45 protein-coding genes and 1 pseudogene (2 of these 46 cut by a window edge) are annotated in these 57,671 nt (G+C 72.7%); 19 read left to right on the forward strand and 27 right to left on the reverse strand.

Annotated elements, in window-relative coordinates:
* Positions 1–1,230, forward strand: the 3' portion of a protein-coding gene (locus JK364_RS34790; RefSeq protein ID WP_307841466.1) for a PucR family transcriptional regulator. It extends 231 nt beyond the left edge of the window; the window shows 1,230 of its 1,461 coding nt (coding positions 232–1,461); its start codon lies off the left edge, out of view; the stop codon is at positions 1,228–1,230.
* Positions 1,231–1,256: 26 nt separating this feature from the next.
* On the opposite strand, the gene JK364_RS34795 is transcribed toward JK364_RS34790, so the two are convergent.
* The 5 genes from JK364_RS34795 to JK364_RS34815 form a co-directional block, all read right to left on the reverse strand.
* Entirely contained in the window at positions 1,257–2,228 is a 972-nt protein-coding gene (locus JK364_RS34795) for a methyltransferase domain-containing protein (RefSeq protein WP_201855352.1), read from the reverse strand.
* Entirely contained in the window at positions 2,225–3,829 is a 1,605-nt protein-coding gene (locus JK364_RS34800) for a PucR family transcriptional regulator (protein WP_201855353.1), read from the reverse strand. Before JK364_RS34800 ends, JK364_RS34795 begins: the two co-directional genes overlap by 4 nt.
* A 97-nt stretch (positions 3,830–3,926) precedes the next feature.
* Positions 3,927–5,321 (reverse strand): NAD(P)/FAD-dependent oxidoreductase, encoded by a 1,395-nt coding sequence (locus JK364_RS34805; RefSeq protein WP_201855354.1) that lies wholly within the window; start codon positions 5,319–5,321, stop codon positions 3,927–3,929.
* A 73-nt stretch (positions 5,322–5,394) separates the two neighbouring features.
* The gene (locus JK364_RS34810) at positions 5,395–6,060 is read right to left on the reverse strand and encodes an HAD-IA family hydrolase (protein ID WP_201855355.1); all 666 of its coding nucleotides are present in this window, start codon (positions 6,058–6,060) and stop codon (positions 5,395–5,397) included.
* A gap of 50 nt (positions 6,061–6,110) precedes the next feature.
* Positions 6,111–7,526: an MFS transporter gene (locus JK364_RS34815; RefSeq protein ID WP_201855356.1), complete on the reverse strand. Its 1,416-nt coding sequence runs from the start codon at positions 7,524–7,526 to the stop codon at positions 6,111–6,113.
* 426 nt (positions 7,527–7,952) lie between these two features.
* Between JK364_RS34815 and JK364_RS34820 the strand changes: the two genes are divergently transcribed.
* Positions 7,953–8,924: a D-2-hydroxyacid dehydrogenase gene (locus tag JK364_RS34820; RefSeq protein ID WP_201855357.1), complete on the forward strand. Its 972-nt coding sequence runs from the start codon at positions 7,953–7,955 to the stop codon at positions 8,922–8,924.
* A 52-nt stretch (positions 8,925–8,976) separates the two neighbouring features.
* Here the strand turns inward: JK364_RS34820 and JK364_RS34825 are convergent, their stop codons facing one another.
* On the reverse strand, positions 8,977–10,581 hold the full coding sequence (locus JK364_RS34825; RefSeq protein ID WP_230992984.1) for a CocE/NonD family hydrolase: 1,605 nt from the start codon (positions 10,579–10,581) through the stop codon (positions 8,977–8,979).
* 211 nt (positions 10,582–10,792) lie between these two features.
* Here JK364_RS34825 and JK364_RS34830 point away from each other — a divergent pair, with 211 nt between their 5' ends.
* Positions 10,793–11,539, forward strand: coding sequence for a TetR/AcrR family transcriptional regulator C-terminal domain-containing protein (locus tag JK364_RS34830; RefSeq protein ID WP_201855483.1), 747 nt, complete (start codon positions 10,793–10,795; stop codon positions 11,537–11,539).
* Between the two features lie 131 nt (positions 11,540–11,670).
* On the opposite strand, the gene JK364_RS34835 is transcribed toward JK364_RS34830, so the two are convergent.
* Positions 11,671–12,129, reverse strand: a complete 459-nt coding sequence (locus tag JK364_RS34835; RefSeq protein WP_201855359.1) for an RrF2 family transcriptional regulator — start codon at positions 12,127–12,129, stop codon at positions 11,671–11,673.
* Between the two features lie 33 nt (positions 12,130–12,162).
* A complete protein-coding gene (locus JK364_RS34840) occupies positions 12,163–13,359 on the reverse strand; it encodes an acyl-CoA dehydrogenase family protein (RefSeq protein ID WP_201855360.1) in 1,197 nt (398 codons plus the stop codon).
* Between the two features lie 155 nt (positions 13,360–13,514).
* Between JK364_RS34840 and JK364_RS34845 the strand changes: the two genes are divergently transcribed.
* Entirely contained in the window at positions 13,515–16,592 is a 3,078-nt protein-coding gene (locus tag JK364_RS34845; protein WP_230992966.1) for a SpoIIE family protein phosphatase, read from the forward strand.
* 24 nt (positions 16,593–16,616) lie between these two features.
* On the opposite strand, the gene JK364_RS34850 is transcribed toward JK364_RS34845, so the two are convergent.
* Entirely contained in the window at positions 16,617–17,357 is a 741-nt protein-coding gene (locus JK364_RS34850) for an SDR family NAD(P)-dependent oxidoreductase (RefSeq protein ID WP_201855361.1), read from the reverse strand.
* Between the two features lie 241 nt (positions 17,358–17,598).
* Here JK364_RS34850 and JK364_RS34855 point away from each other — a divergent pair, with 241 nt between their 5' ends.
* The gene (locus tag JK364_RS34855) at positions 17,599–18,417 is read left to right on the forward strand and encodes an SDR family NAD(P)-dependent oxidoreductase (RefSeq protein ID WP_201855362.1); all 819 of its coding nucleotides are present in this window, start codon (positions 17,599–17,601) and stop codon (positions 18,415–18,417) included.
* Positions 18,418–18,512: 95 nt separating this feature from the next.
* Complete coding sequence (locus JK364_RS34860) at positions 18,513–20,177, forward strand: IlvD/Edd family dehydratase (protein ID WP_230992986.1); 1,665 nt, start codon at positions 18,513–18,515, stop codon at positions 20,175–20,177.
* Positions 20,178–20,256: 79 nt separating this feature from the next.
* Here the strand turns inward: JK364_RS34860 and JK364_RS34865 are convergent, their stop codons facing one another.
* From JK364_RS34865 to JK364_RS34880, 4 genes are all read right to left on the reverse strand, one after another.
* Positions 20,257–21,267 carry an alpha/beta hydrolase fold domain-containing protein gene (locus JK364_RS34865; protein ID WP_201855364.1) on the reverse strand — a complete coding sequence of 337 codons (1,011 nt, stop codon included), beginning with the start codon at positions 21,265–21,267 and terminating at the stop codon, positions 20,257–20,259.
* 132 nt (positions 21,268–21,399) lie between these two features.
* Positions 21,400–22,173 carry a TIGR03943 family putative permease subunit gene (locus JK364_RS34870; RefSeq protein WP_201855365.1) on the reverse strand — a complete coding sequence of 258 codons (774 nt, stop codon included), beginning with the start codon at positions 22,171–22,173 and terminating at the stop codon, positions 21,400–21,402.
* Complete coding sequence (locus tag JK364_RS34875) at positions 22,170–23,183, reverse strand: permease (RefSeq protein WP_201855366.1); 1,014 nt, start codon at positions 23,181–23,183, stop codon at positions 22,170–22,172. The genes JK364_RS34870 and JK364_RS34875 overlap by 4 nt, the downstream gene beginning before the upstream one ends.
* A 128-nt stretch (positions 23,184–23,311) precedes the next feature.
* Positions 23,312–24,466 (reverse strand): Gfo/Idh/MocA family protein, encoded by a 1,155-nt coding sequence (locus JK364_RS34880; protein ID WP_201855367.1) that lies wholly within the window; start codon positions 24,464–24,466, stop codon positions 23,312–23,314.
* Between the two features lie 111 nt (positions 24,467–24,577).
* On the opposite strand from JK364_RS34880, the gene JK364_RS34885 reads away from it, so the two are divergent.
* Together JK364_RS34885 and JK364_RS34890 are read left to right on the forward strand one after the other, a co-directional pair.
* Entirely contained in the window at positions 24,578–25,585 is a 1,008-nt protein-coding gene (locus JK364_RS34885) for a LacI family DNA-binding transcriptional regulator (protein WP_201855368.1), read from the forward strand.
* Positions 25,586–25,691: 106 nt separating this feature from the next.
* Positions 25,692–28,271 carry an alpha-L-arabinofuranosidase family protein gene (locus JK364_RS34890; RefSeq protein WP_201855369.1) on the forward strand — a complete coding sequence of 860 codons (2,580 nt, stop codon included), beginning with the start codon at positions 25,692–25,694 and terminating at the stop codon, positions 28,269–28,271.
* A 44-nt stretch (positions 28,272–28,315) separates the two neighbouring features.
* Here JK364_RS34890 and JK364_RS34895 read toward each other — a convergent pair whose 3' ends face one another.
* On the reverse strand, positions 28,316–28,555 hold the full coding sequence (locus JK364_RS34895; RefSeq protein ID WP_201855370.1) for a hypothetical protein: 240 nt from the start codon (positions 28,553–28,555) through the stop codon (positions 28,316–28,318).
* Between the two features lie 158 nt (positions 28,556–28,713).
* Between JK364_RS34895 and JK364_RS57145 the strand changes: the two genes are divergently transcribed.
* The 6 genes from JK364_RS57145 to JK364_RS34925 all read left to right on the forward strand — a co-directional run bounded on the left by JK364_RS57145 (position 28,714) and on the right by JK364_RS34925 (position 34,831).
* Positions 28,714–29,910 (forward strand): sensor histidine kinase, encoded by a 1,197-nt coding sequence (locus JK364_RS57145; RefSeq protein WP_201855371.1) that lies wholly within the window; start codon positions 28,714–28,716, stop codon positions 29,908–29,910.
* Between the two features lie 15 nt (positions 29,911–29,925).
* The gene (locus tag JK364_RS34905; RefSeq protein WP_201855372.1) at positions 29,926–30,585 is read left to right on the forward strand and encodes a response regulator transcription factor; all 660 of its coding nucleotides are present in this window, start codon (positions 29,926–29,928) and stop codon (positions 30,583–30,585) included.
* 151 nt (positions 30,586–30,736) lie between these two features.
* Positions 30,737–31,957, forward strand: a complete 1,221-nt coding sequence (locus tag JK364_RS34910; RefSeq protein WP_201855373.1) for a cytochrome P450 — start codon at positions 30,737–30,739, stop codon at positions 31,955–31,957.
* Between the two features lie 2 nt (positions 31,958–31,959).
* On the forward strand, positions 31,960–32,604 hold the full coding sequence (locus JK364_RS34915; protein ID WP_201855374.1) for a TetR/AcrR family transcriptional regulator: 645 nt from the start codon (positions 31,960–31,962) through the stop codon (positions 32,602–32,604).
* A gap of 92 nt (positions 32,605–32,696) precedes the next feature.
* Positions 32,697–33,926 carry a cytochrome P450 gene (locus JK364_RS34920; protein WP_201855375.1) on the forward strand — a complete coding sequence of 410 codons (1,230 nt, stop codon included), beginning with the start codon at positions 32,697–32,699 and terminating at the stop codon, positions 33,924–33,926.
* A gap of 140 nt (positions 33,927–34,066) precedes the next feature.
* On the forward strand, positions 34,067–34,831 hold the full coding sequence (locus JK364_RS34925; RefSeq protein WP_201855376.1) for an SDR family NAD(P)-dependent oxidoreductase: 765 nt from the start codon (positions 34,067–34,069) through the stop codon (positions 34,829–34,831).
* Between the two features lie 24 nt (positions 34,832–34,855).
* On the opposite strand, the gene JK364_RS34930 is transcribed toward JK364_RS34925, so the two are convergent.
* The gene (locus JK364_RS34930) at positions 34,856–35,461 is read right to left on the reverse strand and encodes a GOLPH3/VPS74 family protein (protein WP_201855377.1); all 606 of its coding nucleotides are present in this window, start codon (positions 35,459–35,461) and stop codon (positions 34,856–34,858) included.
* A 95-nt stretch (positions 35,462–35,556) separates the two neighbouring features.
* The gene (locus JK364_RS57685) at positions 35,557–36,849 is read right to left on the reverse strand and encodes a LuxR C-terminal-related transcriptional regulator (protein WP_201855378.1); all 1,293 of its coding nucleotides are present in this window, start codon (positions 36,847–36,849) and stop codon (positions 35,557–35,559) included.
* 155 nt (positions 36,850–37,004) lie between these two features.
* Here JK364_RS57685 and JK364_RS34940 point away from each other — a divergent pair, with 155 nt between their 5' ends.
* Positions 37,005–37,913 carry an NADP-dependent oxidoreductase gene (locus JK364_RS34940; protein ID WP_201855379.1) on the forward strand — a complete coding sequence of 303 codons (909 nt, stop codon included), beginning with the start codon at positions 37,005–37,007 and terminating at the stop codon, positions 37,911–37,913.
* Positions 37,914–37,941: 28 nt separating this feature from the next.
* Here the strand turns inward: JK364_RS34940 and JK364_RS34945 are convergent, their stop codons facing one another.
* From JK364_RS34945 to JK364_RS34970, 6 genes are all read right to left on the reverse strand, one after another.
* Positions 37,942–39,408, reverse strand: a complete 1,467-nt coding sequence (locus JK364_RS34945) for a glycoside hydrolase family 76 protein (protein WP_201855380.1) — start codon at positions 39,406–39,408, stop codon at positions 37,942–37,944.
* A gap of 18 nt (positions 39,409–39,426) precedes the next feature.
* Positions 39,427–40,635 carry a glycoside hydrolase family 64 protein gene (locus JK364_RS34950; protein WP_201855381.1) on the reverse strand — a complete coding sequence of 403 codons (1,209 nt, stop codon included), beginning with the start codon at positions 40,633–40,635 and terminating at the stop codon, positions 39,427–39,429.
* A gap of 136 nt (positions 40,636–40,771) precedes the next feature.
* Entirely contained in the window at positions 40,772–43,609 is a 2,838-nt protein-coding gene (locus JK364_RS34955) for an AfsR/SARP family transcriptional regulator (RefSeq protein ID WP_230992967.1), read from the reverse strand.
* Positions 43,610–43,788: 179 nt separating this feature from the next.
* Complete coding sequence (locus tag JK364_RS34960) at positions 43,789–44,634, reverse strand: AfsR/SARP family transcriptional regulator (protein ID WP_201855382.1); 846 nt, start codon at positions 44,632–44,634, stop codon at positions 43,789–43,791.
* Positions 44,631–48,029, reverse strand: coding sequence for a type 2 lanthipeptide synthetase LanM family protein (locus JK364_RS34965; protein WP_201855383.1), 3,399 nt, complete (start codon positions 48,027–48,029; stop codon positions 44,631–44,633). The genes JK364_RS34960 and JK364_RS34965 overlap by 4 nt, the downstream gene beginning before the upstream one ends.
* A gap of 147 nt (positions 48,030–48,176) precedes the next feature.
* The gene (locus tag JK364_RS34970) at positions 48,177–48,392 is read right to left on the reverse strand and encodes a mersacidin/lichenicidin family type 2 lantibiotic (protein WP_201855384.1); all 216 of its coding nucleotides are present in this window, start codon (positions 48,390–48,392) and stop codon (positions 48,177–48,179) included.
* A gap of 241 nt (positions 48,393–48,633) precedes the next feature.
* Between JK364_RS34970 and JK364_RS34975 the strand changes: the two genes are divergently transcribed.
* The 3 genes from JK364_RS34975 to JK364_RS34985 all read left to right on the forward strand — a co-directional run bounded on the left by JK364_RS34975 (position 48,634) and on the right by JK364_RS34985 (position 51,934).
* Positions 48,634–50,799, forward strand: a complete 2,166-nt coding sequence (locus JK364_RS34975; protein ID WP_201855385.1) for a peptidase domain-containing ABC transporter — start codon at positions 48,634–48,636, stop codon at positions 50,797–50,799.
* Between the two features lie 81 nt (positions 50,800–50,880).
* On the forward strand, positions 50,881–51,051 hold the full coding sequence (locus JK364_RS34980) for a hypothetical protein (RefSeq protein ID WP_201855502.1): 171 nt from the start codon (positions 50,881–50,883) through the stop codon (positions 51,049–51,051).
* Between the two features lie 232 nt (positions 51,052–51,283).
* Positions 51,284–51,934: a TetR/AcrR family transcriptional regulator gene (locus JK364_RS34985; RefSeq protein ID WP_201855386.1), complete on the forward strand. Its 651-nt coding sequence runs from the start codon at positions 51,284–51,286 to the stop codon at positions 51,932–51,934.
* Between the two features lie 57 nt (positions 51,935–51,991).
* Here JK364_RS34985 and JK364_RS34990 read toward each other — a convergent pair whose 3' ends face one another.
* From JK364_RS34990 to JK364_RS35015, 5 genes and pseudogenes are all read right to left on the reverse strand, one after another.
* Complete coding sequence (locus JK364_RS34990; protein WP_201855486.1) at positions 51,992–52,894, reverse strand: triphosphoribosyl-dephospho-CoA synthase; 903 nt, start codon at positions 52,892–52,894, stop codon at positions 51,992–51,994.
* A 132-nt stretch (positions 52,895–53,026) separates the two neighbouring features.
* A pseudogene (locus tag JK364_RS35000) lies at positions 53,027–53,752 on the reverse strand (VOC family protein); the annotation flags it as partial.
* Between the two features lie 147 nt (positions 53,753–53,899).
* The gene (locus tag JK364_RS35005; RefSeq protein ID WP_201855387.1) at positions 53,900–54,961 is read right to left on the reverse strand and encodes a 4-oxalomesaconate tautomerase; all 1,062 of its coding nucleotides are present in this window, start codon (positions 54,959–54,961) and stop codon (positions 53,900–53,902) included.
* A complete protein-coding gene (locus JK364_RS35010; protein WP_201855388.1) occupies positions 54,958–55,728 on the reverse strand; it encodes a 4-carboxy-4-hydroxy-2-oxoadipate aldolase/oxaloacetate decarboxylase in 771 nt (256 codons plus the stop codon). Before JK364_RS35010 ends, JK364_RS35005 begins: the two co-directional genes overlap by 4 nt.
* Positions 55,729–55,785: 57 nt before the next feature.
* Entirely contained in the window at positions 55,786–56,436 is a 651-nt protein-coding gene (locus JK364_RS35015; RefSeq protein WP_201855389.1) for a GntR family transcriptional regulator, read from the reverse strand.
* A 206-nt stretch (positions 56,437–56,642) separates the two neighbouring features.
* Here JK364_RS35015 and JK364_RS35020 point away from each other — a divergent pair, with 206 nt between their 5' ends.
* A protein-coding gene (locus tag JK364_RS35020; RefSeq protein WP_201855487.1) for a polysaccharide lyase family 8 super-sandwich domain-containing protein crosses the window boundary here: on the forward strand, positions 56,643–57,671 show its 5' end (the start). 1,533 nt of this gene lie beyond the right edge of the window; 1,029 of the gene's 2,562 nt are visible here — the first part of the coding sequence; it begins with the start codon at positions 56,643–56,645; its stop codon lies off the right edge, out of view.

Here is a 57,671-nt window from a genome sequence, read left to right on the forward strand (position 1 = left end):
GACGACGCCGGGGTGGCCGCCCTGGCCGTCTCCGCCCAGCTGCGGATGCCCCCGCTGCGCCGCGCGTTCTTCGACGCCGCCGAGGAGCGGGGGATGCCGGTCCTGGAGATCCCGCTGGCCGTGCCGTTCATGGCGGTGGCGCAGGAGGTGGCCGCCGCCGTCCAGGAGGACGCCCGCCACCGGCTGGGCGCCCAGCTGCAGGTGTTCGGCGCGCTGCGCTGGCTGACCTCGGAGAACCTGGACACCGCGACGCTGTTCGGCCGGCTGGAGAAGCTCTCCGGTTACGACATCTATCTGTGCACCACCCAGGGCCGGCCGCTGCTGCCGGGTGTGCCCGCGCCCGACGCGTCGGTGATCCCCGGCTCGGCGGACGCCCCGCCGACCATCCCCGGTGGCTTCGCCCTCCCGGTCCCCTCCCCCGGTGGGCCGGCGGGTTTCCTCATCGCCTTCGAACGGGAGGGCGCGCGCCCGGCGGGGCTCGCCGTGGTGCAGCACATCGCCACGGTGGCCGCCCTCCAGCTCGCCATGGTCCGCACCGAACGGGAGACACTGCGCCGTGAGGGTGCGGAGATCCTCGCCGAGCTGCTCCAGGGCACCCTCGAGCCGGCCGTGGCGCGGCGCCATCTGCTGCGCCACTCCATCGAGGGCGAGACCGTGCTGGCGGTGGTCAGGGGCGTCACGGAGGATGCCGTGCTGCGGGCGCTGGAGGATCAGCCGTGTCTGCTGCTCAAGCGCGGCGAGGACCGCTATCTGCTCGGTTCGCCCGACCTGGGTGGGACGGTCGAGTCCCTGCCGGGTGTGGCCGCCGGGATGAGCCGCCCGTTCAGCCCCGGCTCCTCGCTGCGGATCGCCCAGCGCGAGGCGCTGTGGGCGGCCTCCCACGCCGTCGCGTCCGGCCGTGCCCTCGTGCGGTACGGCGACGATGTCACCGGCCGCTGGCTGCCCGACGACCCGGCCGCGCTCACCGATCTGGTCGAGCATGTGCTGGGCGAGGCGCTGCGCTACGACACCGGCCACGGATCACGGCTGCTGACGTCGGTGCGCACCTGGATGGAGCGTGACCGCCGTACGGAGGAGGCGGCCGCGGCGCTCCATGTGCACCCCAATACGCTCGCCTACCGGCTGCGTCGCTTCAGCGAGCTGACCGGCCGCGATCTGTCCACCACCGGTGCGTTCGCCGAGGTCTGGCTGGCGATCCGGGCGGCGAGCCGGCTCGGTCTGCTCGACTGAGCGCGGATCCCCGGGGCGTTCGGCGCTCAGTGCGGGCGCCGGCCCCAGCAGGTGATGAGCGGGGCGGTGGTGACGTCCATGCCCTCGCCGCGCAGATGCTCCACGTGGCGCTCGATCTCCTCCTCGGTGGCCAGGCCGCCCGCCACCAGTCGCCCGCGCAGCTGACGCACGGTGGCCGCCTCCAGCTCCCGGCAGGCCGGGGAGGTCAGCGGGAAGCAGCCCTCGGCGCGGACGTCGTGCAGCCCGGCGCCGCGCAGCAGGGCGGGCAGGGTGCGGCCGAAGGCGAGGTCCACACCGCGCTCGGCGAGCAGCGCGCGGAATCCGCGGCGGATCCGGTTGGCCAGCTCCTCGGCCGGGCCGCGCTCGTCGGGGCAGGCCAGGGGCTGGAGCGCCGGGTCGGCGTCCTCCACCACCAGCCATCCGCCCGGCCGCACCGCCCCGGCCATCCGCCGCAGCGCCTCGGCCCGGTCGGGCAGGTGCACCAGCACCAGCCGGACGTGGACGAGGTCGAAGCCGTCGCCCGGTGGCTCGTCGCGGGCCACGTCGTGGCGCCGCACCTCGATCGGTGCGGTGGCCGGGCCGGACAGCTCCGTCAGAGCCTGTGTCATATCCCCGGCCGGATCAGCGTGCGGCGTCTGGTGCGTGCGATCGCAAGGCGCCGGAGCGCCCTCGTGGCGGAGCCACATGGGCGTTTCGGCAACGCCGCGAGCGTGCGTGCCAGGCGTCGCACGCCCGGCCGGGGATATGACACAGGCTCTCAGCCAGGTGGTGTCGATGTCGGTCACCAGCACCTGCCCGGTGGGCCCGACCCGCTCGGCGAGGGCGGTGGGCACCGAGGGTCCGCCCGCTCCCACCTCCCAGCAGCGCCATCCGGCGGCCAGGCCGAGCTGGTCGAGGTGGTCCAGGGTCCAGGGGTCGAAGAGCCCGGCCAGCGCGTCGAAGCGGCGGCCGGCCTCGCGCTGCCGGTTGTCCAGCAGATAGCCGGTCTCGGATGTCATGCGCCCCATCCTCCCGCGCCGGACGCCGTCAGCGTGTCCAGGGCGGTGACGGCGACATGCAGCTGGGTGCGCTGCACACCGGACTCCAGGTCGCGGCCGAGGAGCCGTTCGATGGTGTGCAGCCGCTGGTAGAACGCCTGGCGGGACAGGCCGATCTGCTTGGCGGCGATGGACTTGTTGCCCGCGGCGAGGTAGTGGCGCAGCGTGGTCAGCAGATCGCCCGCGTGGCGCTCGTCGTACTCGATCAGCCTGCCGAGCTGGTGCTCGACGTACCGCTGCACCCGGATGTCGTCGCGGAGCGCGTACAGCAGCTCGGGCAGTCCTACGTCGGAGGGCACGTGGAACGGCCGGTGCGGGGTGGTGGGGCCGACGGCGTCCACGACCTCCTCGGCCTCCCGGAACGCCCGTGCCACCTGGTCGATCTCGGTCACCCCCGGTCCGACCGCCACCACCGCGGGCGCGCCCAGCGTCTCCTCGGTGAGCCGGCTGACCCGCTCCACCACCGGCTGCCAGGTGCTGGCCCGGGCCAGGGCGAGCAGCACCCCGGTCCGGTCCGGGGAGAGCCGCCCCACCAGGGCCCGGATGCCGGAGCCCTGGAGGGCGTCGGCGAGCCGGTCGTCCAGGCCCGTCTCGTCGGCGGTGGCGCCGTGGTGGCCGATGGCGAGGGCGATGAGGCGGTGGCCGACGACCGGTATGCCGAGGGCCTCGACGCGGATGCGTGCCTCGGTGCGGCCGCGGTAGCTCCAGCGCAGCAGCTCCAGCAGGGCGCAGGTGTGGGCCTGGCGGTCCCACTGGGTGTGGCCGGTCAGCCGGGCGAGGGTGAGGGCGGTGGCGGCGCGTCCGAGGATCATGGTGTGTTCCGGGTCGGCCGCGGGGGCGGCCGCGTTCGGCACCGCCACCAGCCGCCCCCAGCGCCGGCCGTTGTGCTCGACGGGGGCCACCAGCCAGCCCTCCGGGCCGCTGGCCTGCGTGGTGTCGGGGGTCGGCGTGGCACGGGAGCGGCGCTGCCACGCCTCCAGGACCTGGCCGGCCGTGCCGCCCGCCGTACACGAGAACACCGCGTGGTGCAGCAGGTTCTCCAGGACCACCGGGCGGCCCATCAGATCGGCGGCGGCGCGCACCAGCTCCTTGGGCTCGGCGTTGCGCAGCGTCAGCCCGGTGAAGATCTCATGCACCTGCTGGGAGCGGCGCAGCAGCTCGCCCTGCGCGTCGAGGATCAGCGCGTGGACGGTCTGGGTCACCTCGATGAAGCGGATGCCCCGGGACAGGACGATCAGCGGGAGTTCCCGGGCGCGGCAGGCGGCCACCAGGTCCGGTGGCACCTGCTGGTAGCGGCGGCCGAGCTCGACCACGAGCCCCGCGGCGCCGATGTCGGCCAGCTGGTCCACATAGCCGCGCAACCGGCTGGGGTCGTTGGGCTGCGGCATGCCCGTGGTCAGTACGAGCTCACCGCCCTCGAGGAACGAGGCGGGGTCGAGCAGCTCGGTGACGTGCACCCAGCGGACCGCACGGGCCAGCTGCTCCTCACCGGCCATCACACGGGGAAGTCCCGCGACGATGACGGAAAGGCGCAGGACGTCGGCAACCGTGAGCAACGGCATCTGGACGGACTCCCTCCGGATACCGCTCATCATCGCAGAGCCGGGCCGCCGCGCCCAGGGCCGTCGAACCGGGCCCGGGACGCGGCGGCACCCGGCCTCACGGGCGGCGTGCGATGAGGTCGGCGATGGTGGCGATGGGTGAGGTACGGACACGTCCGCCCGCCTCGTGACGGTCGGCGAGGCGGTAGGCCACGTACAGGCCGCGCACCCCCAGCCAGCGGAACGGCTCGGGCTCCCAGGTGCCGGGGGCGTGGCCGGTCCACGGCAACCGGGTGAGCCGGGTGTCGCGGGCCAGGACCAGATCGGTGAGGGTGCGGGCGGCCAGATTGGTGGAGGTGACTCCGTGGCCGACATACCCACCGGCCCAGCCGAGCCCGGTGGCCCGGTCCAGGCCGACCGTGGCGGACCAGTCGCGGGGCACGGCCAGCACCCCGCACCAGGCGTGGTCCACCCGGGCCCCGGCCGTCTGCGGCAGCATCCGCTCCAGCGTCTGGGTGAGCTCGCCGATCGTGCGCTCGCCGACCCGCCCCTCGTGGTCGGTGCGCGAGCCGAAGCGGTAGGGCACCCCGCGCCCGCCGATCGCGATCCGGTCGTCGGCGGTGCGCTGGGCGTACATATGGCCGTGGGCGGTGTCCCCGAGGGTCTCCCGGCCCTCCCAGCCGATCTCCCGCCAGATCCGGGCGGGCAGCGGCTCGGTGACGATCATGGAGCTGTTCATGGGCAGCCAGGCGCGCCGCAGCCCCTTGAGGGACGCGGTGAACCCCTCGGTGGCCCGGAGCACGACGGGGGCCCGTACGGTGCCGTGCGCGGTGATCGCACGGCCCGGTTCGATGGCGGTGACCGGGGACTTCTCATGGATGGTGACACCGAGCCGTTCGACGGTGTCGGCGAGGCCGCGGACCAGGGCGGCCGGCTGCAGCCGGGCGCAGTGCGGGGTGAAGGCGGCGGCCGTGACCCCGTCGATACGGATGCGCGCGGCGGATTCGGCGGGGGTGAGCAGCGCCGAATCGGCCACTCCCCACTCATGGTCCTGTTCGACCTTGTGGCGCAGCCGGGTGGCCTGGGCGGGGGTGCGGGCGACGCGCAGGGTGCCGCCCTTGACGATGCCCGCGTCGATGCCCTCGCGGGCGGCCACGTCGATCACCTCGTCCACCGCCTCGTTCATGGCCCGCTGCCAGTCCAGGACCGCTGGTTTGCCGTAGGCCCTGGCCATCCGGTCGCGGGCGCCGGGGATCAGCCCGGAGGCCCAGCCGCCGTTACGGCCCGAGGCGCCGAATCCGGCGAACTCGGCCTCCAGGACGGTGATCCGGAGACCGGGGTCGGCGTGTTTGAGGTAGTACGCGGTCCACAGCCCGGTCAGTCCGGCGCCGACGACGCACACGTCCGCGTCGCGGTCGCCGGGCAACGCCGGGCGGGGGGTGGGGAGTTCGGCGAACCAGTGGGCGACGCGGCCGTTGACCGGTGCCGGACGGCCGGCCGTGGTGGCGGTCATGGATTCCCTTCGCGGCGAAGAGCGGTGGGGTGAGTGGCGGTGGGGGTGAGTGACGGTGGGCCGGGGGCGGGGGTCAGACGCCGAGCAGCGGGGGCAGCGCGGCCAGGTCCTTGATCTCCTCGTACGGCTGGAAGGCGTCCGAGCCGGGGAAGCCGTAGCGGTTCACCCAGATCCGCCGCATGCCCGGGTACCGCTTGGTCGGCATGATGTCGTACTCCCAGCCCTGGGCGGTGTGGATGATGTCCTCGGGGCCGCGCCCGGTGGCCTTCATGAGGTACTCGAACGCCTGCGGCAGCGGCTTGTAGGCACCGGCCTGCTCGGCGGTGAGCACGTAGTCGAAGTCCACGCCCAGCGCCTCGACGGCGTAGGTGATCAGGTCGTCCTCGCTGTTGGAGAGGATCGCGATGTCGTACTCGCCCTTGAGGCGGCGCAGCGCGTCGGGGACCTCGCGGAAGGGGGTGAACTTCTTGATGGCCTCGATCAGCGCCTCGCCGTCCTCGTCCCGGTACTCCAGGCCGTGCAGCGTCATGACATTGCGCAGGGTGCGGCGGACGACTTCCCGGTACGGCAGGTACTCGTCCAGGACGCCCTGGAAGCGCATCACATACGCGTCGTGGTGAAACTGATCGGGGTCGACACCGAGCTCGGCGAGCCGGTCCTTGACGATGTCATGGGTGGCGGTGCGGGTGTCGAAGTTGATGAGCGTGCGGTAGCAGTCGAAGGAGACCAGCTTGCGCATGGGCGAGTCCTTTCCAGTGAGCGGTTTTTGACGGAGAGTCAGGCGCTGGGTCAGGCGCGGCTGCTGGCTTCGGCCAGGCCGAGGTTCTTGGTCTCGGGGGCGAGGACGACGGACACCACCAGGCCGATGAGCGTGATGGCCACCCCGATGGCGAGGGTGCCGCGGACCCCGAGGTCGGCGGTGGCCATCGGGAGCAGGAAGGTGCTGGAGGCGGAGCCCACCCGGCTCATGGCGGTGGCGATGCCCACGCCGGTGGCCCTCAGGTCGGTGGGGAACAGCTCGCTGGGGTAGACGAACTGCAGCCCGCTGCCCGCCGCCTCGAAGAACTGGAAGGCGGCGAAGAGGCCCACCACCAGGGCCGCGTAGTGCAGCGGCAGCACGGTGAGCGCGATCAGGGAGACGTTGACGCACAGGAAGCTGCCGATGAGCAGCGGACGCCTGCCGATGCGATTGACCACGACCAGCCCCAGGCCCGTTCCGGCCACCGCGAGCGTGGTGATCAGCGCGCTGGCGCCGAAAGTGCCGGTCACCCCGAAGGACTCCAGCATCTGCGGCTGGAAGGACCGTACCGCGAAGGCCGGCGCCACCTGGCAGATCCAGAACAGCGAGCAGAACAGTACGGGGATCCCGTAGCCACGGCGGAAGATCTCGGCGAGGTTGCCGAGGCCGGAGCCGCCCCGCCGGTCCTGGCGGACCTCGGCCAGCAGTTCCTCGGCGCTGACCTCCTGGCCGAGGTGGCGGCGTACCACCTCTCTGGCCTCCTCCACCCGGCCCCGCGAGGCCAGCCAGCGCGGCGACTCGGGAACGCCCGCCCGCAGGAGCAGGAAGAGCACGGCGGGGACGGCGCCGGAGGCGAGCATCCAGCGCCAGGCGTCGTCGCCGGTGCCCAGCAGCAGCCAGCCGCCCCAGAAGCTGACCCCGTACCCCACCCACCAGGCCAGGACCAGCCCGGACAGGGCGGGGCCGCGCATCCGGCGCGGCACCAGTTCGGTGGTGAGGGCCGAGGCGATCGGGTAGTCGGCGCCGATCGCGATGCCGATGAACAGCCGCAGCACCACCAGCTGCCACGCCTCGGTGACGAAGAACTGCAGCGCGGAGCCGATCACGAACGCGGCCAGGTTGAGCACATACATCAGATGGCGGCCCACCCGGTCGGTGATCGGGCCGAACACCGCACCGCCGAGGAAGACACCGACGAGGACGGACGCCGCCACCAGCCCGGTCCACATCGTGTCCAGGTCCAGGGCCGGGGTGATCAGGCTGAGCGCCACCCCCATGATGCCGAGCAGATAGCCGTCGCAGAACGGACCGCCCATGGCGACGGCGACCATCCTGCGGTGGAAGGCGGTGACGGGGGCGTTGTCCAGAGTGGCGGCGGAGCCCTGGAGGGGCTCTCGGGAGGGATCGCGGGAGGGATCGCGGGAGGGATCGCGGGAGGGATCGCGGGAGGTTCTGGGAAGGGACATGCTTGCATCTCCTGGGGACGAGGAGGGGCGCTGCGCGCCGGCCGCTGCCGGGGCGGTGGCGGGCATCGTGGATCAAGCATTCGGTGGACACGCACGGCGGGGTACGCGGTGGGGACGGACGCCTACGGCGGGGGTACCGGCCGCGGGGCGGGTCGCGCCCCGGGGACGGGGACGGGCTCCGGGGAGACGGGGACGGGATGGGCTCCGGAGCGACCGGTGGCGTGTTCCGGCTGGCCATCACCCTGGTTCAGCCGTCGGCCACCGTCAACGTCCACCGTGTTCCGTCCCTCGTCATCGGGTGGACACTCTGTCCGTTGTCCACTGCCGTGGTCTCGGTCACGCTTGAGGCGTCCGCCCGTACCCGTCACGCCCGTGGGAGCCCCGTCATGACCGATGCCACCGCCGCGGCCGCCGTGGGAGCCGGACGTGGCTGACCGGCTGGTCGTCCTGTACCGGGACCATCTGCCGCCCAACCGGGCGCGGATCGAGTCCCTCGCCGAGACGGTGTACGCCACCGAGGAGGAGCTGCCGCTGTTCCTCCCCGGCGCGGACGCCCTGCTCGCGTGGTGGCCGCTGTCCGCCGCGGTGGCCGGCGCCTGGCCGGACGATCCGGCGAAGGCCCCGCGCTGGGTGCATGTGGCCGCGGCGGGGGTGGAGCCGTTCCTCTTCCCCGCGCTGACCGGCAACCCCGAAGTGGTGCTCACCAACGCGCGGGGCGTCTACGACCGGCCCATCGCCGAGTACGTCCTGGGGCTGATCCTCTCCCTCGCCAAGGACTTCCCCGGCACCTGGGAGCATCAGCGCCGCCGGGAGTGGCGCCCCTCGGACAGCGAGCGCATCGGCAACCGTACGGTCCTGGTCTGGGGCACCGGCTCCATCGGGCGCGCCGTCGCCCGGCTGCTGCGCGCGGTCGGCATGCGGGTCAGCGGCGCCGGCCGCACACCACGGACCGCCGACCCGGACTTCGGCGTGGTGCACGGCCCGGCGGGCCTGCGCGAGGCGCTGGGCGAGGCGGACTATGTGGTCCTGGCCGCCCCGCTCACCCCCGCCACCCGTGGCATGGTCGACGCGCCCGTACTGGCGGCGATGAAGCGGGGCGCGCGGCTGGTCAACGTCGGACGTGGCCCGCTGGTCGACGAGCAGGCCCTCGTGGACGCCCTGGCCCAGGGCAGGCTGGCCGGGGCGGCGCTGGATGTCTTCACCCATGAGCCACTGCCGGTGGAATCGCCCCTGTGGGAGATGCCGGGGGTCATCATCTCCCCGCACACCGCGGGCGAGGTCACGGACTGGCGCGCCGACCTGGGGGAACTCTTTCTCGACAATCTGCTCCGACGGCGCGAGGGCCGCCCCCTGCGCAATGTGGTCGACAAGGCCCTCGGCTACGTGGTGGACGGATGAGTGGTGGACCGATGAGACGGCCGCTGACGCCCCCCGCGCGCCAGCGACCGTTTCATCGTTCGGCGCGGACCTGAGGCAGTTCCAGCGCCGAGCCCCCGTGCACGGTGATGCGCACGGGCGTGAGGGTGGTCGCGTCGAGCGTCGGCTCGCCGCTTCCGGTGTTACGGGCGAAACGCGGGTGGGCGCCGCCGCTGATCTGCAGACGGACCCGGTGGCCGGGGGCGAAGCGGTGGGCGGTGGAGCTCATCGGCACGGTGACCTCCAGGGGGTGCGCCGGGGTGGTGGGCAGCCGCACCAGCCCGTCGCACACATTGACCGAGCGGCCCTTTTCGTCGACGTCGCAGAGCCGGGCGAAGACATCGGCGTACCCGGTGTCCGTGGAGACCCGCAGCCGTGCGGCCACCGGGCCGAGGACGTCCATCGGCTCTTCCACCGGCTCACTGGTGAACGTGAGCACATCGGGGCGCCCCTCGAGGTCGCCGTTGTCACGGCTCCCGGCGGTGGGCGAGAGCAGTGGCCCGCCGATGGACGGGGTGGGGTCGGCAGGGTCGTAGCGGAAGTCGGCGAGCGGGACGGACGCCTCGGACGGCTGCCGGACGAGCCGCCCGTCCCCCGCCGGGAACCACTGGGCGACGGCCGGGGACGGCGGCCACTCGGCGAGGTCCCGCCAGTGCCCCTGACCACCGATGTGCACCCGCACCGCGGCCGGGCGCAGCCCCGAGGGGTCGTCGCACAGATGCGCGCGCAGCCAGGCGAGGCTTTCGGCGAAGACCTCCGGCCAGCCCTTCTGGAGCGCGGAGGCGTGGGTCCAGGGGCCGACGAGCAGCGAGGTGTCGCAGCCGGACCGGCGCAGTCGGCCGTACTGCTCGAAGGTCTGATCCACCAGCAGGTCATGCCACCCGCTGATCAGACAGGTGGGGACGCGCGAGGTGGCCGCGGCGCCGCCCGTGGACGCGCCCTCCCAGAACGGGTCGCCGGCGTCCGGGTGGGACATCACCTCGTCCAGCCAGGGCACTTCACCCCCGAACCCACGGACGTACGAGCCGCGCAGCGGCAGCGCCCGGGTCATCTCCGCGAAATGGCGCCGCAGCCGCAGCGTGGCCCGGAGGAAGGGGCCGAACCCCCGGTGCTGGGAGGTCATACCGGAGCCGACGAGCAGCGCGTTCTCCAGTCGCAGGGCTCCGTCGCGGTGGAACAGGGCGTACGGGTCGTGCAGGCCGACCTGCACCACCATCGCCCGCAGCTCCGGCGGCGGATCCAGGGCGAGCGCCCACTGCACATAGCCGAGATAGCTCGGCCCGAGGGTGCCCAGCGCGCCGTTGAACCAGGGCTGGTCGCGCAGCCACTCCACGGTGGCCCGGCCGTCGGCCGCCTCGTTGCGCCAGAAGTGGAACTCGCCGCCCGAGCCACCGGTGCCGCGGCAGCTCTGGAGGACGACATGGAAGCCCTGCTCGGCGAAGAGCACACCGTACATGGGTGACCAGGGCACTCCCCTGCCGTAGGGCGAGCGCACCAGCAGGGTGGGGAAGTCGCCGTCCGCGCGGGGGAAGTAGTGGTCCGTGCGGAGGAGGCTGCCGTCGGCGGCCGGGACCCCGAGGTCCGGCTCCCATCCGGCCTCGTACCGCTTGGCCGGCAGGCCGCGCCAGGTCGCCCTCATCATCCGTGCGGACAGCGGCGGCTTGCCCGAGGGCGCGACCCAGGTGGTTCCGGCCCCGCCGTCCGTGGCCCCGGACACTCCGTCGCGCGTGTGTGACGTCATCCCGCGTTCCCCCTCCACTAATCCCGTACCACGTACGAGAATAGTAGATGCTTGGATGGATTCCGCAAGTCGGCATGGCGGGCACGTCCCCATGGCGGGGCACGTCGCCATGCGGGGAAGGAGCGATCAGATCGTGGTGCGCGGTGACGGGTCCGACGCCGGAGGCGTCGACCCCCAGCAGCTGTGGCTGAGCTCCGACCGCCCCCGCAAGGGGCGCAAACCCGCCTTCAGCCGGGCGGCGATCACCGCTGCGGCGGTCGCCCTCGCGGACGCGGAGGGAATCGACGCGGTCACCATGCGGCGGGTGGCCTCCGAGGTCGGCGCCGGGGTCATGTCGCTGTACAGCTACGCCCCCGACAAGGAGACGCTGCTGCAGCTGATGGTCGACCATGTGAGTGGCGAGCTGTCACCGCCGGACCCGCTGACCGGCGACTGGCGTGCCGATCTGAAGGCCATCGCCCATGCCCAGCGCGGCCTGATGCTCCGCCACCCCTGGCTGCCCACCGCACTGTTCAACCGCCGCTGGTCCCTCGGGCCCAACACTCTCGCCTTCCTGGAACACGCGCTCGCCGCCCTGCGGCCCACCGCGCTGGACGGCGGTGCCAAGCTGGAGGTGTTCAGCCTGATCACGGGTTTCGCCGCCAGGCTCGTCGCCGACGAGATCGCCCAGGCCGCGCTCTCCGCCTCACCCGAGCGGGCCGCCGCCGAAGCCCGCTATCTCGCCGCGGTGGCCGCCGACGGACACCATCCGGAACTCGCCGAGGCCCTCTCCGCCCCGGCACGCCCGCTCACCCCCGACGCCACGTTCGCCCGGCTGCTCGACCGCATGGTCGACGGCCTGGACGCCGGGTCGTAGGGCGGCCCGAAGGGGCGCGGGGCTGTGTCGATATGCGGCTCCGCCGCGCGGGCGCGACCAGCCACGACGGCGCCGCAGTCGGCCGACGACGCAGCCCCACACTTCCAGCGGAGCGCTTAGCGGCCCCGGGCCTAGGGGTTGGTCCACGCCTCCGGGTCCTCGGCGAGGCCCAGGACGTCGCCGGGCAGCTTGGCCGCGGCCACCTCCGCGAGGGTCACCTCACCGAGGATCTTGCGTACGTTGGCCCGTACCGCGATCCACAGCGGCAGCAGCGACTCCGCCGGTCCGCAGTACGACAGCTCGGGCGGGCGCACTCCGCGCACCGACACCAGGGGGCCGTCGACCACCCGGATCACCTCGGCGATGCTGATGGTGTCCGCCGGGCGGGCCAGCCGGTAGCCGCCCTTGCCGCCGCGCTGGCTGGCCACCAGACCACCCCGGCGCAGATCGCCCAGAATCCCCTCGAGGAACTTGTGCGGGATGCCCTGCGCGGCGGCGATCGCCTCGGCCTTGACGGAGGTGTCCTCCTCCGTCGCGGCCAGTTCCAACGCCGCCCGCACCGCATAGTCCGCCTTCGCCGAGATCCGCATGCGCTGATTATCCGCCCCTTGGGCGCCGGGCCGTCAGAAGGGCAGGGTGAACGGGGGGTGCTCGCCGTTGAGGAAGTAGTCCCCGACCTCGTGGAGCCGGTGGGCGACGGGGTCGTAGAGGGTGTGGGTGCGCGCGTTGCGCCAGAAGCGGTCGAATCCGTAGGCCGAGGAGGCGGAGCGGGCGCCGACGACGTCCAGGGCGCGGGCGGTGGCGTCGTGGGCGGCCCGGGAGGCGGCGGCCTCGGCCGCGGCGGCCAGCACGGTGATCTCGGCGCATTCGTCGTCGGTCAGGTCCTCACCGCGCGCCAGCCCGCCGTCCAGGGCCTCCAGCGCCTGGTCGGCGAGGGCGGCGGCGGAGAAGGTGGCGACGGTGAGCTCCCCGTAGGTGGTCAGCGCGTACGGATCGCGCGGGGAGGTGTGCGGCCAGGGCGCGTGCACCGCCCTGGTGTACTCGCGGGCCTCGGCGAGCACCCCCTGCGCGATCCCGAGACAGATCTGCGCCGAGACCAGACGGCCGGTCGGCGCGGCCAGCCCGCTGAACGGCGAGAGGGTGTCCTCGTCCCAGGAGAGCGGGCCGAGCACCGCGTCGTCCTCGACCGGCACCGCGTCGAACTCCACGCTTCCGCCGGCCGCCAGCCGCTGCCCGAAGGTGTCCCCGTCGTCGCCACCGCACACCACGCCGGGGTGGGCGGTGTCGACGAGCACGGCCAGCGGTTCGCCGGTGTCGGCGTGGGTGACGCGGACGGCCAGCCGGTCGGCGACCAGCACGCCGGTGGCGTACCCCTGGCGTCCGTTCACCAGCCGGCCGTCCCTCCCGGAGGTGAGCGTCAGCCGTGGCTCGCACGGGGCCAGACCGCCGCCCCAGCACCACTGCCCGGCCGCCGACTCGCGCTCCACCCGGGCGGCGAGATCGGCCCCGCCGAAGAAGCGGGCACTGAAGGACAGCAGGTAGTGGCAGCCGAGCAGCTGGCCGATCGCGCCGTCGGCCGCGGCGATCTTCCGTACCACGGCACAGGCCGTTGACCAGCCCGCTCCCCCGCCGCCGTGCTCGACGGGGATCAGCAGCGCCAGCAGCCCCGCCTCGCGGAGCCGGGCGATCTCGTCGTACGGCGTCTTGCCGGCCTGGTCGCGGACGACCGCGTCCGTGGCGAGGTCGTCCGCCGCCTCGCCGGCGATCCGCAGCCACCACGCGCGGTCGGGCGCCTCGGCCGCCGCATCCACCACCGTCACGCCCGCTCCCCTCCATCCGGCCGGACTTCATCATTCCCTATTTTTCCAGTAGGGAAAATAGGGAATCTGGTGACGGACGTCCGGTGAGTGATGTCCGGCATATGCCAGTGCTACGTTTGTCCGAGAACGCCCTATTCCGTGAGTGAGGTCCTGGGATGGCGGAGCGGCGCGGAACATACGCGGCGGGGCGCTCCCATTCATGGGGCGATGAACGACTGTCCCTCCTCTCGGCGGTCGGCACCGCGCTCACCGACCGCGAGGTGATGCAGCACGCCCTGGACCAGGCAGTCTCCGAGCTGGGCGGACTCGCGGGCCTGGTGCACTGGTCCTGCGGCCCGGCGGGGAGCCGTACGCTGCGCCTGGTCCTCGCCAGCGGGCTGCCGCTGCCCGCCCTCGGCGGCTGGGAGGAGATCCGCCAGGACGAGGCCCCGCTCGCCCCCGCCCGAGCCGTGCGGGACAACCGCTTCGTATGGCTGCCGGCGGCATCCGGCGAGGCCGCGGGGCCCGGTGAAGCCCCGGGGACCGAGGAAACCGCCAAGCCAGGCGAAGCCCCCGGGCCCGGGGAGACCACCAAGCCAGGGGAGACCGCCCGCGCCGCCTCCGGGAGCCTCCCGGCGGCGACCACGGTGGCGTCCGTTCCGCTGACCGGGCCGGACGGGCCGGTGGGCGCGCTGTCGGTCCTCACCGGCCCGCGGGAGCCGACCCCGGAGCAGGCCGCCTTCCTCGAGGCGGTGGGGCACTGGGCGGAGCGCCGCCTCTCCCGCTCGGGAGCCGGGGTCGGGGTCGGGGTCGGCGACTGCGACGAGTACCCGTGGTGGCAGCAGCGGCCGGGCGGCTCGGTGGTCCAGCAGTCCCTGGACGCGGTCAAGGCCGGTTCCTGGGAATGGGGCATCCACACCGGTGAGATGCGCTGGGACCGGGCGGGGCTGACCCTTCTCGGCCTCCCCGGCGGCTACGAGCGGCGGATCGAGAGCTGGCTCGACCTCATCCACCCCGAGGACATGCCGCGGGTGATGGCCGCCACCGAGAAGTCCCTGCGCGAGCGGAGCGGCTACGAGGCCGAGTACCGGGTCCGCCGTCCCGACGGCACCACCGGCTGGGTGCAGAGCCGCGCCCATCTCGAGCTCGACGAGAACGGCGTGCCCGTGCGCATGCTCGGGAAGGTCTGGGACACCACCGAGAGCCGAATGGCGCGGGAGTCGGTGGGGCAGGCGCTGCGGTACATGAGCGACGCGTTCTTCGCGGTGAACCGGGACTGGCGGATCACCTTCCTCAACGTCGAGGCCGAGCGCCTGGTCGGCCCGGCCGGGGAGGTGCTCGGCCGGCCGCTCTGGGAGGGCCCCGCGGGCACGGTCCCCGAGCTGGAGGACCGCTGCCGGCGCGCCGCCGCCGACGGCAGACCGACCGGGTTCGACATCCGGTGGCCCACCGACGACCGCTGGTACCACATACGGCTGGTCTCGGTCCCCGATGGGCTGACGGCCTATCTCACCGATGTCACCGAACGGCGCACCCAGGCCGCCCGGCGCGCGGAGGCCGAGCGCCTCGGCGCCGAACAGGCCGCCAGGATCAGCGAGTTGGGCAACGCGCTCGCCGACGCGGTGACCACCCAGGACGTCGTCCAGGTCATGGCCGCCCATGTGCTGCCGCCGTTCGGCGCCTCGGGTCTGCTGATGCTGTGTCTGGAGGGCGGCCGGCTGAACGTGGTGGGGTCCGTGGGGTATCCCCGGGCCTTCCTCAGCAAGGTCGACGGGGTCCCGGCATTCGGGGGCTACCGTCTGCTCAACGAAGTGCTCGGCTCGCGCCGGCCGTGCTTCATCTCCTCGACCGAGGAGTACGAGCAGCTGTTCCCCGATCTGACCGGCAACCCCGCCATCGCCCGGAAGAACGCCTGGGCCGTGCTCCCCCTGATCGCCTCCGGCAACGCCATCGGCACCTGCACCGTCTCCTTCGACGAGCCCCGCCACCTCTCCGCCGATGAGCGCACCCTGCTCACCGCCCTCAGCGGAATGATCGCCCAGGCGCTGGCCCGGGCCCGGCTCTACGACACCGAGCACGCCCGCGCCCAGGCCCTCCAGCGCGGTCTGCTGCCCCGGGTCCTGCCCTCCCTGGCCGCCCTCACCCCCGCCGTGCGCTATCTGCCCGCCAGCAGCGGTACGGACATCGGCGGCGACTGGTACGACGTGATCCCGCTGTCCGCGGAGCGGGTGGCCCTCGTCATCGGCGATGTGATGGGCCACGGTCTGGCGGAGGCCGCCACCATGGGTCGGCTGCGCACCGCCGTGCACACGCTCGCCAACCTCGAGCTGCCTCCCGAGGAGGTCCTGGCCCATCTGAACGAGGTCGTCAGCGATCTGGGCGACGACTCCTTCGCCACTTGTCTGTACGCGGTCTACGACCCCATCACGGGGTACTGCTCCCTCGCCCGCGCCGGTCATCCCCCGCCCCTGATCGTGCGCCCCGACGGCAGCGTGGAGTGTCTGGAGCCGACGCCCGATCCGCCGCTGGGTGCCGGGGAGCCCCCGTTCTCCACGGTGGATCTGCGGTTGCCCGACGGCAGTCTGCTGGTGATGTACACGGACGGCCTGGTGGAGTCCGCGGCGCGCGACATCGACACCGGTATCGCCGAGTGCACCCAGGTGCTGACCAGCGAGTACGGCCGGCTCCTCACATGTCCTCCGCCCCGTCCGCGGACCAGCGGCCGCAGGGCGGGCGGGATGCACGGGACGGACCACGACCGGCTCGACCGGCTCTGCGACCTCCTGGTCGGGGCCATGCTGCCCACGAAGCGGCTGACCGCCGACGACACCGCCCTGCTGATCGCCCGGCTCCATGGGCTGGCCTCCGGGAACACCGCCGGGTGGCCACTGCCGGAGGACCCGGTGGCCGCCGGTCTCGCCCGCGCCCATGTGCGCGAACAACTCGAGGCATGGGGTCTCGACGAGCTGGTCATGACCACCGAACTGCTGGCCAGCGAGCTCGTCGCCAATGTCGTCCGGCACGCCAGGGGGCCGACCCGGCTCCGGCTGATCCGCGGCAGTTCGCTGATCTGCGAGGTCTCGGACGCGAGCGCCACCACCCCCCGGATCCGCCGGGCCGCCGAGACGGACGAGGGAGGCCGGGGGCTGCAACTGGTCTCCGCGCTCTCGCAGCGCTGGGGGACCCGCTACACCGCCGAGGGCAAGTGCATCTGGACGGAACAGCCCATCGCGTGGACCGGCGCATCGCCCTGAGGCCGCCCCAGGGGCCGGCGTGCGTCAGCCGATGGCCGGCTCGCCGCCCCGGGCCTCCAGGACGGCGCCGGTGATGTAGCTCGCCCGGGGGGAGACGAGGAAGAGCACGGCTTCGGCGATCTCCTCGGGCGCCGCGGGCCGGTCCAGGACCGTGGCGCGCGCCACGGTGCGCAGGGCCTCCTCCCCCATCTCGGAGGTGCCCGGCGTGTGGACCGGGCCCGAACGGACGGCGTTGACCCGGACTCCCCGGCCACCGAACTCATCGGCCCACACCCGGGTCAACAGCTCCAGCGCCGCCTTCGAGGCGCCGTACGCCCCGGCGTCGCGGGCGGGGGTACCGGCGGCGATGGTGCTGAGGTTGACGATGGCCCCGTGGCCCCGGGCGGCCATACCCGGTGCCAGCCGCCCCACCAGCAGAAGCGGTGCGCGGGCGTTGATGGCCATATGGACGTCGAACATCTCGGACGAGGTCCCGGCGGTGTCCGCGAACCGGTAGACACCCGCGTTGTTGACCAGGATGTCCACGTCCCCCGCCTCGGCGGCCAGCCGCCGCACATCGTCGGCCTCGGCCAGATCCGCCGCCACGAACCTGGCCGTGGCGCCCGTCGCGGACACCTCCTGGACCACCTCCGCGCCCCGGCGCGCGTCCCGGCCGTGGACGACGACCTCGGCCCCCAGCGCCCCCAGCCGCAGGGCCACGGCCCGGCCGATCCCCGCCGTGGCGCCCGTGACCAGGGCCGTGGCACCGGACAGCTCACCACTCATACGGACACTCCTCACCGTAGGCCGGACGCCGATCCACACCACACGCACCGGATGCTTACCGCACCCGCCCCCACCGGGCCGTACGGCTCGCCGTCCCAGGGGCCGAACGGACGTCCAGGTGGCGCCGCCGGATGGCGGCGGGCCGACCTCGGCTTCGCCCACGGCACCGAGGTCTCCGAGAACGCCGAGAAGCCGAGGACACGATCTTCCGCGTGGCGCTCGTCTTTGCTGTACTGCGGGGATGCGGGAAACATCGTCAACCGGCCATGTGGCCCTGGTGACGGGGGCGAACCAGGGGATCGGCGCCGCCACGGCACGAGCGCTGGCGGCCCGCGGGGTCGCGGTGCTCTGCACCTATCTGCGACCGCCACCCGGCAGCGGTGAGGGGGACGCCCCGGATCCGTACCACGCCGCGCGATCCACCGACGGTGCAGAGGTCGTGGCGGAGATCCGCCGGGCCGGCGGGCGGGCCGAGGCCTTTGAGGCGGACCTCGGCGACCCGGCGGTTCCGGAGCGGCTCTTCGACCTCGCCGAGCACCGCCTGGGCCCGGTGGACATCCTGGTCAACAACGCCTCGGGGTGGATCCAGGACACCTTCACCCCCGATCCGGCCGACCGGTTCGACCGGCCGCTGCGCCCCGTCACCGCGGAGACCTGGTCCCGGCAGTTCTCGGTGGACGCGATGGCGCCCGCGCTGCTGATCGGCGAGCTGGCCCGCCGCCACCGGGCACGCGGTGCCGACTGGGGGCGGATCGTGGGCCTGACGTCGGGAGGGGAGCTCGGTTTCCCCGGAGAGGTGTCCTACGGCGCGGCGAAGGCCGCCCAGACCGACTACACCCTGTCGGCGGCCGCGGAGCTGGCCGGCCTCGGCATCACGGCCAATGTGGTGCGGCCGCCCGTGACCGACACCGGGTGGGTCACGGACGAGGTCCGGCGGTTCGTCGCGGCGAGCCCCACCCATTTCCATGTCGCCGATCCGGCCGAGGTCGCGAGGACCATTGTCTTCCTCGCCTCGGACGAGGCCGCGCTCATCACCGGAAACGTCATCACCCTTCGCTGACAAGGATCGCCAGAGGGAGTGCAGAAGTGACTGACACGGGAACACACGGACGTCGGCGCAGCGCGGCCTGGTTCGGTGCGGAGGGCCGGTCCGGGATGGTCTATCGGTCCTGGATGCGCAACCAGGGCTACACCGGTGAGGTGTTCGACGGCCGTCCGGTGATCGGCATCGCCACGACCTGGTCGGAGCTGGCGCCCTGCAACAGCCATCTGCGGCGGGTGGCGGAGTCGGTGAAGCGCGGGGTGTGGCAGGCCGGTGGCTTTCCGCTGGAGTTCCCCGCGATGGCGCTGGGCGAGACGCTGATGCGGCCCACCGCGATGCTGTACCGCAATCTGCTGGCCATGGAGGCCGAGGAGCTGATGCGGGCCAATCCGCTGGACGGTGTGGTGCTGCTGTCCGGCTGCGACAAGACCACCCCGGGTCTGCTGATGGCCGCCTCCAGCGTCGATCTGCCGGCCATCATGGTCACCGGCGGCCCGATGCTGAACGGCAAGTACCGGGGCGGGGACGTGGGTTCGGGCACCCAGGTGTGGCGGTTCGAGGCCGAGTTGGCGGCCGGGCGGATGACCCAGGAGGAGTGCTTCTTCGCCGAGGGCTGCATGGCCCGGTCCAACGGGCACTGCATGACCATGGGCACCGCGTCCACCATGGCGTCGATGGCCGAGGCACTCGGTATGCAGCTGCCCTATTCGGCGAGCTGGCCGGCGGTGGACTCGCGGCGGTACGAGACGGCGCAGCGCGCCGGGCAGCGGATCGTGGCCATGGTGGAGGAGGATCTGCGGCCGTCGCAGATCATGACCCGGGAGGCGTTCGAGAACGCGATCCGGGTCAACGCGGCCATCGGCGGCTCCACCAACGCGGTGATCCATCTGCTGGCCATCGCGGGGCGGCTGGGGGTGCCGCTGGCTCTCGACGACTTCGACGCGCTGGCCCGGGAGGTGCCCACGCTGGTCGATCTGCAGCCCTCCGGACGGTTCCTGATGGAGGACTTCTGCTACGCCGGTGGACTGCCGGTGGTGATGCGCGAGTTGGGCGCGCTGCTGCACCCGGAGCCGACCACGGTGACCGGCCGTACGGTGGCGGAGAACGTCGCCGACGCCGAGTGCTGGAACCGTGAGGTGATCCGGACGCTGGACGACCCGTTCCAGGAGGCGGGCACCGGCACCGCCGTACTGCGCGGCAATCTCGCGCCGAACGGCGCGGTGATCAAACAGTCCGCCGCGTCCCGTCATCTGCTCACCCACCGGGGCCGGGCCCTGGTGTTCGACACCCCGGAGGACTACCTCGCCGTGCACGCGGATGAGGACCTGCCGGTGGACGAGAACACCGTGCTGGTGATCCGGGGCAGCGGCCCGCGCGGCTACCCGGGCATGCCCGAGGTGTCCAATGTGGTGCTGCCGCCCAAGTTGCTGCGCAAGGGCGTGGAGGACATGGTGCGCGTCTGTGACGGCCGGATGTCCGGCACCGGCTTCGGCACCGTGGTGCTCCATGTGTCCCCCGAGTCCGCCGTCGGCGGCCCGCTGGCGCTGGTGCGCGACGGCGACTGGATAACCCTGGACGTCCCGGCGCGCACGCTGACCCTGGAGGTGGGCGAGGAGGAGCTGGAGCGCCGGCGGGCCGCCTGGGAGCCCCCGCCGCCGGTCGCCGCCCGGGGCTGGAGCAGGCTCTACACCGAGCATGTGCTGCAGGCGGACCAGGGCCTTGACCTGGACTTCCTGGTCGGTGGCAGCGGACATCCGGTGCCCCGCGAATCCCACTGACCACTGACTCTCACGGTCGTGTGGTGGTCCGCCCACGGATCACCACACGACCGTCCGTACGATCACCGCGCAGCGGCCATCAGCGGGCCAGGAGCCTGCGCAGCCACCGCAGCCGAGCCGCCCGCGCGTCCCCCGAGACGGCCGCCCGCGGCGCCATGCCCGAGAATCCGTGGAAGGCACCGGGCCAGACGTGCAGTTCGGCCTGTCCCCCGGCCCGCCAGATGCGGCCGGCGTAGTCCACGTCCTCGTCGCGGAAGGTTTCCGCGGCCCCCACGTCGATGAACGCGGGAGGCAGACCGGACAGATCCGTCGCGCGGGCCGGTGCGGCGTAGGGCGAGACGTCGTCGGTCCCGCGTGCGGCGCCGAGCAGTGCCGTCCATCCGGCCTCGTTGGCGGCCCTGTCCCACACCCCGACACCGGCCATCTGCCGGGCGGAGGGCGTGTCGTTGCGGTCGTCCAGCATGGGACACATCAGCAGCTGGCCGGACAGGGCGGGGCCACCGCGGTCCCGGGCCAGCAGGGCGACGGCCGCGGCGAGACCGCCGCCCGCGCTGCCCCCGACGACGATGACGCGCCCGGGGTCGATGCCCAGCTCGGCGGCGTGTTCGGCGGTCCAGGCCAGACCGGCGTAGCAGTCCTCGACCGGCCCGGGGTGCTGGGTCCCCGGCGCCAGGCGGTACTCGACGGAGACCACGGAGAGCCCCAGTTCCTGGGCGAGGTCGAGCATCTCCGGCAGGCCCGTGCGGTTGTCCCCGACCGTCATGCCGCCGCCGTGGATGTGGTAGAGCACCGGCACCTCAGTGGCCGCGTCCGCCAAGCGGCAGATCAGCAGGGAGACGTCCGGCGCGCCCACCGGGCCGGGGACGGACCGCTCCTCGACCCGGAAGACCCCGTCGCGCTCCAGGGCCTCGTTCGTCACCGGCTCCATTCCGGGCACGTCCCGAGGGGGTGTCGCACCCGGATCGGCCCCGGAGCCGCCGGGGGGCAGGAGCTCATGGATGGCCGCGAGCGCCGTGGCGAGTTCCGGATCGAACGGCGGCGGTGGCCCGAGCGGTGCCGTGACCGCCCGGTCCGGCGAGGTGTGCTCCATGGTCGGCTCCCAGAGTGGTGGCAGCGAGAACTCCTATGGCCGGCCGCCCACTGCCCCAAGATCAGCAGCCGTCCGGCGGATTCTACCGACCGAGTGGCGGAGCGGAAGGGCGGCCTGACGATTGGTCAGCCATCAGCCGTTCCAGCTCTCGTCGTACGGATCGCGCGGGGCCGGGACCGGCCTGGACCGGCTGACCTCGAGGTACGGGATGGCGCCACCGCCCACCGGGTCCTTGGTCCGCTCGCGGGTGTAGGTGCCGATGACCTGGAGCCAGGTGTCGGGTTCCAGCACCGCGGGGATCCGCCCGGTCAGGCCGATCTTGACGGGCTGGGCGTCGGCGGCGCAGCAGTTGAGCGCCATCCGGACGAGGTAGGGGGCGCCGTGGCCGTCGAGGGCGACAAAGCCGGTGATCTTGACCCTCCGGTGCTCCAGGGAGCGCCCGTGGTCGTACACCGCGCGCCCGGCGTAGTCGGCCACGTTGAGCGGCAGCGGATCCCCGGCGGGGAGGGCGGGGAAGCCCCAAGGGCGTTGCAGCGCCGTGCCGGTGTGCATGGCGGTGTACGAGCCGAGCGCGGGCGGCGCGACCAGGATGAGGGCGAACAGCGGGAGCACGAGGAGCCAGGAGACACGTGGTTCCCGGTGGGCGTGGCCGCCTTCGCCCTCCCCATGGCCCTCTTCGCCTTCCCCCGCGTCCTCTTCGCCTTCCCCCGCGTCCTCATCGGCCGGGCGCGGCCGCCGCTCGTACCAGACGGTGGCGACGGCGGCCGCCATCAGGACGACACCCGCCGCGAGGAGCAACGGGCGCAGCCCCGCCTTCACATAGCGCAGATAGAGGTCGGTGGATCCGGCTCGCAGCACCGCCCCGCCGACCAGGAACAGCACGATCGCCTGAGCCTTCCGGTTCACAGCAGCACCGCCCCGACCAGGGTCGACACCAGGACGGCGAGAACGAAGGTGGCGGGCGCGAACCGCAGCGCGAACCCGCGGCCGAACGTGCCGGTCTGCATGGCGAACAGCTTCAGGTCGATCATCGGCCCGACGACGAGGAACGCCAGCCGGGCGGTGAGCGAGAACTGCGACAGGGACGCGGCCACGAAGGCGTCGGCCTCGGAGCAGATCGACAGCAGCACCGCGAGGACCGCCAGGGCCAGGATCGACACGACCGGGTCATCGGCGGCGCCGCGCAGCCAGCTCGCCGGCACCACGGCCTTGAGGGTAGCCGCGGCCATCGCGCCGACGACGAGGAAGCCACCGGCGTGCATCACATCGTGGCGTACGGACGCCCAGAACGCGGCGCCCTTCCCATGGCCGTGGAAGGCGGGGCGGGCCGGTGGGCGCAGCCAGTCGGCCCGCCCCAGCCGCTGCCACAGCCAGCCCATCGCACACGCCACGAACAGACTCGCCACGAACCGGGCGAACACCATCTGCGGCTGGCGGGGGAACGCGACGGCGGTGGCGGTCAGCACGATCGGGTTGATCGCCGGGGCGGACAGCAGGAACGCCAGCGCCGCCGCCGGGGTGACGCCGCGGCGCACCAGCGCCCCGGCCACCGGTACGGAGGCGCATTCACAGCCGGGCAGCACCGCCCCGGCCATGCCCGCCACCGGCACCGCGACCGCGGGCCGCCGCGGCAGCGCACGGGCGAAGAACGACGGCGGGACGAACACCGCGATGAGCGCCGACAGCAGCACCCCGAGCACGAGGAAGGGCAGGGCCTGGAGGACCACCGCGGTGAACACGGTCATCCAGCTCTGCGCCACCGGAGCCGACAGCGCCCGGCGGACCGGCCCCTGGGCGACCACCACGAGGAGCAGCAGCATGATGAGGCCGAGGGAGGAGTCGAACCGCCCGCCCCGCGGCTCGCCCGCGTCGCGGCGGCCGGCCTCGGTCGGGGCCGGTTCGGTCGTGGTGGTCACGGGTGAGGTACCTCCGGCGTCGAGGGTGCGTGGCGCGGTTCCCCGCCCCCTCCAGTACGCCGGTTCGGGCCCGTGTGCTCACCGCAGCCGCCATGAGCCGGAAGTCACCATGGCGTCGGCCGCTTGGCTCAGCCGGGGCTCACCCAGGTGCCCAGTTCGGCGGAGCGGGTCATGGCGTCCAGCACGGTGGCGCTGTGCACGGCGTCGTCCAGGGTGGCGCCGTGAGCGGTGCCCTCGGCCATGGAGCGCAGGAAGTGGTAGGCCTCGATCACCTTCAGATCGTCATAGCCCATGCCGTTGGCCGAGCCGGGCTGGAAGGCGGCGTACTCGCCGTGCCCGGGGCCGACGTACACGGTGGACACGGGCTGGTCCTGGTACGCGGTGCCGCGGCTGACGCCGAGTTCGCCCATGCGCCGGAAGTCCCAGAAGACCGCGCCCTTGGTGCCGTGGATCTCGAAGCCGTAGGTGTTCTGTTCACCGACCGAGACCCGGCACGCCTCCAGCACCCCACGGGCGCCGGAGGCGAAGCGCAGCAGACAGGAGACGTAGTCCTCGTTCTCCACCGGGCCCAGCTCGCCGCCGGTGGCCCGGGTGTGACCGGCGGTGGCGCCGGTGGGGCGGGCCCGCTCGGGCACGAACACGGCGGTGTCGGCGGTCAGCGCGTCGATCTCGCCGAGCAGGAAGCGGGCCAGGTCCACCCCGTGGGAGGCGAGGTCGCCCAGCACTCCGCTGCCGCCGCGCGCACGTTCGTACCGCCAGGTCAGGGCCCCTTCGGGGTGGGCGGCGTAGTCGCTGAAGAGGCGGATGCGGGCATGGGTGACGGTGCCGATCTCCCCGGCGGCGATCATGGCCCGGGCGGTCTGGACGGCGGGTGCGTTGCGGTAGTTGAAGCCGACCGCGCCCTGGACCCCGGCCTCGGCCACGGCCCCGGCGACCGCGCGCGCGTCGTCGGCGGTGAGCCCGACCGGCTTCTCGATCCAGATGTGCTTGCCCGCCCGGGCCATGGCGACGCCGATCTCGCGGTGCAGGAAGTTCGGCGCGGCGATGCTGACCGCCTGGACCCGGGGGTCGGCGGCGACCTCCTGCCAGTCCCGGGCGGCGGTGGCGAAGCCGTACCGCCCGGCGGCCTCCTCGGCCCGGCCGGGCACCTCGTCGGCGACGGCGACGAGTTCGGGCCGTACGGACAGCCGCGGGAAGTGGTGCGGCAGCCGGACGTACGCCTGGGTGTGCACCCGTCCCATCCAGCCGAATCCCACGACGGCGACCCCGAGCGTACTCACCATGACTGCCCTTCTTTGGACCGTTCCAGATCTCTCTCGGCCCACACTGAGAGCCCTCTCCGCAGGTGTCAACCCCTTTGACAACCGCGTCCGCCATATGGAACGGTCCAGACCATGAGACCACCGACGATCCGCGATGTCGCCGAACGGGCCGGAGTGTCGAAGTCGCTGGTCTCCCTGGTGCTGCGCGGCTCCCAGCAGGTGCGCCCCGAGAAGCGGCGGGCCGTCCTGGCCGCCGTCGAGGAGCTCGGCTACCGGCCCAACGCCGCCGCGCGCAGCCTCAGCGAGCGGCGCACCCGGACCGTCGGGGTGCTCCTCAACGATCTGCGCAACCCCTGGTTCGTGGAGCTGCTCGACGGCCTCAACTCCGAGCTGTACGCCGGCGGTCTGCGGACACTGCTGGCCGACGGCCGGCTCAACCGGCGGCTCGGCGAGGACCTCACCCACACCTTCACCGAGCTGCGGGTGGACGGCCTGATCGCCGTGGGCACGCTCCCGGACCCGGCGGCGGTGCGCACGGCGGCCGCGCGGGTGCCCACGGTGGTCGCGGGCACCCGCGAGCCCGTGCTGCCGAACGTGGACATCGTCGCGGGCGACGACGAGCTGGGCGCCCGCCTGGCCACCGAGCACCTCATCGGCCTCGGCCACCGGGACATCGCCCATATCGCGGGGCAGGGCGTGGTGGGCGAACTGCGCCGCCGTGGCTTCGAGGCGGTCATGCGCGAACACGGCCTGTCCGGGTCGGCGGCCGTGGAGCAGGGCGATCTGACCGAGGAGGGTGGCTACCGGGCCACGGTCCGGCTGCTGGGCGCGCCGCACCGGCCCACCGCCGTCTTCGCGTTCAACGACATGGCCGGGGTCGGCGCCCTGTCGGCCGCCGAGGAGCTCGGCCTGCGGGTGCCGGGCGAGCTCTCCCTCGTCGGCTACGACAACACCTACCTCGCGCGGCTGCGCCATCTGTGGCTCACCAGCGTGGACAACGCCGGTCATGACATCGGCCGCCGCGCCGCGCGCCGCCTGCTCGACCGGATCGCCGACCCCGCCCGCCCCGGCGAGGTGGCCCTTACCGCCCCGGTCCTCGAGGTCCGCGGCACGACGGCGCCGCCGCGTCCGGCGGACTGACCGTCGCGCACCGGCCATTGACGCTCCGTCGGTCCCCTGCCTATCGTCCGTTCGAAGTACTGAGCGATGTCCGATATTTCGAACATACTGCGGTACAGGAGTCGCCATGCGATCAACGGGACGTACCAGACGGGGGCTCGGCCTCACCGTGAGCGCCCTGCTCAGCACCTTGCTCGCCGCCGCGTTGCTCACCGACCCCACGGCCGCCGGGGCCTCCTCCGCGGCCGTGACCGACTACTCGATCACCGTCGATCCGGACAGCGCGGGCCCGGAGATCGACGACGCGATGTACGGCGTCTTCTACGAGGACATCAACCGCGCGGCGGACGGCGGGCTGTACGCCGAGCTCGTCCAGAACCGGTCCTTCGAGTACGGCACCGCCGACAACGCCTCGTACACCCCGCTCACCTCATGGGCCGAGACCGCGACCGGCGGCGCCACCGGCACGGCGCGTGTGGTGAACGACGCGGCGCGGCTCAATGAGAACAACCGCGGCTATCTGCGGCTGGACCTCCGCGGGGACGGCAGCGGCACCGGGGCGGGGTACGGCGTCACCAACTCCGGCTACAACACCGGCATCGCCGTCCAGACCGGAAAGAAGTACGACTTCTCGGTGTGGGCCCGCACCGACAACCCCTCCGGCACCCCGCTGACGATCGGTCTCCACACCGCCTCGGGCTCCACCGCGCTCGCCACGCCGCTGCGCGCCACCGTGCGCGGGGACCGCTGGACGAAGTACACCGGGACGCTCACCGCGCGCGCCACGGACACCACCGGACGGCTCGCGGTGACCGCGGGCGGCGGTGGCACCGTCCGGCTCGACATGGTCTCCCTCCTCCCCCGGGACACCTACAAGGGCCGCCCGAACGGGCTGCGCAAGGACCTCGCGGAGAAGATCGCCGCGCTGAAGCCGGGCTTTCTGCGCTTCCCGGGCGGCTGTCTGGTCAACACCGGAAGCCATAGGGCGTACGAGGCGCCGGACTGGGAGCGCAAGCGGTCCTACCAGTGGAAGGACACCGTCGGTCCGGTCGAGGAGCGGCCCGCCAACGCCAACTTCTGGGGCTACAACCAGTCCTACGGCCTCGGCTACTACGAGTACTTCCAGTTCGCCGAGGACATCGGCGCCACACCGCTGCCCGTGGTGCCCGCGCTCGTCACCGGCTGCGGCCAGAACAAGGCCACCGACGACCCCGAGCTGCTCAGGCGCCACATCCAGGACACCCTCGACCTGATCGAGTTCGCCAACGGGCCGGTGACCTCCCCGTGGGGCAAGAAGCGCGCACAGATGGGGCATCCAAAACCCTTCGGCCTGGACCGTCTGGAGGTGGGCAACGAGGAGAACCTCCCCGACGCCTTCTTCGAGCGCTTCACCGAGTTCCGCGCGGCCATCGAGGCCAAGCACCCGGAGATCACGGTGATCAGCAACTCCGGGCCCGACGACAGCGGTGTCACCTTCGACCGCGCGTGGGAGCTGAACCGCGCGGCGAAGGTGAAGATGGTCGACGAGCACTACTACAACAGCCCGCGGTGGTTCCTGGAGAACAACAACCGCTATGACTCCTACGACCGCCAGGGCCCGAAGGTGTTCCTCGGCGAATACGCCTCGCAGGACAACCGCTTCGGAAACTCCCTGGCCGAGGCCGCGTACATGACCGGCCTGGAGCGCAACGCCGATGTGGTCAAGATGGCCTCCTACGCCCCGCTGCTGGCCAACGAGGACTACGTCCAGTGGCGGCCGGATCTGATCTGGTTCGACAACGCCGCCGCCTGGGGCTCGACCAGCTATGAGACCCAGAAGCTTTTCATGAACAACGTCGGGGACCAGGTGGTGCCGAGCCAGGCGTCCGCCACCCCGTCCCTCCCCTCCGGCCCGATCACCGGCGCCGTCGGCCTGTCCACCTGGGCCACCAGCGCCGCGTACGACGATGTCCAGGTCACCTCGGCGGACGGGTCCACCCTGCTGAGCGACGACTTCTCCGGCGGCGACGGCAAGTGGACCAAGGCCACCGGGACCGGTTCCTGGCAGGTGCGGGACGGCGCGTACGTCCAGTCCGACACCGCCGCCGAGAACACGATGGTCACCGCGGGCGACAGCGGCTGGCAGAACTACGACCTGAAGCTGAAGGCCACCAAGCGTGCGGGCAGCGAGGGCTTCCTCATCGCCTTCGGGGTCAAGGACACCGGCAACTACTACTGGTGGAACCTCGGCGGCTGGGGCAACACCCGGTCCGCCGTGGAGAAGGCCACGGACGGCGCCAAGCAGACGATGGCCGAGGACGGCACGAAGATCGAGACAGGCCGGGCGTACGACGTGCGGGTCGAGGTCCGCGGCCGGCAGGTGACGCTGTACCTGGACGGGAAGAAGTGGGGTTCGTTCACCGATGACAAGGTGGCCGAGCCGTTCCGCCAGGTGGTGACCCGCGACAAGGCCACCGGTGAGCTCATCGTCAAGGTGGTCAACGCCCAGGACGCCGCCGCCCGCACCCGGATCGGCCTCGGCCAGGGGGTCACGGTCCGGCGGACCGCACGGCTGACCACGCTCCAGGGCGCCCCGGACGCGGTGAACACCGCCACCGATCGGCCCATCAGGCCGATCGGCTCCACGTTCGACGGTGTGGACACCACGTTCAGCTACACCTTCCCGGCCAACTCCATCACCTTCATGCGGATCGCCACGCGGAAGTGAGGCGGACTCGCGGCCGGTGACCCGAGCGGTCACCGGCCGCGGTCTCATCCGCGGCCTCGATCGCCGAACGCGCCGCCCGCCGCGCCCACCGCCAGGCCGATGACGACCATCACGACATAGCTGTACACCTCATAGCCCTCGGGGACGAGGAAGCGGACGAACCCCATGAAGTGGAGCCAGCCCCACCATTCGTGCAGCAGACCGCTTCCGCCGCCGACGACAAGGGTGAAGGAGAGCAGATGCGACACGGCGGTGAGCGGGGCGGTGTCCTTGGCGGATGTCATGGCCCGAACCTAGGCGGGCCGCTCCCGGCGGCGGATCGGGCACAAGACGGCGCGGCGATGACCAAAGGACACCGTCCGCCACCGGGGAGTGGTACTTAAGTATCCGCCCGCGGGACGGATCCCCGCTCGCCCGCCCGGTCCGCGTAGATTTCCGGGACATGCGCCGCATCCACCGCACCCGCCGGGACTGGGCAGCCGATCTGGGGCTGATGCTCTTCGCCGCCTGTTTCGCCGCCGCCAGCTCCGATTCCCTCCCGATCGAGGAGGACCTCGATCCGCTGTGGCTGACCGTCGATCAGGTGATCGGCGGGCTGGGGTGTGCGACGGTCCTGCTGCGGCGGCGGTGGCCGGTGGCGCTGGCGGTGGCGCTGCTGCTGGCGGGCAGCGAGATGTCGCACTACCTCACCGGTCCGGCGATGGTGGCGGTGTTCACGGTGGCCGCGACCCGGCCGTGGCGGGCCACCGCGTGGGTGGCGGCGGTGGCCTTCGTACCGCTTCCCGTCTTCCTGTGGCAGCTGCCGGAGGTGTCCGGGGACCGGAAGAGCTCGGCGCTGACGTACTTCGCGCTGATCACCGGGGCCATCGGCTGGGGGCTGTTCCGGCGGTCCCGGCAGCAGCTGATCGCCTCCCTGCGGGAGCGGGCCGAACTGGCCGAGACGGACGCGGAGTTGCGGGCCGAGCGGGCCCGCCGGGAGGCGCGGGAGGAGATCGCGCGGGAGATGCACGATGTGCTGGGGCACCGGCTGACGCTGCTGAGCCTGCACGCCGGGGCGCTGGAGTTCCATACGAAGGCGCCCCGCGAGGAGATCGGAAGGGCCGCCGGGGTGATCCGGGAGAGCGCCCGCCTGGCGCTGAGCGATCTGCGTGCGGTGATCGGAGTGCTGCGCGCGGGACCGGCGGAGGACGAACGGCCCCAGCCCGAACTGGCCGACCTGGCCCGGCTGGTGGCGGAGGCCCGGACAGCGGGCGGCCGGATCGAGCTGACCGGACCACCCGACAACCCGGCCCCGCCGCCCGTGGTGGGGCGCACGGCGTACCGCATCGTCCAGGAGGCGCTCACCAACGCGCGCAAACACGCGCCCGGCGCGGCGGTCACGGTACGGGTGGCCGGAGGCCCGGCCGACCGGCTGACGGTGGAGGTCCACACCGCGCCGCCGCCCGGGGCGGCCGCGGACACCGGCGGTGGCGAAGGCGGCCGTGCCGAAGGCGGCGGGCAGGGGCTGATCGGGCTGGCCGAACGGGCCCGGCTGGCGGGCGGTGAGCTGAGCGCGGGCCCGGCCCAGGGCGGCTTCCGGGTGCGCGCCTGGCTACCCTGGCCCGCGGCGGACCCGGTGTCCGCCGCGGGCCAGGGGTGAGGGAGGACGGCGCGGGTGATCCATGTCCTGCTGGTGGACGACGACGCGATCGTACGGGCCGGGCTGCGCCTGATGCTGGGTGGCGCCCCGGACATCGAGGTCGTCGCGGAGGCCGCCGACGGGGCGGAGGTGCCGGCGCTGGTCGCCGCGCACCGGCCCGATGTGGTGCTGATGGACATCCGGATGCCGGGCGTCGACGGACTGACCGCCACCACCGAGCTCCGGGCCCGGCCGGGCGCCCCGGAGGTGCTGGTGCTGACCACCTTCCACACCGACGGCCATGTGCTGCGGGCGCTGCGCGGCGGCGCGGCCGGGTTCCTCCTCAAGGACACCCCGCCGCGGGACATCGTCACGGCCATCCGCGCGGTGGCCGCCGGGGATCCGGTGCTCTCCCCCGCCGTCACCCGCCGGCTCATCGAGCAGGTGGCGGGCGGTGGGCAGGAGGACCGGGCCACCGCCGCCCGGGCCCGGCTGGCGCTGCTGGGCGAGCGGGAGCGGGAGGTGGCCCGGGCGGTCGGGCGGGGCCGCTCCAACGCGGAGATCGCCCGGGAGTTGCATCTGGCGCTGCCGACGGTGAAGGCCCATGTGTCGCGCGTCCTGACCCGGCTGGATCTCAACAACCGTGTCCAGATCGCCCTGCTGGTCCATGACGCCGGCGCGTCGGACGACGGCTGAACGCCGCTCCGCGCGTCTCGGGGTGTGAACCCCGCACCTCGGGGCGTGAACGATACGAGACAATTTAAATCAGTCGCTTGACTTAAGCGTGGCCCATGGGGTTGCCTGATCTTGTCGATGACCGCCCCGCCCCGGACCGAGGGAGAGCGTCGTGGCTCCAGGAGACGGCGAGCAGTTACTCAGCTATCCGATCCCCAGCGATACGGCGCTGGGGCCACCCGCCGAGTGGGCCCGGCTGCGGCAGCGGTGTCCGGTGGCGAAGGTGGCGCTGCCCAGCGGTGACGAGGCATCGCTGCTGACCCGCTACGACGATGTGAAACGGGTGCTGTCCGACCCGAGGTTCACCCGGCTGCTGAACGCCGACGACGCGGCCCGGGTCTCGGACAGCGAATCGGGCGGGGTGTTCAACAGCTCGATGGCGCGGTCGCTCCCGCAGGGCGGCGAGGGCCATCAGCGATGGCGCCGGATGGTGGCCAAATGGTTCACGGCCAAGCGCATGAACGGGCTGCGGCCGGGGATCGAGGCGATGGCCGAGCGGCTCATCGACGCCATGCTGGTCCACGGCCATCCGGCGGACCTCAAGGCCCACCTCGCCTTCCCGCTGCCGGTGTGGGTGATCTGCGATCTGCTGGGCGTCCCCGACAGCGACCGCGACCGGTTCGCCCACTGGTCCGACACCCTGCTCAATCTCACCCGGTACCGGCAGGACGAAGTCGACGCCGCCCAGGCCGAGTTCGCCGACTACATGGCCGCCCATGTGGCCGCCAAGCGCACCGGGCCGGGCGAGGATCTGCTCGGTGAGCTCATCACGGCCACCGATCCCGGCGGCCATCGGATGTCCGACGCGGAGCTGGTGGCCACCGGCCAGGCCCTGCTGGTCGCCGGGCACGAGACCACCGCGAACATGATCGGGAAGATGCTGGCCATGCTGCTGGCCGACAGGAGCCACTGGGAGCGGCTCCTGGCCGACCGCTCGCTGGTGCGCACCGCCGTGGAGGAGGCGCTGCGGTTCGACGCCAATCCGGGGTTCGGGATGCCCCGGTACATCGGCGAGGACGCCGAAGTCGCGGACACCGTACTGCCGCGCGGCACCACCGTGGTGTGCAGCATGGCCGCCGCCAACCGCGACGAGACCGCCTTCGAGGGCGCCGGCGAACTCACGCTCGACCGCAGCCCCAACCCTCATCTGGCGTTCGGTGCGGGTGCGCACTCCTGCCTGGGCCAGGCGCTGGCCCGCACCGAGCTGCAGGCCACGCTGGAGGTGCTGCTGCGCCGCCTCCCCACCCTCGAACTCGCCGTCTCCGTAGCGGAGTTGCGGCGGCTGGAGGGCCTGGCCGTGGGCGGGCTGCGCGAGCTCCCGGTGCGGTGGTGACCATGGCGGGCAGGGCCGTACGGCACGAGCGGGCCGATGCCACGCGCGGGGCGATCCTCGCCGCCGCGGAGCGGCTGTTCGCCGAGCGCGGGGTGTACGCGGTGTCCAACCGCCAGGTCAGCGAGGCCGCGGGACAGGGCAACAACGCGGCGGTCGGCTACCACTTCGGCACCAAGGCCGACCTGGTGCGGGCGATCGCCCGGCAACACGCCGAGCAGGTCGAGCGGTTGCGCCTGCGGATGCTGGGCGAGATCGGCGACTCCACCGACGTACGGGACTGGGTGGACTGCCTGGTACGCCCGGTCCTCGAGCATCTGGCGGAGCTGCCCGGCCCGACCTGGTACGCGCGGTTCTGCGCCCAGGTGATGACCGACCCGGCGCTCCACGAGATCATGGCCGACGAGTCCCTGGCCTCTCCGGCGCTGCGGCGGACCGTCGAAGGGTTCAACCGGTGCCTCCCCGAGCTGCCGATCGAGGTGCACATCGAGCGCGGAGCCATGTCGCGCCAGCTGATCCTGCACATGTGCGCCGAGCGGGAGCGCGCGCTCGCCGAGAACACCGCCACGCCCCGGTCCAGCTGGCACGACGCCGCCACCGGCCTGATCGACGGGATCGTCGGGCTGTGGCTGGCGCCCGTCACCCGCTGACCGCGGCCCGCACACACCGGCGGCCCGCCAAGGGCCGTCGAGCGAGGAACAACGGGGGTTCCACCACACGCCTCGGACGAATTGAGGGAGCGATGACCAGCACAGTGAACCCGGTGGACGAGCGCGCCGCGCGGGCCCCGGAGTATCCGATGGCCAGGGCGGCGGGCTGCCCGTTCGACCCGCCCCCGGCGCTGCGGGACCTTCAGCAAGAGGGCCCGCTGGCGAAGGTCCGCCTGTGGGACGGCAGCACACCGTGGCTGGTGACCCGGTACGCCGATCAGCGGGCGTTGCTGGGCGACTCGAGGGTCAGCGCCGACATCCACCGGCCCGGCTACCCCCGCCAGGCCCCGATGCCACCCGGAGGTACGGGGGTCAGCTTCATCCTGAAGGACGACCCCGAGCACTCCCGGCTGCGGCGCATGGTGACGGCGCCGTTCGCCATCAAGCGGGTGGAGGCCATGCGGCCCGGTGTGCAGAGGATCGTGGACGATCTGATCGACGAGCTGCTGGCCGGTCCGAACCCGGTGGACCTGGTGGAGGCGTTCGCCCTGCCGGTGCCCTCGCTGGTCATCTGTCAACTGCTCGGAGTGCCCTACGCCGACCACGACTTCTTCCAGGACAACAGCAAGGTCATCATCAACCGGAACGTCACCCCCGAGCAGCGCTCGGCCGCCCATGGCAACCTGATCGAGTATCTGGACGGCCTGATGGGCGAGAAGATGGCCCATCCGGTGGACGATCTGCTGTCGGGTCTTGCCGAGCGGGTCACGGCGGGCGAGCTGTCCCGCAACGAGGCGGCGCAGATGGGCGTGCTGCTGCTGATCGCGGGCCACGAGACCACCGCGAACATGATCGCGCTCGGCACCCTCGCCCTGTTCGAGCACCCCGGGCAGCTCGCCCTGCTGCGCGACACCGACGACCGTCGGCTGATCGCCTCGGCGGTGGAGGAGCTGCTGCGCTATCTGCACATCACCCACAGCGGGCGGCGCCGGGTGGCGGTGGCGGACATCGAGATCGGCGGGGAGGTCATCCGCGCGGGCGAGGGGCTGATCCTGGCCAATGACATCGCCAACCGGGACCCCGGGATGTTCGCCGAGCCCGACCGGCTGGACCTCCGGCGGGACGCCCGCCGCCATGTGGCCTTCGGCTTCGGGGTGCACCAGTGCCTGGGCCAGCCACTGGCCCGGATGGAGCTCCAGGTCGTCTACGGGACCCTCTACCGCCGTATCCCCACGCTGCGGCCGGCCGTGGAGCTGGAGCGGATCCCGTTCAAACACGACGGATCGGTCTACGGCGTCTACGAACTGCCCGTGACCTGGTGACATCGAGATCCAGGACTGACGACCCGGCATACGGGCAGCGGAACGTTCCGGTGGAGGCGGCCTCGTCCGTCTCCACCGACCCCGATGCGGAAGAACACCTACGGTGAGCGCGGCGTGAATCGCCGCGAGGAGAGGAACACGTGAGCAGCACCGGACTCGGGGGCCGTGCCGTCATCGTCACCGGAGCGGCATCGGGCATCGGCCGGGCCGCGGCCCTGGCGTTCGCCCAGGAGGGCGCGAAGGTACTGGTCGCGGACCTCGACAGGGACGGCGCCGAGCAGGTCGTCGCGGCCATAGGGACACAAGGGGGAACGGCCCGCGCGGTCATCGGCGACCTCGGCGATCAGCGGGTGGTGGACCAGGTGGTGACCACGGCGGTGGAGGAGTTCGGCGGCCTCGATGTCCTGGTCAACAACGCCGGCGTCATGGACCGCTTCTCGGCGGCCGCGGACACCGACGACGCCGAATGGGACCGTGTCCTGCGGGTCAATCTGACGGCGCCCTTCATGCTGACCAGGGCCGCCCTGCCGCACATGCTGGCCGCGGGCCGCGGCGCGATCGTCTTCACCGCGTCCGAGGCCGCGCTGCGCGGCAGTGCGGCCGGTGCCGCCTACACCGCCTCCAAACATGGTGTCGTGGGCCTGGTGAAGTCCCTCGCTGTGATGTACCGGGACCGGGGCATCCGCGCCAACGCCATCGCCCCGGGCGGCACCGCGACCGGCATCCGGGTCGACGCCCGGCCCGGAACCCACGGCCCGGCCGTCATAGCAGCCCATGCAGCGAGCGTGGGCAGGATCGCCACGGCCGATGAGCAGGCCGCCGCCATCGTCTTCCTCGCCTCCGACGCCGCCGGCAACGTCAACGGCGTCATCCTGCCCGTCGACAACGGCTGGTCCGCCGTCTGACGCGGTGGCGAACCGATCACGCGGTCACTGGCCGCGCCAGATGTTGTCGTAGGCGGCTTCCTCGATGGCCCGCCGCTGCCGCTCGGCCTCCAGCTCCATCACGGCGTCGTTGACGGCGGCGAGCACGGTCACGGTCGCGTCGCCGGTCGCGCCCGCGGCGTCTTCCGCGGGCTCCTCACGGATGCCGATGGCCGCCGCGAGGGTCGCGAGGACGGGCTCGTCCGAGGCCCAGCGGTCCGTCGCACGGCGGCGGGCGGGTGAGTCGACCGGCACCGCCTGACCGGCGCGGAGCGGCAGCCAGCCGTGGCGCCGCCGGGTGATCTGTCCCGCCTCCTCCAGGACGTCCAGATAGGCGGAGGACAGACCGCGGCCCCTGCGCCACAGCCACTCGCCGACCGCCTCGTGGGGCGGCCGGCGCACGAGCGACGCCGCGGCCTCGTCCAGCAGGCGATCCCCGGTCGGCGGGCAGAGTCCCGGCACGATCCGCTCGTCCTCGATCGTGAGCGCCTCGGTGCCGAGGAGGTCGATCAGCTCGGCTCCCGCGAGCGCGAGCGACAGGTCGCCCCGCTCCAGGGGTCGGATGGGCGCCACGTCCAGAGTGACGATCAGCAGGTCCCGCGGTGTGGTCATCAAACGCTCCGCTCGCCGTTCCTCGCCAACGATACGTTCCGAAGCGTAAGGCCGTCCGCCGACGTGGCTGCCGGGTACGCCATGTCAGCGGCCGCTCAGGAGCCGGTGGCCCCCCATGTGTGGGCCAGCGCGGCCGCCTCGCCACGCGAGGTGACACCCAGCTTCTCCAGGATGTTCGCCACGTGGAACTTCACCGTCGACTCGCTGATGTGGAGCTCCTGGGCGATCTGCCGGTTGCGCCGCCCGCGGGCCAGCCGCTCCAGCACCTCCAGCTCGCGCGCCCCGAGGCCGTCCAGCGGATCCTCGCGGGCCGGCTGCGGCGGGCCGAGCGGCACGGTGGCCGTCACCGTGGTGCCCCACTCCGGAACCGCGTCCACGTCCAGCCGCCCGCCCAGCGCGGCCAGCCGCTCCCCGACCCGGCGGGTGTCCAGGGCGGTCCGCCTCAGGACGCCGGGGCCGTCGTCCCGTACGGTGGCGCGCAGCTCGCCCTCGCCGACCTTCCAGCCGATGTGCACGCGGTGCACCGGGCGCGGCGCGCCGTCCCGGCCCGGTCCCTGCTCGTCGAGCATGGCGTGCACCACGGCCCGCACCACCGCGCGGGCCGTATTTGCCACGTCGGCGGCGAGCAGCCGGTCCGCGCCCTCCTCGGTGCCGGGCGGGCCGAGGTCCAGCCGTACGGACAGGCCGCGCAGCTCCGGGCGGAGCGATTCGGCGAGCCGGGCGAAGGCGTCCCCGGCCGGCTCCTCCACCAGCGCCTGATCGCGGTCGGTCCGGGCGCGCAGCTCGGCCAGGGCGCTCACGGCGAGGTCCACCGCGCGGGCCCGGGCGGTCCGGTCGTCCAGATCGCGGCCCCGCAACACGCCGAGCAGGGCGGACAGGGCCGCGCCGTGGGCGTCGACGAGCTCGGCGATGGCCGTGGCCCGCGCCGCGGCCGCGGCCCGCGACTGGCCCAGCACCCCGGGCACCGCCTCCGCCGCCATCCGGTCGCGGTGCGCGGTCACCAGGTCCCACAGGGCGCGGGCCGCCGCCAGGGTTTCGGCCGGGGCGGGGGTCTCCGCGGTCCGTACGAGGACGAGCAGCGCGCCCCGCGCGGTGGCATCGCTGTGCACGGCCAGCACCGGCACCTCGGCACCGGCCAGCCACGCCCGGCCCTGCCAGGTTCCCCCGGCGCGCGCCATCGGGGCGATGGCGGCCATCTCGGCGCTGGTGATGGTGGTTCCGGGCTCGCCGGGCGGGTCGCCATGGGTCTTGAACGGTGAGTGCGGGCAGTTGCCGGAGAGCTCGGCCACCGCCCGGTGCGTGATCGCCTCGGAGAGCGCGGCGGACAGGCGCGGCAGGATCTCGCCCAGGGGCGCCCGGATCACATCGACTGCGGCCGTGAGGTCCATGTCCGTCAGCGTAATGGGCCCGTCCCGCGGCCCCGGCTGTTCCTCCGGCCAGGTGGAACTGGCCGGAGGAACAGCCGGGCGGGGCATGTCCCGGCCGAGGATGGCGTTGTCGCTACAAACATGCCCCCTCGACAGGGCTGACTGGAGTGAGAGTGATGAAGGCGATCGTCTACGAGGAGTACGGCGGCCCCGAGGTGCTGCGGCTGAAGGAGACGGCGGAGCCCCATCCGGGTCCCGGGCAGGTGCGGCTGAAGGTCATGGCCGCCGCCGTGAACCCCCTCGACTACAAGATCCGCAGTGGCTGGATGCCGCAGATGGGCCCCGCCGCGTTCCCGGCGATCCCGGGTAGCGAGGCGGCCGGGGTCGTCGACGAGGTCGGTGACGGGGTCACCGATGTGGCGGTGGGCGATGAGGTGCTGGGCTGGACGGACACCGGGGCCTACGCCACGTACGCGCTGGCCACGGATGTCGCCCCCAAGCCGGCCGGCCTCGACTGGGAGACGGCCGCGGCGCTGCCCGTGGCCACCGAGACCTCGGCGCGGGTCCTGGACCTCTTGGGGCTGAAGGAGGGCGAGACCCTGCTGCTGCACGGGGCCGCCGGTGCGGTCGGCGGGGTCGGTGTCCAGCTCGCGGTGGCCCGGGGCGCCACCGTCATCGGCACCGCGTCGCCCGCCAACCACGAATATCTGCGCTCGCTCGGCGCGATCCCGGTGGCCTATGGCGAGGGCCTGGCCGACCGGGTGCGCGCCGTGGCGCCGAAGGGTGTCGACGCCGTCTACGACGCGGCCGGCCAGGGCGCCCTGCCCGTGTCGATCGAGCTGCGGGGCGGCACGGCCGACCGCGTCGTCACCATCGCCGACCCCGCGGCCGCCGATCTCGGTGTCACCTTCTCCGCGGGTGGCGGCGGCCGCTCCATGGAGGCCATCGCCGGCTACGCCCGGCTCGCCGCGGAGGGCCGGCTGCGGGTGCCGGTGGTGCGGAGCTTCCCGCTCGCCGACGCCGCCGAGGCCCATGAGCGGAGCGAGACCGGCCACAGCCGCGGCAAGCTCATCCTGCGGCCCTGATGAGCGCTGCCGTGGCCGCGGTCGTGGCCTAGGAGGCCGCGTTCATCAGGTCCAGTGCGCTGTGCTGTCGTGCCCCGTCGGTCTTGTCCAGCGGTCCTGACCAGCGCAGTCCGTACTGGTCCAGGGCGTTGCGATCGGAGGCGTAGGCGCGGTCCGCCTGCCGTTTGAGGTAGGCCGTGTAGGGGTGGTCGGGCAGGGCCGCGTTCAGCTTGGCCAGCCCCCGCACATGGGCACCCTTGAACGACGGGCCGTCGGCACCGCAGTCGCCGGTCTCGCAGGGGTCCCTGAGGATGCCGTCGGCCGTGTTGAGCTGGGACGACGTGGTAGCGGCCGTGCCGATGCGACGGGCCGTGTCGAGCACGGAACCGTCACCGGTCGCCCGGTACAGCTCGGCCAGCCCGCCGAGCAGCACACCCTGGTTGTAGGACCAGACCGCGCTGCCGTTGTTCTTGCAGGTGCCCAGGTCGATGCCGTCGTTGACCAGGTTCGAGGCGTTCACCATGCCGGTGCCCTGGAACCAGGTCCACTCCGTCCTCGCCCGCTGGAGATAGGCGGTGTCGCCGGGGATCCGGTTGTGCAGGGCGGCGTTGAGCTGGAGGTAGAGGGAGTTGGCGATGGCGTTCTTGTACGTCTTCGCCGTGCTCCACCAGACACCGCCGCCACAGGTGGAGTCCCAGTAGGAGGCCATGTAGTCGGCGTCGGCCCGGGCGGTGGCCAGATAGCGGGAGTCCCCGGTGAGGTCATAGGCGGCCACCCAGGCCAGACCCCACCAGCCGGTGTCGTCGATGTAGTCGTTGCGGAACTGCCCGCCCTGCGCGCCGAGGTTGAGGTCGTAGGTGCGGGCTATCGCGTACTCATAGCTGCGCATGCCCGTGACGCGGATGTTGTCGATGACGGCCGTGAGGGCGTTGGCCGAGTTCCACCAGCCGGTGGTGGAGAACAGCCCGGTCCCGTTCGAGTAGAACGCCATCTGGGCGGTGGCGGCGGCCGTACGGCGGTCCCAGGCGTTCCAGGTCGTACGGGCCCAGGGCGTGCACGCGATGTCGGCGCGGTCACCGGCCTTGCCGCAGGCCCGCAGCGCGCCGACGCCCTGGGCGCCCCAGTCGTCCACGTTGTACATCAGGGTGCGCCAGCCGCGCTGCCCGGCGGGGATGGCGGTGTTGCCGAGGCGGCTGCCCGAGGACCAGGTCCGGCCGCCGTCGAACGAGCGGTCCAGCCACACCTCGTCACCGGGGCTGCCGTTGTCGATGGAGGCCCAGCCCATCGCGTCGGTGTCGTCGAAGTGCAGGGCGATGGAGCGGGAGAAGACGGTGGCGGTGACCGGGGTGCGGCTCTGCGGGGCGAGCGCCGGATCGCGGGCGTCGCAGTACTTGTTGCACACGGTGGCGGACGGCGCTGCTTCGGCCGTGGCCGGGAGGAGTTGCGGGGCCAGCAGGGCGAGTGCTCCGGCCGCGAGGGCGGCCAGGCGGGTGCGCAGCGGTCTCTTGCGTCTCATGCCGTGCCTCCTCCCGGCCTAGTTGAAGGGGTCCAGGGTGATGGACGCCTGCTGCGGATTGCCGTCGTGGACGAGCGACTCGTGCTGGCCGACGTCGTCGAAGGCGAAGGCGTACGCCTTTCCGTCGGCCATCTGGCCGTGGATGACACGGGCGTAGTGGTTGGTCACGCCGTCCTTGTAGAACCCGGTGTCACTGGTGTCCGGCTGGTTGGGGTTGGTGAGCAGGGTCGTGCGGTTGTAGCCCGCGCACAGGGTCCGCGAAATCGGGCCGCGTACCTGGTCGTTGGGGGCGTCGAGGCGCTTGTAGCAGCCGAAGACGGAGTCGGAGTCCGGCTTCTGGAAGCTGGTGACCACGGCTCCCGAACCATTGGTGAAGTTCATGACGTCGCCGGAGACCCGTCCGAAGTACTTGACGCTCGGCCGGTCGGCGAAGGGCGTGACCGTGAGGGTGGTGCCGGCGTACTTCTGCCACACCCGGTTGATGTAGTCGTCCATCGCGTTGGCGGGCAGGGCGCCCGCCTCGATGCCGTGCCCGGGTGACAGGGCCCGCAGGACGGTGCCGTCCGGGCGGGTCTGGATGAGCTTGCCCCAGCCGCCGCCCTGTGCGCGCAGTGCGTTGAGGACGCCGTTGTAGCCGCCGGGCTTGAGGTGCCCGGCGGTCTTCGTACTGCCGTCGGCGCCCTGCACGCCCACCGCGTACGGCGCGGAGAACATGTCGACCTGGGTGCTGTTGATGTACAGCCCGGAGTCGTCGAGGGTGAACTCGCTCCAGTTGAACAGGATGTTCCGATTGGGGTCGGAGGGGTTCTGCACGGCGGGCTGCACCAGGCCGCCGGTGGTGAGCCTGAAGTCGATCTTCTGGCCGTAGGAGAAGTAGACCCGGCCGGAGAGCTTGGGGATGCGGATCGTCAGGGACTGGCCGCCCGCCGGTCCGGCGATCGACGCGTCGGGCGCCGGGGTGGGCGGGTTGCCACCGGCGGGCCAGGGGTGGAAGGTCCCGGAGGCGTCGGCCCAGCCCTGCTGCCCGGTCGAGAGCAGGGTGCCGAGCGTATAGACGTAGATCTGGTCGCCGCGCCCGGAGTTGTTGGTGAACTTCAGCGGGATCGTGCTCGGCACGGCCGGCCGGGCGGACGCCTCGGGGGCCAGTGCGGTCATGCCCAGGGCCAGGAGTAAGGCCGATGCCCAGCAGGGCAGGGTCCGGAATCGGGTGGAGACGCGTCTGGACATACGCCACCTCTCGCGCGGCCGCACGGCCGCGTCTGCGGGGGAAATGAGGAGTGCACATGAAGTGGGGGGTGCCGGAAGTGCAGAGTTATCATGGCAGTGAACATGACACTGGTCTAGACATTCTCACGTGCCGACATCAGCGCAGGGCCGGATGCGGAGCCCTGAGGTCCGCGGAGCCCGCCGGGTCGAGATCGTCCCGCTTGGCACGGAGTTCGTCGGTGTCCGGATGGCCGATCTCGAGGGCGATCTCGAGGGCTTGGCCGCGGGCGGCCCGGGCGGCGTCCAGGTCGCCCGCGGCCAGCTGGGTGTCGCCGAGATGGTTCAGGATCTCGGTCTCGTTGTACCGGTCGCCGAAGCCACGCACCAGGCGCAGGGCCCGGGCGTAGCACGTCACCGCGGCGGGGTACTCGGCCAGGTGGTGATGGGCGTAGCCGAGGCTGTCCCACGCCCCGGCCTCGGCATGCCGGTCCTCGATCTCCTGGTTCACGGACACCGCCTGGGCGCAGTAGTCCAGCGTCTGCCGGTAGTCGCCCAGTACGGCGTGCACCCATCCGACGTTGTTCAGCGCCAGGGCCTCCCCGGCTCGGTGCCCCGACTGCCGATAGAGCGTCAGGGCACGTTCGTTGTGGCCGAGCGCGTCCCGGTGGCCGCCCAGCCGGCCGCAGACCCAGCCCAGACCACGGTGGACATGTGCCTGGCGGATGGGATCGCCCAGCCGCTCGTAGAGGTCGAGGGCGTCGCGGAAGTGGCGGTGTCCCTCGTCGAGGCGGCCCATCTGGGTGAGGCAGCTGCCCAGGCCGCGGTGGGCGCCGGCCTGCCATGCCGGATCGCCGAGCCGCTGGGCCGCGCCGAGGGCGATGCGCTGGACGGCGGCCCAGTCGTGCCAGTGTCCGCGGTAGTCGAAATAGGTCTCCAGGTTCCTGGCCAGCCGCCAGGCGCCCGCGTCGAGACCGGCGCCGGTCGCCAGGTCGACCACGCCCAGCAGTACGGCGTGCTCCGCGGTGAACCAGCCGAGGGCCGCGGTCCGGTCCGCCATCTCCTGCGGGCAGGCACCCGGCACGGCGGGGGGCAGGGGGACGCGGTCCCGGTGCGGGTCCAGCAGCCCGGCCGCGCGATCGGCGGTGTGCAGATAGTGCTCGACGACACGGCGCCGCGCACCCCTGCGATCGGCCTCGGGGTCCACGGTGTGGGCCAGTTCGCCCGCGTAGGCGCGGAGCAGGTCGTGCAGCGTGTACCGGCCGGGCGTGACCTCCCCGACCAGGTGCACCCGGGCCAGCTCGGCCAGCAGGGGGCGCACCCGGGACACCGGGAGACCGGCCAGGCCCGCCATGGCCGGGAGGGAGATGTCCGGTCCGGGATGGAGGCCGAGCAGCCGGAACAGCCGTGCGGCGCCCGTGCCGAGCGCGTGATACGACCAGGAGAACACCGCCCGTACATCGGTCGCAGTATCGCCCCCGCTGAAGACGTCAAGGCCGAGCTGGGTGTCGTGCAGCTCCGCGGCGAGCGTCCGCAGCGGAAACCGCGGGGTCACCGCGACCCTCGCGGCCACGACCGCCAGTGCCAGCGGCAGCCCCACGCACGCCGCGGCGATCGCGTCGAACGCCTGCGGATCGTCCGTCCGCCGGACCCGCCTCAGGTGGCGCTCCAGAAGCAGCCTCGCCTCACCGTCGGTGAGCGGGTCCACCACGCACGGACGTGCCCCATTGGCGGCGACCAGTCCGGTCAGTCGGTCGCGGCTGGTCACCAGCACCACACAGCCGCCCGTGCCGGGCAGCAGCGGCCGCACCTGGTCGGCGTCGCGGGCGTTGTCCAGCAGGATCAGCATCCGGCGGTCGGCGATCAGCGACCGGTACAGCCCGGCCTGCGCCTCCGGGTCGGCGGGCATCTCCTGCGGATCCACGCCCAGGGCGCCGAGGAAGCCGCGTACGGCCACCGCCGCGGGCACCGGGCCCGCGGCGGGAGCGAACCCGCGCAGGTTCACATACAGCTGCCCGTCCGGGAAGCGCGGCAGGTTGCGATGGGCCCAGCGCAGCGCCAGCCAGGTCTTGCCCACCCCGCCGACACCGCTGATCGCCGCGATGTCGAGCGTGCCCTCGCCGTCGGCGGTCTCGTACAGGTCGTCGAGGGCGGCGAGTTCGCGCTCGCGGCCAACGAACGTGACCGGCGGTGCGGGGAGTTGCTGAGGCACCGGCCGCGGTCGCCGCCGGGGCGTCACGGGCGCCGTAACCGGAGCGAGGTCGAGCGCCGGATCCGCGGTGAGGATCCGCTGGCGCAGCAGCACCAGCGGCGGGCTGGGATCGAGCCCCGTCTCCTCGGCCAGCCGGCGCCGGACGCGCTCATGGTGCTCCAGCGCCTCGGTCTGGCGCCCGCACCGGTACAGGGCCAGCATCAGCTGTCCGGCCACCCGCTCGTCCAGCGGATGCGCCTCGGCGCGGGCGGCCAGTTCGGGCAGTGCCCGGCCGTGCTGCCCCAGCCGCAACCGCACGTCCATCAGGTCCAGTTGCCCGGTGAACCGCTCGGCCTCGAGCACCGAACGCTGAGCGTTGAACCAGGGTGTGTCCGCCCCGGCGAACGCCTCACCCCGCCACAGCCCCAGCGCGGTCTCCCACAGCGCCGCCGCCTCCTCCCCGCCGCCGGCCGCACGAGCCCGGCAGGCCGTCTCGCGGAACCGGAGCACATCCACCGCGTCGGTCTCCGCCGCCAGCCGGTAGCCGCCCTGTTCGCGTACGAGCTCCGCCCCCGTGCCCGCCAGCGCCTGCCGTAGCCGGGACACATACGCGTACAGCGCCTCCCGGCCGCGCCGGGGCACCCCCACCCCCCACACCCGGTCCACCAGCGGCCCCGTGGGCACCGCCCGCCCCGCGTCGACGGCCAGCGCCGCGAGCACCAGCCGCTGCCGTGCGTGCCCCACGTCCACCGGCGTCCCGTCCTGCCACACCGTTATGGCACCGAGCACGCCGAATCGCGCCCCCATGCGTTTTCCCCCGTTGTGTCGTAGCCCCCGCACCGACCACCTGTGGATGACAGTCGGCGCAATACCGAGTCAACAACTCCCCAAGGTACGGGGAGGACTTCCCGGTATGGAAGGGACATCACGACGGGGAGCGCGAGCCGGACGCGGGGGGGGCACCCGCTATCGCCCGGGTGCGCCCTTCATACGCCCCGGGCGGCCGGCGGCGCGCCGATCGCCTTCGACACCAGCCCCGGCAGATCCGCGAGGGAGTCCCGGATGATCGCCTGCTCCATGGCGAGGACGTCCGCTCCCGGCCTGATACCCAGCTCCTCGGCCAATACGTACCGCAACTGCCGGGCCGCACCGAGCGCGTCGGCACGGCGCCCGGTCAGACACAGCGCGATCATGAGCTGATGGCGGAAGGACTCGCGCAGCGGGTGGGCCGCGACCAGGATCTCCAGTTCGGGTACGACGTCATGGGCGTGTCCCCGGTGCACTTCGGCCCACACCCATGCCTCCGTGGCCAAGAGCCGCTTCTCCTCCAGCCGTACGAGTTCGGCCGTGATCGCGGGGAGGTCCGGCACATCGGCGAGCAGGGGCCCTCGCCACATGTCCAGGGCGCGCCGCAACCCCTCCGCCGCCTGCCCGGTCCGCCCTTCGGCCAGGGCCCCGCGCGCCACCTTCGCGAGCGCCGTGAAGCGGTCGGCGTCCAGCTCACCGGAGTCCACCGCCAGCCGGTAGCCCGGCGGGCTGGTGAGCAGCCGGCTTTCGCACCGCACCGCCGGGCAGCGCTCCGGCGGGGGCGCGGGAAGTGCCCGCCTGAGCCGGTGGACGTACTGCTGGACCAGCTTGGGCGCGGACTTCGGCGCCCCGCCCGGCCAGAGCTGCTCCAGCAGTTCCCCGGCCGGCACCGTACGGCCCGCGTTGACGAGCAGTACGGCCAGCAGCGCACGGCACTTGGCCTGGCTGACCATGCGGAAGGCGCCGTCCGGTCCCCGGATCTCCAGTGGCCCGAGGATGCGGTAGCGCACCGGTGCCGGGGTCATCGGCGGCCACCGTGACGAAGCGCGTCGCATCCGCCGTCGGCTCCGGGGGCGGCGAGGGTGAGGACGTCGGGCACCCGGTCCGGTGCGGCCACACGCAGCAGTCCGTATCCGATCCCGGCCGATCCGGTCATCAGCCCGGGGGTGGTCACTCCCATCGGGACGCCGGGACGGACGTCCCCGGCCAGCACCCGGTCGGCCACCAGGCGCGCCACACGGGGGCCGAGGTCGTCGGTCTCCCCCAGCGCGGGACCGGCCGCGCGCAGCGCCGCCACCAGCCCCAGATCCCCGTGGCACAGCGAGTCGTTGCCCAAGCCCGTGCGGACGCCGTCCCGCAGCAGGTCGCCGCGGACGGTGCCGGCCGCGATGCGCAGGTCCTCCGCGAGGAGCTCATGGACATCGGCGAGCCCCTCGACGCCGAGCAGCGCCGCCCGGACCAGCCCGATACCGGCGGCACCGTGACACCAGGCGTCCATGAAGGATCCCCGCGGCACGATGCTGCGCAGATCCGGCCAGTTGCCCCGGCCGGGGTCCAGACCGTGGCGTTCGAACCGGAGCGCCTCCTCGCACAGCCGGTAGTGGTGGTCCTCGCCGGTCAGCTCGGCCGCGCGGGCCAGGGCGAGGGCGAAGCCGCTCGCCCCGTGGGACATTCCCAGCAGCGGCCGGTCGGGGTCGACCGCCGTCCGCCAGGCCACTCCGCCGGTCACCTCGGTCGCCGCCTTGGCGAGTGTGGCGGCGGCGAGCCGCAGCGCGTCCGCGGTGCGCTCGTCCGGACGCGTCCGGTGGAGCGCGGCCAGGGCCAGCGCCGCCCCGGCCGTTCCCTGGACCACATCGAGTTCCCGGTCGCCCTCGAACCGCCCGGCCAGCTCGGGAACCAGCGCGGCGGCCGCGTCGAGCAGTTCGGGCGTGTCCCACAGGGCGGCCAGATGGGTGAGCGTGTAGACGGCGCCGCCCAGTTCGCCGAATCCCCCGATGCTCAAGCTGAAACGAACGTGACGGCCGCGGTCGGGGCTGGTCAGCGAGTCCGCGAGCGACTGCGCGATGCGTTCGGCCACCTCCCGGTACCGCTGGTCCCCCGTCATCGAGCCGAGGTGCGCGAGGAACAGCGCGATACCGCTCACCCCGTCGTAGAGGCTGATCCCGGCGGGTCCCGCGCGCCAGTAGCGCTCCCCCACGACATTGAGCGACAGCCAGTGCGGGGGCTGGTCGTCGGTGCCGTGCACCGCGGTGTCGAGCAGCTCGTCCGCGAGGGCGGTCGCGGCCCGCAGGGCGAGCCGGGTGTCGAGGGGGCGGTCGGGCAGCTCCCGCGGCCGGGGGGCGGCCGGCGTCCGGGTACCGAAGGTGAGGCCCGTCAGTGACGCGTCGATGCACCACTTCTGGCGGCGCAGATCGATCGGGCCCATGCGGCGGATCTTGGCGCGCACCGCCTCCATCCCGGAGGTGGCCAGGAAGTCGCGGACGACAACACCGTCCGCGTCACACAGGTCGGTGGCGGACGGCGTGGTGTGGTAGGTCGGCACATCGAGCCGGGCCAGCTGACGCTGCTCGCTGGTCAGCAGCTCGATCCTGCCCGCGACGCCCCGATGCCCGTCCGCGAGGCCGGCTTCGAGCACATACTCCCAGTCCAGCGAGTCGCGCAGGACGTCCGGGTGCATCGACTCGGCGAGGATGCGGCTGTAGACCGAGGTCGGCCGGGGCACATGGCGCACGGCGTCCTCGGCGAAGGCGGCGATCGGGCCGTCCTCGGCGAGCAGTCCGTCCCGCTCCCGTTCGATGAGCCCGTAGGCGGACTCGAAGCCCTCCGCCAGGGATCGGCGGTACCGCAGCGGATCGACGGATGTTCCGCCCACGGAGGCCCGGTTGGCCGCGCCGCCGATGGGCATTCGCTCGCGCACCAGCCTCATCTCGTCGGTGCCCTGGCCGGCGTAGGTCGGCAGCACGCTCGGTGAAAGCTGGCCGCCGCCGCCCGCGAGCCCGCTGATCTCCGCGTCCCGCCAGCCCGAGTCGTCCACCTCGATGATCCGCTCCGGCAGCAGCCCGATGCCCAGGACGGAGTCGTTGAGGACATCGGGCACCGCGCCGGCGATCCGCAGGACGGGGTCGGCCACCGCTCGGGACCGCCCGAGGAAGGTGGCCTCCAGGTCGACGAAGACGGGGTGCTCCCCGGCCGCGATCAGGTTCTGCAGATGCAGATCCGCGCCGCAGATGGCGTGGAACAGGGCCAGCTGGGCGCCTTGGCGCCAGAAGAACCGGTCGGCCTCGGCCTCGTCGGCGCACGTCCCGGAGGCCACGTGCTCCACCCATCCGTACCCGGGCCGGGCCAGCACCTCCACGGTGCGCAGCGGATGGCGCAGCCCCCGGTCGTTGAGCCGGGCGAGCAGGTCGTTGAAGTGGCGCTCGACGGCGACCGACCGCGGTTTGTAGACCAGCTTCGTACGGTCGGAGAGGGTGAACAACGCGACCGACCGGCCGCCGTTGTGGGTATCCCCGGCGCCGAAGCCGATGTCCGTCACATCGCCCAGACCACGCCAGGAGCCGCCGAACACCGCGCGCAGCCGGGGCAGATCGGCCAGGAAGCGCTCGGCGAACTCCTGCCGCACATCGATCCAGTGGCGCAGCGAGGCCACCAGTTCACGGGCCAGTACGGGGTATTCGGACAGGATCTCCAGCGCCCGCCCGGGGGTGCGGACAGTGGCCATGAACGAGGTGAACCGCTCCTCAGGGGTGTCGCCGGCCAGCTCCCCGGTCACCCTGGCCACGTTGAGCTCCAGAACCAGGGCACGGGACACCATGCCGGAGATCGTTTCCAGGGGCGGTAGGAGGAGGGGATGATCCGAAGGCAGTCCGGGCACCCGGCGCCGGAGTTCCCTCCGGGCCCAGCGCAGCAGTGGGAGGGCCAGTTCGGCCGGGCCGAGCCCGGGGCGGTGACCGTGGTCATGGCCGGGACTGTGGGTCGCCGCGTGGACATGGCCCCGGACGTCGTCGTCGCCGTCGCTGCCGTCGTCGCCGTCGTGGTCGCCGTCGTCGTGGTCGCCGTCGTCGTGGTCGCCGTCGCCGTCGCCGTCGCCGTCGGAGGTGTGATGACGCCATGCCTCGGCGATCACCTTCAGCCACTCCGGTGCGGGCAGTCGCCCGGCGAGCGACTCCGCGGGCTCGCCCAGCAGGGTGATCAGCTCCTCCTCGGTGACCCCCGTGGCCGTCCAGCGCTCCAGCGGGTCCACGCCGGTGGCGGGCCTTCCGGCCGAGAAGAGGATGCCGCCGCGCCACAGCTCCAGGCGGCGCAGCCCGTGCGCACGCTGCTCGGCGGTGACCGCCGGAGCGCCCGGCCGCCGGTCGCGCAGGGGCACGCCTCGCCACCACGTCGTCGAGTTCAGGATGTCCTGCTGCCGATTCCTCACTTCTCCCCCTCTTTTGACGGCCCTGTCGCCCGCCATGGCCCTGTTGCCGTGGAGACGGCCCGGTCGCGATCCGATCCGGCGCGGGCCCCGTGGGTGGGGCCCGCGCCGGAATGGCTCATGGGTCACCGCGTCCGAGGACGCACCGGGTCAGCCACAGAGCCAGTCACAGGTGAAGCAGGTGCGGCAGGTCTTGTGACCGCACGTCACCCAGGTGTCGGTGAGCCCTCCGCCCACGACGTTGTCCAGCCGCTGGTCGGTCAGCTCGATGGCACCCGCCGGGTGGGCGGGCAGCTCGGTGAGCTCCTCGGAGCTCAGCCCGGCGCGGAAGACCGGGTCCTTCCATGCCTTGGTGGTCCGGTTCATGGTTCCTCCGTTTGACGTGCTCGTATCGGTCCGTACATGGACGTCACTCCGGTCGGCCCGGTGTGACACAGCCAAAACTGGGTGAGCGAGTTGGCCGGGAACCTTGCGAAAACCTTGTGCCGCCGCGCCTCGCGGTGCCGTCCACGCCGGTCAGCGGCGAAATGAACCGGCGGTGAACCGGGGCCGAACCGGTGTGCCGCACGCTGCTGCGCCAGGGAACGCGGCGCGGGAGGAGACACATATGAGCGGCGGGGAGATGGGGTCGCGGGTGCCGTTCGTGGCCCAGATGAGCGAGGTCGAGTGCGGTCCCGCCTGTCTGGCCATGGTGCTCGGGGCGCACCGCCGCAGGGTTCCCCTGCGGGAGCTGCGCGCGGAGTTCGGGGTGAGCCGCGATGGCGCGAGCGCCCGCCGGATCCTGGAGGTCGCACGCGCCCACGGGCTCGAGGCCCGGGGGCTGAAGGTAGCGCCGGACGCACTCGGCGCGGTGCGCAAGCCCGCCATCGCCCACTGGGACGACCACCACTTCGTCGTGGTGGGAAGTGTCGGGCGCAAGGGGGTGCGAGTGCTCGACCCGGGCGAGGGACGCGCCACCGTCTCCCATGCGGAATTCCGCGCCCGGAGCTCGGGCACCCTGCTGGAGTTCGCCCCCGGCTCCTCGTTCATCGAGCGGCGCGGGCCCCGGGACTCCTGGCCGCTGCGGCTGATGCGCGACATGATGCGGATGGCACCGCGGTGGGCCGTCCTCGCGGTTCTGCTCTCCGGAATGGTGCAGCTACTCGCCCTGGGGTCGGCGTTCCTCACCAAGTACGGCATCGACACGCTCATCGGTGAACGGGCCGGGACACTCTCGGGTCTCTCCCTGAGCATCGCCGGTTTCGTATCGGTGTACGCGCTGATCGGGCTGGGGCGGGCCGGAGCCCTGCTGGTACTGCAGCATCGGCTGGACGGCGCACTCGGCGACCGGTTTATGACTCATCTGTTCCGTCTGCCGTTCGGCTATTTCCAGGCCCGGAGCAGCGGGGATCTGCTGGCCCGCCTCAACAGCAACACGGTGATCAGGGACCTGCTGACCTCGCGCATGGTCACCCTGGTCATCGACAGTGTCTTCGTGGTCGGCTATCTGGTGCTGCTGTGCGCCTTCAGTCCCTGGTACGCGCTCCTGGCGGCGGGGCTGGGCGCGGCGCAGATCGCCATCGTGCTGGCCACCCTGCGGCCGGCCAACGCCTTGGCGAAACGGGAGCTGAGCGCCGAGGCCGCCGCACAGTCGGTGGCGGTGGACGCGTTGCGGGGCGCGGAGTTCGTGAAGAGCGCGGGGCTGGTGGGCACCGTGCTCGACCGTTGGCGTGGGTCGCTGGGCGACTATCTGCGGGCGGCGCTCCGCCGACGCCGCCTGGACGCCCTCACCGACTCCCTCACCCTGCTGCTGCAGGTGGCCTCCCCGCTGGTGTTGTTGCTGCTGGGCATCGCGCAGGTGCGCTCGGGTGCGCTGACCATCGGCTCGATGATCGCGCTCAACGCGATCGCGGCCGGGCTGCTCACCCCGATCGCCGGACTGGCCACCAGCATGCGCTACCTCCAGACCATCGGTGCCCATCTGGAGCGGGTGCACGATGTGCTGGACGAGCGTCCGGAGATCCGAAGGCCGGGTATCGCCGCCCCCGCCATGGTGCGGGGCGAGATCGAGCTGCGCGGAGTGGGCTTCCGCTACGGGCAGGGGCCGTGGATCCTGCGCGACCTGACCCTGCGCGTTCCCGCGGGCGCGAAGCTCGCCGTCGTCGGGGCCAGCGGCTCCGGGAAGACCACGATGATCCGCCTGCTCGCCGGGCTGCTACGGCCGACCGAGGGCACGGTGCTCCTCGATGGGCGCGCCATCGAGGAGTACGACGCGGACAGTCTGCGCCGCCGCTTCGGCATCGTGACACAGGAACCCCATGTCTTCGGCGGCACCCTCGGATCGAATCTGCGGCTCGGCCGGGACGACCTGTCCGACGAGGCCCTCTTCGAGGCGCTCGGCCGGGCCGGGCTGCTCCCCGATGTGCGGCGCATGCCCATGGGGCTGGAGACGCATGTGGCGGAGGGTGGCAGTGCGCTCTCGGGGGGCCAGCGCCAGCGTCTGGCGATCGCCCGCGCGCTCCTGGCCGACCCCGCGCTGCTGGTGCTGGACGAGGCCACGAGTCATCTGGACGCCGTGACCGAGGCGGAGGTGGCCGGTGAGCTGTCCGCGCTGGGCTGCACCAGGATCGTCGTCGCGCACCGCATCAGCACGATCATGGATGCGGACGAGATCGTCGTCCTGGACGACGGCCGTTTCACGGAGCGGGGTGGCCACGACGACCTGATGCTCGCCGGAGGCCGGTACGCCACGCTGGTGCACCGGCAGCTCCCGGCCTCGCTCCGGCCCTCATGATCGCGACCGCGCCGACGTGGACATTCGGGCGTAAAATAGGCCCCGTCCGCACCAGGAGGGTACGAGGAGCGGAGGCATCAGATGACCGAGGCAGCCCCCTCCCACACCGAACACAAACGGGAAACCGGCCACCCGGACGTGCCGTGGACGACCCCCTCGCAGGCCGAGGGCGAGCGCGACGACGAGATGGACACCGGCCACCCCGACGTACAGAGGACGACCCCCTCACAGGCCGAAGGGGAACGGGACTAAGCGCTCCGCTGGAAGTGTCGCGATGCGTCGTCGGCCGACTGCGGCGCCGTCGTGGCCGCTGCTTGGCCACCCCCTCTCGGCACCCGGGCCCGCGGGCCGGTTCTCCCACCGGCAGGCGGGCCCAGCCATGTGGCCCGGAGGCGGCGGCCGATCTGCCCGCCGATCTCCACGCCGGGAGGGTCTCCCGGGCGGAGCGGCCCCGGCGGGTCGCTATCCTGACCGGGGAGGCGAGATGGCACGCGCGACACAGACCACCGGGACACCCGGCACCGGCCGACCGGCGGCACGCCACCACGGCAACCGGCACGGGCGCAGCGAGCAGGCCCGGCTCGCGGTGCTGAACGCGGCCGACGACCTGCTGGTCGAGAAGGGCTTCGCGGGCGTCACCATGGAGGGCATCGCCACCCGGGCCGGTGTCGCCAAACAGACCATCTACCGCTGGTGGAGCACCAAGACCGACGTCCTCATGGACGCCTTCCTCCAGGACGTGGCCGAGGACCTGACCGTGCGCGACTGCGGCGACCTCGCCCGGGACCTGCGCACCTATCTGCGCGAGCTGGCCTGGTTCCTCAGCGCGTCCGACTCCGGTGCCGTCTTCAAGGCCCTGATCGCCCACGCGCAGCACGATCCGGCGTTCGCCGCGGACTTCCGGTCCCGGTACCTCGACGACCAGCGCGGCCGCGACCGCCTTCCGCTGGAACGGGCCCTGGAGCGCGGGGAGTTGACGCCAGGCCTGGATCTGGCGGCCGAGACCGACCAGCTCATGGGCCCCGTCTACTACCGGGTGCTGGTGACCGGCGAACCCGTCGGTCAGGAGTTCACCGACCGGCTCGTCGACGCCTTCCTCCACCGCCACGGGCTGACGGCACCGGCGAAGGACTGAACACCCGGAAGTCCGAGGTCCGAGGTCCGAAGGCCGAAGTCCGAGGTCCGAGGGGAGTCACCGCCCGGACGGTGCCGTGGCAGCCGGTGCCGGGACGGACGGTGCCGGGACGGCCGGTGCCGGGACGGCCGGTGCCGGGAGACCGTCCAGGAACAGGGCGCCGGCGAGCAGCGCGGCGCTTCCGCGCGGCGCGATGCCCCGCTCCCGCAGCTCCGCGTCCAGCACGGACAGGGCGGCGGCGCCCTCGGGCGTGGCCGTACCACCCGCCTCGAGCACGGTGTGCGCCCCCTCCTTGACCCGCCGGAGACCGGGCGGCCCCGCCCGGTACAGCGGGCCGGTGTCCTGGAGGGTGCTCATCACGGTGAGCAGCGCGTCCAGCCGCGCCTGGGTCTCGGTGGCCCCCGCCGCACGCGCCCGGGACAGGGCGTCCAGGGCGCGGCGCACATGGGGAAAGGCGGCCCGTGCCTCGCCCCGCACGCCCGGCGCCCCATAGGTGGCGGAGACCTGCGAGCCCGGCGAGGGGCGGCGCGGTGCGCCACGGTCGGGGTGGTCCGCGATCCGTTTGGCGGTGGCGGTCACCTCCTCGGACCCGGCGCCGGGTCGCAGCGCGGCGGCCGCCACCAGCAGGCCCATCACCCACAGCGCGCCATGGTGGAGGGGGCCGGTGGCCGCGCCGCCACCGGCCCGTGCCATCGTCCACTCGGCGCAGCGACCGATGGCACCCAGCTCCTCGCGCAGCGCCCGGGTCGGCTCCCCGGGACGGCGGGCGGCGGCGGCCATGGCCGCGAACCCGGGCGTCAGCGCCTTGGCCGACCAGCGCAGCGCGAGCAGATCCGCGCCGGTGGCGCGGGCCTGGAGATCGCGGGTGTCGGCGAGGCCCGGTTTGGGCGTCAGCTCCGCCTGGGCGATCAGGGCGAGCACGGCGGCCCGTGCCAGTGCCTCATCCGTGGAGCGCGTCATCGGCATGCCCGGAGGCTAGACGGCGAACCTTTGACGGACATGAGGCGTTCCTGTGGGCCCGCTGTGCGGCGTGGCCGGGCAGGACGGACGCCGACCGGGGGCGGGCGGATACGTCGGCCGGTGACGGATACGTCAGCCGACGGTGGACACGGGCCGTACGGGGCCGCTCCGCGATGTGCCGCGCACGCTACGGAGCCCAGTGAGGCCGATCATCACGGTGGCGAACAGCGCGGTGACGGCGAACACGGTGAAGCCCCAGTCCTGCGCCTCGTTGGCGACGAGCCGCCCGCCGAGCCAGGGCCCGAAGACGGCGCCGAAGCGGCCCATGCCGGAGGTCCAGCCGACGGCGGTGGCGCGCAGGACGTCCTCGCGGGTGTCGGTGGCGAACGCGATGTGGTGCGGCCGGCCGCGCGAGCCCGACCAGTCCTCGGTGTAGACGATGTCGTGGGACTTGTTGGTGAACGTCAGCCACTGGGCGGCGAGCCGTCCGGTGTCGAGGACGATCTGCTCGGTGGGGCGGGCGCCGAGCACCTCGCGGGTGAAGGCGGCGTTGGGCGCGACATCGGAGGCGAGGAAGTTGACGTGGTCCAGGCGGCGCACCCCCACGCCGTGGGCGGGCTTGGCCTGGGGCTGGTTCTTCAGCCCCGGCGCGAGCTCGGGCGGTGCCTCGTACCACTCGGACTCCCAGTACAGAACGAGTTCATGGCCGTCCGGGTCGCTGGTGACATAGAGCGGACCGATACCGGGCTCGTCCTCGACCCAGCGCCCGGGGAGTCCGGTCGCCTCGGCCTCCTTCACCCGGCGGTGGAGGGCTTCCGCGCTGGCCGTGCGCAGGGCGGTGCGGCGGATGCCCGAGGTGGGCGATGTCCCCGAGCGGCGGGGTCATCGGCAACTCCTTGAGTCGAGTGGGCAGGGGGAAGGCATGGTGGTGCCGTAGCGGGAGAAGAGGGGTGGTGCCGGCGCGGAACCGGGCGCCGGATCAGGCGGGACGGGGCGGGTGCCGGATCAGGCGGGACGGGGAAAGACCGTGCCGTCGAAGATCTTCCGTGCGGTGCGTACGACGGCCGTTCCTCGCGCCACCGGAGTGGCGCCGTCGTCCACGGACGTGTCGATGTCCAGGAAGCCGGTGGGGTGTTCGATGCGCAGCCGCTCCCCCGTCGCCGGGAGCCGGGCCACGTCCTCGCCGACGTTTCCCCCGACGCACAGCCCGGCGGCGACACTGGCGGCTCCCAGGACGCCGATCGCCGTGTGGCAGCGGACCGGGATGAAGGTGCGGGTCATCACGGTGCCGCCGTGTGCGGGCGGGGACAGCAGGCTGAGCTTGGGCACGGTCGTGGCACTCACATCGCCCAGGCCCATCAACCGGCCCGCCTCCCGCCGGATCTCCTGGAGCCGGGCGCCGAGCGCCGCGTTCGCCTCCAGTTCCCCGGGGTCCTCATGGCCGGTGACGTCCAGGGCGGACGCGGCGATGAGCACGGTCGGCATGCCGTTGTCCACGCAGGTCACCGGGGTGCCGTCGATGAGGTCGCGGGCGTGGCCGGTGGGCAGCAGCGGGCCGCCGCCCTGCTCGAAGCCGATCGCCATCGGGGCGGCGGATCCCGGGACACCCGCGATCTCGGCCGAGCCGGTGTAGTCGACGCGCCGGTCCGGGGTGGGGACGGTCACGGTGGCGTGGTCACCGCTGTTGACCATCCTGATCCGTACCGGTGTCCGCCCGTTCCGGGCGGCGACCAGGCCCCGTTCCACGGCGAAGGGGCCGACCCCGGCCAGGAGGTTGCCGCAGTTCTGCCGGTCGGAGACCTCGGCCTTGTCCACGCCGAGCTGAAGGAACAGATAGTCGACATCGGCGCCCGGGTCCTGGGCGGCGGAGACCACGGCCACCTTGCTGGTGAGGGGATGCGCTCCGCCGAGGCCGTCGATCTGCCGCGGATCGGGACTGCCCATGATCCGCAGCAGCAGATCGTCCCGGGCGCCGGGGTCGGACGGCAGGTCCTCCGCGAGGAAGTAGGCGCCCTTGGAGGTGCCGCCGCGCATCAGCATGCAGCGCACGCCCTCCGGCCCGCTCATGAGACGGCCCCGCCGCGGATGTCCTGGGCGTACTCGGCGTACTCGGCGTACGGCTGGTACCGGACCCCGAGCCGGGCCAGCGTCTCCCGCAGCCCATAGCGGTCCAGGCCCAGTTGACCCTCGGCGAAGGCGGCCCGGGTCGCCTCCTCCTTCTCGGTGCGCGCCTCGGCCGCCTCGACGGCGGTGGCGGCGGACTGGCGCGGTACGCACATCACCCCGTCGTCGTCGGCGAGGATCACATCGCCGGGGCGTATGCACTGCCCGCCCACCACCACGGGCACATTGACGGATCCGGCCGTGGCCTTGACGGTGCCCTGCGCGCACACGGCGGCCGACCACACGGGGAAGCCCATCGCGCGCAGCTCGGCGGTGTCGCGCACCCCGGCGTCGATGACCAGGCCACGGACCCCGCGGTGCTGGAGCGCGGTGGCGAAGAGCTCGCCGAACATGCCGTCCGTGGACGGCGATGTGGTGGCGACGACGAGGATGTCACCCTCGGCACACTGCTCGACCGCGGCGTGGATCATCAGGTTGTCGCCGGGCCAGCACAGCGCCGTGACCGCGGTACCCGCGATGCGCACGTCCTGCTGGACGGGGCGCAGCCCGGGGCCGAGACATCCGGTACGGCCCATGGCCTCGTGCACCGTGGCCACGCCGTACCCCCGCAGGGCCTCCACATGGTCGGCCCCGGCGCGTGGCGGGTCGGTGACGATCACACCGCTCGGCCGTGCGGCGGCGGGCGCGGCACCCGCGCTACCGTGCGTCATTTGCGATATCTCCTTGCTGGACAGGTCGGTGACCCACCCCGCGGCGCGAGCCCCGCGTCATTCGCCCAACGCGTCGATCACACTGGCGAGGTGGGCACGGACGGCCGCTTCGGCCGCCTGTGGGTCCCTGGCCCTGATCGCCTCGATCACGGCCAGGTGTTCACCCAGGGACCGCTGGGGACGCCCCGGCCGCAGCGCGAGCTGGAACCGATGGCGCACCAGCTGTGCGTTGAGCCGCTCCAGCAGCTCCACCGCCACCTGCTGACCGGAGAACTCCCGGATACGGGCGTGCAGTTGGTGGTTGAGGTCGGAGTAGGTCAGCGGTTCGCCGTCGGCGACCGCCTTGGACATCGCCGTGCCGAGGTCGGCCAGCTCGGTCAGCTGCTCCTCGGTCGCCTCGACGGCCGCCTTGGCCGCGCACAGCCCTTCCAGGACCATGCGGCATTCCGTGATGGCCACGGCCTCCTCCACGCTCACCACCCGCACCCGTGAGCCACGGTTACGGATCCGCTCGACCAGACCCTCGGAGGCCAGATCGATCAGCGCCGCGCGGATGCTCGCCCGGGTCACACCGAACTGCTCGGCGAGTTCGTTCTCCACCAGCCGCTGGGCCGGCGCCATCTCCCCGCGCAAAATCGCCTGCCGCAGCTGCTCCAACGCATGCTGCTTGGCCTGCTCTCCGGTGCCTGGACGAGCTTCCTTCGGCATCGAGTGCCCTCCCTGAGTGAGTGCCTGTCGAAGGTAAATCTAGGCCAACAAGATTGTCAACGATTTCGTTGCCCATATTGACGACAGAAGTCGGCCCACGCGCGCCCGATTCCAGCACCGTTCCGGCCCCGTGACAGGGGAAGCCGGGGTTGCTTCAATGGTCCGGCGGTTCCCCATCGGACCCCGTAGACCGTTGGAGCGTGCCCGTGCCTCTCTCGCGTCGTGCTCTCGTCTCCACGCTCCCGGCGGCCGCACTGGCGGCCATGGCCCTGCCACTGCGCGCACGGGCCGCGGGACACCCAGCGGCGGCCGGTGAAGCGATCGGAGCCGCTCACACCCGGCTGATCGACAACACCGTGGCCGTCTTCGCCGGCACACGGGAGACCAACGCCCGCCCCGAGGTGCGCGCCAAACTCACCTCCATCGCCGCGACCGCCCGCTCCCGGCTCACCGCGATGGACCGGGCCGGGCAGGGCGAGCTCTTCCAGGGCCTCGCCCTGGGCACCAGCGATCCCAACCTGGTCACCTCGTTCCAGTACCTCTACGAGATCGCCCTCGCCACCCGCACCCCGGACGGCGGCACACCGTCCGGACTCCACGGCGACACCGATGTCCAGCGGCGCGTCATCGACGGCCTGATATGGCTCCACGAGCACTACTACGGCGACCAGTCGAAGGGCTATTACGGCAACTGGTTCACCTGGGAGATCGGCATCTCCACCCACGTCAGCAAGATGCTGGCGCTGCTCGCGGACGAACTCGCCGCCTACCGGCCCGATCTCGCCGCCACCTACGTGGCCTCGATGGACGCGTACCTGCGCAACGGCAAGGACGGCGACGTCGACCTCGACTCACGGTTCCACACCGGCGCCAACCTCGCCGACATCACCACCAACCGCGTCCTCCAGGGCGCCGTCCTCGGCGACGACGCCCGGATCACCAAGGCCCTCGCCGACCAGCTGACCATCCTGGCCACCATCGACCCGTACGAGCTGCGGCACGGGGTCACCGACGGCTTCTACGCGGACGGTTCCTTCATCCAGCACGCGTCCGTGGCCTACACGGGCTCCTACGGCAAGGGCCTGCTCACCCGCGTGGTGCAGAGCGTCAAGATGCTCGACGGCACCGGCTACACGACCGACGACCGGCTGGTCCGCGTCGTGCAGGGGTGGGTGGTGGACGGCTTCGCACCGCTGATCTTCGAGGGCTGGCTGATGGAGATCGTCAAGGGGCGC

Origin of the sequence: Streptomyces endocoffeicus (assembly GCF_016741935.1) — a bacterium.
GTDB lineage: Bacteria > Actinomycetota > Actinomycetes > Streptomycetales > Streptomycetaceae > Streptomyces > Streptomyces endocoffeicus.

Excerpts from the sequence above, each read along its gene's own strand:
- JK364_RS34795 (WP_201855352.1), bottom strand. The coding sequence starts at position 2,228 with ATGACATCCGAGACCGGCTATCTGCTGGACAACCGGCAGCGCGAGGCC.
- JK364_RS34800 (WP_201855353.1), bottom strand. The coding sequence starts at position 3,829 with ATGCCGTTGCTCACGGTTGCCGACGTCCTGCGCCTTTCCGTCATCGTC.
- JK364_RS34805 (WP_201855354.1), bottom strand. The coding sequence starts at position 5,321 with ATGACCGCCACCACGGCCGGCCGTCCGGCACCGGTCAACGGCCGCGTC.
- JK364_RS34810 (WP_201855355.1), bottom strand. The coding sequence starts at position 6,060 with ATGCGCAAGCTGGTCTCCTTCGACTGCTACCGCACGCTCATCAACTTC.
- JK364_RS34815 (WP_201855356.1), bottom strand. The coding sequence starts at position 7,526 with ATGTCCCTTCCCAGAACCTCCCGCGATCCCTCCCGCGATCCCTCCCGC.
- JK364_RS34825 (WP_230992984.1), bottom strand. The coding sequence starts at position 10,581 with ATGAGGGCGACCTGGCGCGGCCTGCCGGCCAAGCGGTACGAGGCCGGA.
- JK364_RS34830 (WP_201855483.1), top strand. The coding sequence starts at position 10,793 with ATGCGGGGAAGGAGCGATCAGATCGTGGTGCGCGGTGACGGGTCCGAC.
- JK364_RS34835 (WP_201855359.1), bottom strand. The coding sequence starts at position 12,129 with ATGCGGATCTCGGCGAAGGCGGACTATGCGGTGCGGGCGGCGTTGGAA.
- JK364_RS34845 (WP_230992966.1), top strand. The coding sequence starts at position 13,515 with ATGGCGGAGCGGCGCGGAACATACGCGGCGGGGCGCTCCCATTCATGG.
- JK364_RS34850 (WP_201855361.1), bottom strand. The coding sequence starts at position 17,357 with ATGAGTGGTGAGCTGTCCGGTGCCACGGCCCTGGTCACGGGCGCCACG.
- JK364_RS34855 (WP_201855362.1), top strand. The coding sequence starts at position 17,599 with ATGCGGGAAACATCGTCAACCGGCCATGTGGCCCTGGTGACGGGGGCG.
- JK364_RS34860 (WP_230992986.1), top strand. The coding sequence starts at position 18,513 with ATGGTCTATCGGTCCTGGATGCGCAACCAGGGCTACACCGGTGAGGTG.
- JK364_RS34865 (WP_201855364.1), bottom strand. The coding sequence starts at position 21,267 with ATGGAGCACACCTCGCCGGACCGGGCGGTCACGGCACCGCTCGGGCCA.
- JK364_RS34880 (WP_201855367.1), bottom strand. The coding sequence starts at position 24,466 with ATGGTGAGTACGCTCGGGGTCGCCGTCGTGGGATTCGGCTGGATGGGA.
- JK364_RS34885 (WP_201855368.1), top strand. The coding sequence starts at position 24,578 with ATGAGACCACCGACGATCCGCGATGTCGCCGAACGGGCCGGAGTGTCG.
- JK364_RS34890 (WP_201855369.1), top strand. The coding sequence starts at position 25,692 with ATGCGATCAACGGGACGTACCAGACGGGGGCTCGGCCTCACCGTGAGC.
- JK364_RS34895 (WP_201855370.1), bottom strand. The coding sequence starts at position 28,555 with ATGACATCCGCCAAGGACACCGCCCCGCTCACCGCCGTGTCGCATCTG.
- JK364_RS57145 (WP_201855371.1), top strand. The coding sequence starts at position 28,714 with ATGCGCCGCATCCACCGCACCCGCCGGGACTGGGCAGCCGATCTGGGG.
- JK364_RS34915 (WP_201855374.1), top strand. The coding sequence starts at position 31,960 with ATGGCGGGCAGGGCCGTACGGCACGAGCGGGCCGATGCCACGCGCGGG.
- JK364_RS34920 (WP_201855375.1), top strand. The coding sequence starts at position 32,697 with ATGACCAGCACAGTGAACCCGGTGGACGAGCGCGCCGCGCGGGCCCCG.
- JK364_RS34930 (WP_201855377.1), bottom strand. The coding sequence starts at position 35,461 with ATGACCACACCGCGGGACCTGCTGATCGTCACTCTGGACGTGGCGCCC.
- JK364_RS57685 (WP_201855378.1), bottom strand. The coding sequence starts at position 36,849 with ATGGACCTCACGGCCGCAGTCGATGTGATCCGGGCGCCCCTGGGCGAG.
- JK364_RS34940 (WP_201855379.1), top strand. The coding sequence starts at position 37,005 with ATGAAGGCGATCGTCTACGAGGAGTACGGCGGCCCCGAGGTGCTGCGG.
- JK364_RS34945 (WP_201855380.1), bottom strand. The coding sequence starts at position 39,408 with ATGAGACGCAAGAGACCGCTGCGCACCCGCCTGGCCGCCCTCGCGGCC.
- JK364_RS34950 (WP_201855381.1), bottom strand. The coding sequence starts at position 40,635 with ATGTCCAGACGCGTCTCCACCCGATTCCGGACCCTGCCCTGCTGGGCA.
- JK364_RS34955 (WP_230992967.1), bottom strand. The coding sequence starts at position 43,609 with ATGGGGGCGCGATTCGGCGTGCTCGGTGCCATAACGGTGTGGCAGGAC.
- JK364_RS34960 (WP_201855382.1), bottom strand. The coding sequence starts at position 44,634 with ATGACCCCGGCACCGGTGCGCTACCGCATCCTCGGGCCACTGGAGATC.
- JK364_RS34970 (WP_201855384.1), bottom strand. The coding sequence starts at position 48,392 with ATGAACCGGACCACCAAGGCATGGAAGGACCCGGTCTTCCGCGCCGGG.
- JK364_RS34975 (WP_201855385.1), top strand. The coding sequence starts at position 48,634 with ATGAGCGGCGGGGAGATGGGGTCGCGGGTGCCGTTCGTGGCCCAGATG.
- JK364_RS34980 (WP_201855502.1), top strand. The coding sequence starts at position 50,881 with ATGACCGAGGCAGCCCCCTCCCACACCGAACACAAACGGGAAACCGGC.
- JK364_RS34985 (WP_201855386.1), top strand. The coding sequence starts at position 51,284 with ATGGCACGCGCGACACAGACCACCGGGACACCCGGCACCGGCCGACCG.
- JK364_RS34990 (WP_201855486.1), bottom strand. The coding sequence starts at position 52,894 with ATGACGCGCTCCACGGATGAGGCACTGGCACGGGCCGCCGTGCTCGCC.
- JK364_RS35005 (WP_201855387.1), bottom strand. The coding sequence starts at position 54,961 with ATGAGCGGGCCGGAGGGCGTGCGCTGCATGCTGATGCGCGGCGGCACC.
- JK364_RS35010 (WP_201855388.1), bottom strand. The coding sequence starts at position 55,728 with ATGACGCACGGTAGCGCGGGTGCCGCGCCCGCCGCCGCACGGCCGAGC.
- JK364_RS35015 (WP_201855389.1), bottom strand. The coding sequence starts at position 56,436 with ATGCCGAAGGAAGCTCGTCCAGGCACCGGAGAGCAGGCCAAGCAGCAT.